The organism is Bradyrhizobium sp. UFLA05-112 (assembly GCF_053572325.1).
In genome coordinates this window covers 1-44,450 of record NZ_JBANBK010000073.1, presented here as the reverse complement: position 1 = coordinate 44,450, position 44,450 = coordinate 1, and the positions used below count along the sequence as shown (strand labels likewise).

The following is a 44,450-nucleotide window of genomic DNA, read 5'->3' as shown; positions in this document are numbered from 1 at the left end:
ACCTCCTGGACGTCCTGCGTATCACCAAGCAGTCGCTCGGGCGTGTGCTCAAGCAGTTGCTCGATGAGGGCTATATCGTGCAGAAGACCGGCGATAACGACCGCCGCCAGCGACTGCTCTATGCGACACCAAAGGGCGAGGCGCTGGTGCAGAAGCTCGCCGGGCTGCAGACCACGCGAATCAACCGGGCACTCACCCAGATCGGCCCGCAGGATGCCGAAACCGTGAAAAGCTTCCTGCGCGCCATGATCGACCGCGAGGATCCCGACAAGGTGCTCGAGACGATCTTCGCCACCGTCAACCAAGCCACAAAGGAGTGACCGTGCCGCTCGCAGCCACGCTCGCCCGTCCGCCGGTGGAGCCCGCCGACGACGCCCCGCATATCCTCCTCGTCGACGACGACCGCCGCATCCGCGACCTACTGTCGCGCTTTCTCGCCGCCGAAGGCTATCGCGTCTCCACCGCCGCCAGCGCCAGCGATGCCCGCGCCAAGCTCATGGGCCTGCATTTCGATCTGTTGATCCTCGACGTCATGATGCCCGGCGAGACCGGCTTCGACCTTGCCCGCTTCATTCGGACGTCCTCCTCGGTGCCGATCGTGATGCTGACGGCGCGTCACGAGGCGGAAGCCCGTATCGAGGGCTTGCAGATCGGCGCCGACGACTATGTGGCGAAGCCGTTCGAGCCGCGCGAGCTTGCGCTGCGTATCAACAACATTCTCAAGCGTACCGCCCCGCCGCAGGTCACCACGATCGAGAAGATCGCGTTCGGTCCTTACGTCTTCCATCTCGATCGCGGCGAATTGCGCCAGGGTGAGGAGGTCATCCACCTGACCGACCGCGAACGCGAGATGCTGCGCATCCTCGCCGACAGCCAGGGCGAGACGGTGCCGCGCGCCGCGCTGACCGGCAACGGCAGCGTCAACGAGCGCGCCGTCGACGTGCAGATCAACCGCCTGCGCCGCAAGATCGAGCGCGATCCCGCCAATCCCCTGTTTCTCCAGGCGGTGCGCGGCATCGGCTACCGGCTGGTGGCCTCGCCGTAGAGAGCGGATGAAGCGGACGCGATGAGTACGATCGATACCGGCCTGACGCTGCTGAGGAGCGCCGCAGACCGCGTGTCCGCCGCCAATGGCTGGATGGGCAACGCGTTCAAGAGCTGGATGCCGACCGGCCTCTATGCCCGCGCGCTCCTGATCATGATCGTGCCGATGGTGGTGCTGCAATCGGTCGTCGCCTTCGTGTTCATGGAGCGGCACTGGAACACAGTGACGCGGCGCCTGTCGGCTGCGGTGGTGCAGGACATCGCCGCGCTGATCGACGTCTACAAGGGCTATCCGCAGGACAAGGACCGCGACCAGATCAAGCGCATCGCGCAGCAGCGCCTTGGCCTGGTGGTCGACTTCCTGCCCGCCGGCGACATGCCGCAGCCCGGACCGAAGCCGTTCTTCTCGCTGCTCGACCAGACGCTCTCGGTGCAGCTTGGCCGGCAGATCGGACGCCCATTCTGGATCGACACCGTCGGTCGCTCCAACGTCGTTGAGATCCGCATCCAGCTCGATGACGCCATCATGCGCGTGTTCGCACAGCGCAGCGCGGCCTATGCCTCCAACTCTGAGATCTTCCTGTTCTGGATGGTCGGCACTTCCTCGATCCTGCTGATCGTCGCAGTCTTGTTCCTGCGCAACCAGATCAAGCCGATCCTGAAGCTCGCGGACGCCGCGGAAAGCTTCGGCAAGGGCCGCGATGCACCCAACTTCCGCCCGCGTGGCGCGCGCGAAGTCCGCCGCGCCGCGATGGCGTTTCTAGAAATGAAATCGCGCGTCGAGCGCTCGATCGAGCAGCGCACCGCGATGCTCGCCGGCGTCAGCCACGATCTGCGCACTATCCTGACCCGCTTCAAGCTCGAGCTGGCGCTGATCGGCGACAATCCCGAGATCGAGGGCATGCGCAAGGACGTCGACGAGATGTCGATGATGCTCGAGGACTACCTCGCCTTCGCGCGCGGCGATTCCGGCGAGCAGTCGCAGCCGACCGACATGGCCCAGGCGCTCGAGGAGCTGCGCAGCGACGCCGAGCGCCACGGCCACACTGCGACAGTCGCGTTCAACGGCCTGCCCGTGGTGACGGTGAAGCCGGCCTCGTTCAAGCGCTGCCTCGCCAACCTCGTCACCAACGCGGCACGCTACGGCAAGACGATCGCCATCACCGGCCAGCGCGATCACCGCTATCTTACCGTCACCATCGACGACGACGGGCCCGGCATCCCCACGCATTTGCGCGAAGAAGTGTTCAAGCCGTTCTTGCGGCTGGACAACGCCCGCAACCAGGACGAAGGCGGCACGGGCCTGGGCCTTGCGATCGCACGCGACATCGCTCGCTCGCATGGCGGCGACATCACGCTCGGCGACAGCCCGATGGGCGGATTGCGGGCGAGCGTGCGGATCCCGGTATAGCGCTGAAGCGGCCCGGATGGAGCGAAGCGCAATCCGGGATTCTGGCGCGGCGGATGGGAAGGCCCCGGATTTCGCTTCGCTGCATCCGGGCTTCGAACCTACTTCGGCAGCAGATCCTTCAGCTTCGCGGCGTCCTTGACGTTCATCTTGAAGCCGCCGGGCATCACGATGTCGCCGGGCTTCTGGTCCGCCTTGCACGGGCCGAGCCATTTGGCCTCGATCGTCGTGGTCGCATCGCGCCCCGCAGCGCCGGCAACGCCGCCCTGGATGTGCGCGGTGCTCTTCACCGTGTAGGCGGCGTTGAAGTCGCCGGTGATCTCGGCATGGGAGGTCGTGGTGGTGCCGGCGACGTTGCAGACGGAATCGCTGACATAGCCGGTTGCCGTCTTCTGGATGTCCTGCTTGGTGCAGATCTGCTTGGCCATCGGGGAGACGTTGTTGCTCATCTCCTTGTCGACAGTCTCGTCGGTGCAATGCTGCATGGTCATTTCCGGCATCGGCCCGCCGGACCGGAGCATCTTCATCTCCCAGAGGCCGGCCTTGCGCACCGGCAGATCCACCGCATGCGCAACCGTCGTCGCCGACATCGCGAGCGCGACGAGGCTAGCGCAGAAAACAACAGGCCGTCGCGTCATGCGCCCAACTCCCGGTCACAGCTTGCGGTCTGAAGGATCAGTACAGCGTACGCAGCGGCTGCTCGGCCGCGCCATACGGAACCCAGCGGCAGGAGAAGGAGATGTAGCCGCCCTCATAAGCCTGCACGGCGAGGAATTTCACCACCTTGCCATAGCGCGCGCAGTGATCGACCGCGACCTGACGTGCGTCCACATGGGTCGCCATCGAATAGGCGATGATGCCGCCGGTGTCGTTGCCCTTGAAGGGGGGTACCGGCAGGATGTCGGCGCGCGCGAACCCGCTTGCCAGCATTCCAACGGTGAGAAAGCCCGCGGCCGCAATGATTCGCATTCCCGTCACTCCTTTTGGCTTGCGCCAGTTTACGGCGCCGCGGACGCGCTGAAAAGAACGGAAGGCCTGCCAGGTGCGACGTTGCGTGCAACTCGCTGGCGAGTGTTGCCGCGCTGCACTTGACCTCTCCCCACCTTCGCGGCACGGTCCGATGCTTGCAGCCATATCTCCTGGATTGCCCATGCGCGACCTCGTCACCTCTCTGAAATCGTTCCGCTTTGCAGCGGTATTCGGCCTCATTCTGGGGGCGGTGTCGCTGACCGAGGCCAAGGCCGCCAATCCGCTGGAGCTGAACTTCTGGCTGGAGGGGCCGCGCTATGACGGCCGGGTCGCCGACTGCGACAAGGCGCTGCCGACGATCGCCACGCAGTTCTGGGAAAAAGAAAGCTCGTTCTGGAATTCGTCGTTGAAGATCACGGGCTTCGCCGGGATCCACGAGACCGCCTTCCGGCCTTGGCAGTCCGACAACCTTCCACGCCGCTATTGCACGGGAGATGCCATGCTCAGCGACGGCAAGGTGCGCAAGGTGCATTTCTCGATTCTCGAGGACGGCGGCTTTGCCGGCTTCGGCCAAGGCGTCGAATGGTGCGTGGTCGGCCTCGACCGCAATTGGGCGTACAATCCCTCCTGCCGTGCGGCAAAACCCTGATTCGGGTGAAGCGTCGCGCCAAAGCGGGCGGCGTTCAATTTTGTTCTTGAAATGTTCTCGTTGCCTGCTAGGCTCTCTTGCACAGTCTAGTTGAAGGGCGTCGCCATGTTTTATTCCAGATTGCATTCCCTGTCCCGTTTCCTGATCTCCCTCGTACTCACGGCCGGCCTCGTTACGCTCGCAGGCAGCGCAATGGCGCAGGACAAGCGCCAGAACGCGCCCGGCGAATTCGATTTCTACGTGCTGTCGCTGTCCTGGTCGCCGTCGTTCTGCGAGGAAGCGGCCGAGCGCGGTGGCCGCTCCCAGATCCAGTGCGGTGGGCGGCCCTACGCCTTCGTCGTGCACGGGCTGTGGCCGCAATATGAGAATGGCTTTCCGGAATACTGTCAGCGCCCGGCGCCCCGCCTGAACCGCAGCATCGTCTCCTCCATGCTCGACCTGATGCCGGCGCCAGGGCTGATCTTCAACGAATGGGACAAGCACGGCACCTGCTCGGGCCTGTCGGACCGCAACTACTTCGAGACCGTCCGGAAAGCGCGCGCCGTCATCAAGATTCCGGCCGAGTATCTCGATCTGTCGCAGGCCAAGACCGTGGCGCCCACCGACGTCGAGGAGGCCTTCATCAAGGCCAATCCCGGGCTGAGCAGCTCGTCCGTTTCGGTGACGTGCAACCGGACACGGTTGTCAGAGGTGCGCATCTGCCTCAACAAGGACCTGCAATTTCGCTCCTGCGAAGAGCTCGACCGCCGCGCCTGCCGCCGCGACCAGGTGACGATGCCGCCGATCCGCGGCGGCTGAAGTCGCAGGTCTGCATCCTCGTTTTGCGGAATCAGGCGAGGCACCTTCCCGCAGCGACGGCAGTTACTTTCACCGCCCGATGTCGTAACTGTCCGATATGAACTATCGCCACGCCTTCCACGCCGGCAGCTTTGCCGATGTCATCAAGCACATCGTGCTCGCGCGCATCCTGACTTACCTTCAGGACAAGCCGGCCGCGTTCCGCGTCATCGACACCCATGCCGGCGCCGGCCTCTACGATCTCAAAAGCGACGAGGCGCAGCGCGGCGGCGAGTGGCTGACCGGCATCGCCCGCGTCATGCAGGCACGCCTGTCCAACGAGGTTGCTGCACTCACAAAGCCCTATCTCGACATCGTCCGCGCCTTCAATCCGCGCGGCGAACTGAAGGCCTATCCTGGATCACCGCTGATCGCGCGTGGCCTTTTGCGGCCGCAGGATCGCCTCGTCGCCTGCGAGCTCGAGCCGAAGGCGCGCAAGGCGCTGATCGATGTGCTGCGCCGCGACACGCAGGCGCGCGTGGTCGATCTCGACGGCTGGGTCGCGCTGCCGGCTTTCGTACCGCCGAAGGAGCGACGCGGTCTGGTGCTGATCGACCCTCCCTTTGAGGCCAAGGACGAGTTCGAGCGGCTCGGAGAGGCCTTCTCGGAAGCGTTCGCCAAGTGGCCGACCGGCATCTATGTGATCTGGTATCCCGCCAAATCCAGGCGCGCCACCGACGCGCTCGCACAAGCGGTGGCGCAGGCCGCAGTCGCAGCCAAACCTCAAGGAAAATGCCTGCGGCTCGAATTCAGCGTCGCACCGCAAAGTACCGATGCACCACTCGCCACGACGGGGCTTTTGATCGTCAACCCACCCTTTACGCTGCAGGGCGAGCTCAAGACCATCCTGCCGGAGCTCGAAAAGCCGCTCGGCCAGGGCGGCGCGGCCCGTTTCCGCCTGGAGGTGCCGAAGCCCTAAAGTAGTACACCTATTGGGAAAACTATGCATGAACGGTAGTCAATCTGCAAAGAACCGTATTATGCTGTGCCCCGTGACTGGCTTTACGTTCCGCTTCCGCGAATGGTTGCGGCGGAGTGAAGGCCTAAGAAGGATCCAGGCGGACTCATTAAGCCCGCTCAAGGGTGGCCAGCTCCCGGGCGCGTAGGTCCGGTCATGCCGAGATGCGTGTCTGCATCGCGGCGGAGGAGCAATGCGGGGGAGGAGTCCCGATGGCCATGACGGGCACAGTTAAGTTTTTCAACGGCGAGCGCGGTTACGGCTTCATCAAGCCGGACGATGGCGGTCGCGACGTCTTCGTTCACATCACGGCGGTGGAGCGGGCGGGACTGAAAGACCTCACCGAAGGACAGCGTATCACTTTCGAAGTCGAGCCTGACAAGAAGGGCAAGGGACCCAAGGCGGTCAACCTGGTGATCCTTTCTTAGGCGAAGCCTGGCGCAAAAAAATCCCAGCCGCGAGGCCGGGAGTTTTAGGTCCGGTATTTTCTTCTTCAGCTATCAGAAGTGATAGTTCACGCCCGCGCGCACCACGCTGGCGCTATAGCCGTTCGACACGCCGGTGATCGCGAACTGGCTCGAGGACAGATCGAGGAAGAGATATTCGATCTTGGCGCTCCAGTTCTGCGCGATGCCGAACTCGGCGCCGACACCTGCGGTCCAGCCCACCGTGGTATGCGATTCCGTCCAGCCAAAAGTTTCCGCGCGCAACTCGCCGAAGGCAAGACCGGCGGTGCCGTAAAAAAGGATGTTGTTGAAGGCGTAGCCGGCGCGACCGCGTACGGTGCCGAACCAGGGATTGGAGAACTTCCATGGCGCGAACGTATCGTCGGCACCGGTCGCCTGGATATCACCTTCCACGCCGAACACCCACGGGCCGTTCTGAAAATTGTAGCCGGCCTGGATGCCGCCGACGAAGCCGGCCGGCTTCGCGGGATTGTTGCTCACCGAGCCCCATTCATAGCCGAGATTGGCGCCGAGATAGGGACCAGCCCAGCTATAGGCATTGAGCGGCTGGTTGACGGTATAGGGTGCACGCTGCCCGTAATTGAGATCGGCGGCCTCTGCCGAAGCGCTCCAGCCCGCGGCAACCAGAGCCGCAGCGCCCATAACGAGCCTCTTCATCACACTCTCCAACGCAACTGCCGCAAGGCCATCGCGGTCGGCCAGCGCCGCTGCGCAAGGCAAGACCGCATGGTTACGGAACCACGAACTTTTCGCGTAGGATTTATCGAGAGTTTTAAGTTAAAGGGTTGTTAAGCGCGGTTACCGCCCGCTTAGCAGTCTTAAGGAAGCGTTACCGGGAACACCGCTCGCGGTCCGCTTCGGCCAGGCCCGGTGAAACTTCAAATCGGCTCTCCCAGCGCCTAAATTCGCATCATGGATCACGATTCCTCCGACACCCCGGACACTGCACGCGCGCGCAAGGTGCGGCGCAGCGCAGCGCCGGACGACGTCCCGCCGCAGGAGCAGGCCGCGCCCGACGTCGATCCCGCGACGACCGGCGGCGACGACGAGGATGAGGCGCGGCTGCCGGACATCCTGGAAGAGACCGGCGCGGTCGGCGAAGGACCGCTTGCGACCGGACATGATGCGATCGAGCGCGCGGTGCGTCTCGCCCCCACCTCGGCGGGCGTCTATCGCATGCTCAATGCGAACAACGACGTGCTCTATGTCGGCAAGGCCAAGAACGTCAAAAAGCGCCTGTCCAACTACGCGCGCATCGGTGCGCCGCAGCCGGCGCGCATTTTGCGCATGATCGCGGCGACGGTCTCGGTCGAGATCGTCTCGACCACGACCGAAACCGAGGCGCTGCTGCTCGAGGCCAACCTCATCAAGCAGCTCCGGCCGCGCTTCAACGTGCAATTGCGCGACGACAAGTCGTTTCCCTATATCCTGATCACCGGCGATCATTGGGCGCCGCAGATCCTCAAGCACCGCGGCGCACAGACCCGGCCCGGGCGCTATTTCGGCCCGTTCGCCTCGGCCGGCGCCGTCAACCGCACCATCACCGCGCTGCAGCGCGCGTTCCTGATCCGCTCCTGCACCGATTCGTTTTTCGAAAGCCGCAGCCGGCCCTGCCTGTTGCACCAGATCCGCCGCTGCGCCGGCCCCTGCACCCGCGAGATCGACTTCCCGGGCTATGCGACGCTGGTGCGGGAAGCGACGGACTTCCTCTCCGGCAAGAGCCACGCGGTGAAGCAGGAGCTTGCGGGCGAGATGGAGAAGGCCTCGGGCGAGCTCGAATTCGAGCGTGCCGCACTCTATCGCGACCGTCTCGCCGCACTATCGGCGATCCAGTCGCAGCAGGGCATCAATCCGCGCACCGTGGAAGAAGCCGACGTGTTCGCGATCCACCAGGAGGGCGGTTTCTCCTGCGTCGAGGTGTTCTTCTTCCGCACCGGGCAGAACTGGGGCAACCGGGCCTATTTCCCGCGCGCGGAGAAGACGTTCACGCCGGAGGAGGTGCTGGGCTCGTTCCTCGCCCAGTTCTACGACGACAAGCCACCGCCGAAGGTCATCCTGCTCTCGCATGAGATCGAGGAAAGCGAGCTGCTTGCCAACGCGCTATCGATCAAGGCCGGCCACAAGGTCGAAGTCTCGATGCCGAAGCGCGGCGAGAAGAAGGAGCTCGTCACCCACGCGCTGACCAATGCGCGGGAAGCGCTGGGGCGGAAGCTCGCCGACACGGCGACGCAGGGCCGCCTGCTCGAGGCGATGGCCGCGACCCTTACCCTGCCCCATCCGCCCAAACGCATCGAGGTCTACGACAACAGCCATATCCAGGGCACCAATGCGGTCGGCGCCATGATCGTCGCGGGGCCCGACGGCTTCGTGAAGAACCAGTACCGCAAGTTCAATATCAAGTCGGAAGGGCTCACCCCCGGCGACGACTATGCGATGATGCGGGAAGTCCTGCAGCGCCGCTTCAAGCGGCTGCTCAGCCCGCCCGACGAAACCGCGAAGGTCAAGGACGACGACTTCCCGCAATGGCCCGACCTCGTGATCATCGACGGTGGCCGCGGCCAGCTCAACGCTGTCAGCGAGATCTTCGAGGGCCTCGGGCTCACCCAGGTATCACTGATGTCGGTTGCCAAGGGGCCGGACCGCGATGCCGGCCGCGAGACTCTGTTCATGCCGGACCGCGAGGCGATCAAGCTCGAGCCGCGCGATCCCGTGCTCTATTTCATTCAGAGGTTGCGGGACGAGGCCCACCGCTTCGTGATCGGCTCGCACCGCAAGCTGCGCAAGAAGGACATCCGCGAGGCGGGTCTGCAGGAGATCCCGGGCATCGGCCCGTCACGCAAACGTGCCTTGCTGCATCATTTCGGAACCCTGAAGGAGATCGAGCGGGCGTCGATCGCCGATCTCGGCAAGGTTCCGGGGGTGAGCGCGGAAAGCGCCCGCAAGATTTTCGAGTATTTCCATCCCCAGCCGGGGTGAACTAAAGGGGACCAGCAGTCATATGGTCGTCGTCTCTGCACCTCATTGAGGCAGGGACGATTGACCTTGATGCGGCAGCGGTATTGGTAGAACGAATGAACATCGCCACGACACGGGGGGCCACCAAGAGCTCGATGTCCCTTCCGAACATCCTGACCTACGCCCGGATCGCCGCGATCCCGGTGGTGGTGGGCTGCATCTACGCCCAGTCGATCATGGACGGGCCGCTGTGGCTGCGCTGGGTAGCGGTTGCCATCTTCATCGCGGCAGGGGTGACAGATTACCTCGACGGCTATTACGCGCGGATCTGGAACCAGCAGTCAGCCTTCGGCCGGATGCTCGACCCGATCGCCGACAAGCTCCTGGTCGCCTCGTGCCTTCTGATGCTGGCGGCCGACGGCATCATCCATGGCTGGTCGCTGTGGGCCGCCATCGTGATCCTGTGCCGCGAGATCCTGGTGTCGGGCCTGCGCGAATATCTGGCGGCGCTGCGCGTCAGCGTGCCCGTAACCAAGCTCGCCAAATGGAAGACGACGGTTCAGCTCGTTGCGATCGGCTTCCTGCTTGCGGGCGAGGCCGGCGACCAGGTGGTGCCGGTGGTGACCCAGATCGGCCTGCTCCTGCTGTGGGCGTCGGCGCTGCTCACCATGTACACCGGTTACGATTATTTCCGTGCCGGTATTCATCACCTCATCAAGGAGGATGAGGGATGAAGGTGAAGTATTTCGCCTGGGTGCGCGAGCGCATCGGCAAGGCGGAGGAGACGATCGAGCCGCCGCCCAGCGTGCGCACGATCGAGGAGCTGATCGCCTGGCTCTCCGGCCGGAGCGAAGCCTATGCCTACGCGTTCGAGAAGCCGAAAGTGATTCGCGCCGCGATCGACCACGCCCACGTCAAGCCGAACGCTGTGATCGCCGGCGCCCGCGAGATCGCGTTCTTCCCGCCGATGACCGGCGGCTAGGTGGCGTCGTTGAGACAGCTCGCGCACGAACTCGGTTCACCTCTTCCTATCACCCGCGCCTTCGCGGCCTCTCCCCATGGGAGAGGTTTGACGCCTTCGACGCTGCAAGCATGACCGGCCCCGTCACCATCCGCATCCAGCAAGACGATTTCGACGTCGCGCGCGAGATCGCCGCGCTGACGAACGGTCGCACCGACATCGGTGCGGTCGTGAGCTTCTCCGGCATCTGTCGCGGTGACGAGGACAGCGCGAAGATTTCGGCGCTGACGCTGGAACATTATCCGGGCATGGCGGAAGAGGAGATCAAGCGCCACGTCGACGAGGCCATTGCGCGCTGGCCGCTCGACGGCGTCACCGTGATCCATCGCGTCGGCCGGATCACGCCCGGCGCAAACATCGTGCTGGTGGTGACTGCCTCGCAGCATCGCCAGGCGGCATTCCAGGCGGCCGAGTTTTTGATGGATTACCTGAAAACCAGCGCGCCGTTCTGGAAGAAGGAAGAAAGCGCAACCGGCACCGGCTGGGTCGAGGCCAATACCCGCGACGATCAGGCCGCCGCACGCTGGACCAAATCCTGATGGCAAAAGCATCCAAGAAGACCACGCGCGGCCGCGCCGCACCAAAGCTTGCGAAGGTCGGCGCCGGCGAGCTCCTGACGCTGCTCGATTTCGTCCGCTATGCGGTGAGCCGCTTCGTCGAAACCAAGCTCGCCTTCGCGCATGGCACGACGGATCCGGTGGCGGAAGCCGCTTTCCTGGTTTGCGAGGCACTGCACCTCAATCCCGAGCAGTTCGAGATCTTCGCCAATGCCCGCGTTACCGCGGCCGAGGGCAAGTCCATCCTTGCGTTGATCGACACGCGCGTCAGCACGCGCAAGCCGGCCGCCTATCTCGTCAACAAGATCTACATGCGCGGCCTGCCCTTCTACGTCGACGAGCGCGTGATCGTGCCGCGCTCCTTCATTGGGGAGCTCCTGGATTCGCATCTCGGCGGTGACGGCGAGGTCGGCTCGCTGATCGACGACCCGGTCGCTGTGGAGCGCGTGCTCGATCTCTGCACGGGCTCCGGCTGCCTTGCGATCCTCGCTGCGCAGCACTTCCCGAATGCGCAAGTCGATGCCGTCGACATCTCCAAAGGGGCGATCGAGGTTGCCGCGCGCAATGTCGCCGACTACGGTCTCGAAGACCGCGTCACACTCCATCGCGGCGACCTGTTCGCGCCGCTCGGCAACGCGCGCTACGACCTGATCATCTCCAACCCGCCTTACGTCGACGCAGAAGGGATGGCGTCACTGCCGCCGGAATGCCGCGCCGAGCCGAAGCTCGCCTTCGATGGCGGCGCCGACGGGCTCGACGTCGTGCGCCGCATCCTGCACGACGCACCTCGCTACCTCACGCCCGAGGGTGGATTGCTATGCGAGATCGGCCGCGGCCGCGAGCGGATCGATGAGGCGTTCCCCGAACTGCCGCTGCTCTGGCTCGACACCGAAGACTCCGAGGGCGAGGTGTTCTGGATCGCGGCCGCCGATCTCGGCTGACGCGAGCGGTTGCCGGAACAAGTCAAACGCCTCCACGTTCATCCACCAACAAAGCTATCAGCCGCGGCCGCTGGAGGATGTTTCGCATGCTTGCGCCATCGGGCGAATTGCTGCGCGCCGGAATGGCGCTCAAGCTCAACCACCTCAAGCGCGCCACCCGGTCGTATTTACGCGACCGAACCAGTCAGGCCACCGGCAAGGCGACGTCCTATGCGGTCGCCGCCGGCCTCTTCGCCGTCGCTGGCCTGTTCGTCATCGCCGCCTTCTTCGTCGGGCTGATGGCGCTGTTCCGCTGGGTCGAGCTTACATTCGGAATGTTCTGGGCCTTCGGCGCCGTCGGCGTCGTGCTCCTGGTGCTGGCGGCGGTCTGTGCCGGCGTCGCAATGGCCCAGGTCAAGCGCCGGCCCAAAACGGTGGTGCCGCTTGCAAGCCGGCTGCGGGTTGCGATTGCCACGCCCCGGATTCCGCGCGGAACGGTCAAGGAGGCCATGAAGGAGGTCGCGACCACGATCCCACTGGTGCCACTCGCGCCGGGCGAAAAGGGCCATCGCAACGGCGGTTCGCCAGCCCGCGGCAACCGCCCGGTGCAGCTCGGCCTGATGCTCGCAGCCATCGGGCTGTTGGTGACCGCGGCGCGCCGGAGGCGCCGCAGCCATCGATTGGACGCATGATGCTGCCGCGGCGCTCCCAGCAGCTCGACGACTGGCTGCTTGTCGCCGCCACGACGGTATTGGTGCTGACGGCGGAACGGTACTTTCAGGGCTACGTCTCGCCGCGATCCGCAGATCTCGATGACCGCCGCAATGCAGAAGGCAACTCACCCGAAACCCATCCCGCTCGCGCCGCTTTGCAGGGCGGCCATGGCCGCCGGTCCGAAAGCCCGTTTGGGATCCCCGTTGCCGGCTGGAAGGACATCCTCTGGCGCACCTACCAACGCATCGACGAGGATCGCTTGCTCGCAACCGCAGGCGGCGTGGTCTTCTTCGGACTGCTTGCCATTTTTCCCGCCGTTACCGCATTCGTCTCCTTCTATGGGCTGTTCGCCAACCCCTCGACGATCAGCGCCAACCTCCAGACCCTCGCGATGATGTTGCCCGAAGGCACATTCCAGATCATCGAAGACCAGATCGGACGGGTGGTATCGAAGGGTAACACGGCGCTTGGCGCCACCTTCCTGTTCGGCCTCGTGCTCGCGATCTGGAGCGCCAATGCCGGCGTCAAATCCATCATCGACGCGCTCAACGTCGCCTATGAGGAACGCGAGAAGCGCAGCTTCATCCGGCTCAATCTGGTGTCGCTGGCTTTCACGGTCGGCAGCATTGCCGCGCTCCTGCTGATGGTCGGCGCCGTGGTCGCCTTCCCGCTCGCGCTGAACCATCTCGGCCTCGCTCCGGAGAGCAAGCTGATCGTCGCGATGGCGCGATGGCCGCTGCTGTTCGTCATCCTGCTGGTGGCGCTTGCCATCCTCTACCGCTTCGCGCCCAGCCGCGACGCCGCGCGCTGGGAATGGCTCAGCATCGGCGCGGTGACGGCATCCGTCCTGTGGATCGCCGGCTCGGCGCTGCTCTCCTGGTATCTCTCGGAATTCGCCAATTACAACGCCACCTACGGCTCGCTGGGAGCCGCGATCGGGTTGATGATGTGGATGTGGATGTCCGCCATCGTCATCATGTTCGGGGCCGAGCTGAACTCGGAGATCGAGCGGCAGACCTTGCGGGATACGACGACGGGCAAGCCCAAGCCGCTCGGCAGCCGGGAAGCCGTCTCGGCCGATACGGTCGGCGCAGCCGCGCCATCCTAGTCGCGTGATCAGGCCGGATGTGCTCCGGCCCGATCAAATCTTTTCCGCGCTTAGCGCTTCGTAATCACCGCTTCCAGATATTCGCTGTGCACGACCACCGTGCCGTCAGCGGCGTGGTTGAACTCACCGACGAGGCCCAGGAGATCGCGGCGCAGTGCCGCCTGGCCGTTGTCGTCGAGCGCGGCGAATGCCTTCAGCATGGGCCCATAGAACGACTTGAAAACGTCGAGCCAGTGCTCGGGCGAACGGTAGCGGAACACGAACATTCGCGGCTCGGCGACGATCTCCGAGGCTTGGCCGCCGAACATCTCTTCGAGCCGGGCCTTCGTGCCCCACAGCGCCGGCGATTTCACCCCGGCCGGCGGCGGCAGGTGCTTGCCGAGCGTCTTGAAGAGCTGCCCGATAAAACCCTGCGGCGTCCAGTTGGCGAGCCCGATCTTGCCGCCTGGCCGGCACACTCGCGCAAGCTCGGAAGCCGCCTTGTCCTGATTGGGCGTGAACATGACGCCGAAGGTCGAAAGCACCGCGTCGAACGAGGCATCTGCGAACGGCAGCGCCTCGGCGTCCGCCTCACCGAATGTAACGGTCAGCCGCTCGGCCGCCGCGCGCTCGCGGCCGCGCTCGAGCAGCGCCGGCACGTAATCGGTCGAGGTGACATCGCACCAGCGGCGGGCGGCGGCAAGCGTCGCGTTGCCGTTGCCGGCGGCAACGTCGAGCACCTTGCTGCCGGCGCGCAGGTCGAGCGCCTCGCAGAGCTGCTCGCCGACGATCTGCAAGGTGGTGCCAACGACGGCATAGTCGCCGGACGACCAGGCGCCGTGCTGGCGCTGCTTGAGCGCGGCGAGGTCCGGCTGGGCGGCGGCGGGCTTGCTGAGTGCTGCGGCTGTCGACATGGCAATTTCCTCCGGTTGAAGATGCCGGGACGATAGAGCGCAGACCCGTGACTGGCTTTGAGAGTGCCGTTATTTTACGTTGAGAGCGCCTTGATTTCTGAGCGGGAGCCGGGCGTGGCGTTCCAGTTCGAGGTTTTTTCGCTGGATCCCGAGCGCCGGGAGTTGCGGCGCGCGGACAGCCTCGTCGCGCTCGAGCCGCAGGTGTTCGATCTCCTGATCCATCTGATCCGCAACCGCGACCGCGTGGTGACGCGCGACAATCTGCTCGATGCGGTGTGGAACGGGCGCGTTGTCTCGGACTCCACGCTCGCGAGCCGCATCAACGCGGCACGGCGCGCGATCAACGACACCGGCGAGGAGCAACGGCTGATCCGCACCGTGGCGCGCAAGGGCGTGCGCTTCGTCGGTGACGTCGTCGAAACGAGCAAGGCTGACGCTTCGGCGGCGCCAGCCGGGCGGAAGCAGCCATCCGCCCAGCCGCTGCCAGACCGGCCGGCAATCGCCGTGCTGCCGTTCACCAATATGAGCGGCGATGCCGAGCAGGAGTATTTTTCCGACGGCATCAGCGAGGACATCATCACGGCGCTGTCGAAGCTGCGCTGGTTCTTCGTGATCGCGCGTAACTCCTCCTTCATTTACAAGGGCCGGACGGTTCACCTTCGGCAGGTCGCGGACGAGCTTGGCGTCCGCTACGTCGTCGAAGGGAGCGTGCGCAAGGGCGGCGACCGCGTGCGCATCACTGCGCAGCTCAACGACGTCGCGACCGGCAGCCATCTCTGGGCGGAACGCTACGATCGCGAGCTCGCCGACGTGTTCGCGGTGCAGGACGAGATCACGGAAGCCATCGTCGCCGCGATCGAGCCGCAGCTCTACGCGGCGGAGAATTTTCGCACCCAGCACAAACCACCCGACAGCATGGATGCGTGGGACCTGCTGATGCGCGCACTCTCGCACTACTGGCGCGTGACGCGGCAGGACCACGTGCTCGCGCAGGCCCTGCTGGAGAAGGCCATCGCGCTCGACCCGAACTATGGCAAGGCGCTGGGCCTGCTCGGAACCAGCTACATGTTCACGGCCCATATGGGCTGGATGGACATGGCCGCCGCGATGCCGATCGCCGAGCGCGCCGCACTCGTCGCGATCCGGGCCGACGACGAGGATCCCTGGGCGCACAACGCGCTCGGTCACGTCCATCTGTTTGCACGACGTTTCGAGGATTCGCTCGCCGAATTCGAAACCGCGTTGCGGCTTAATCCGAGCTTCGCGCTGGCGCAGGGCTATTACGGGCTGGCGCTCAGCTATTGCGGTCGCTGGCAGGATGCCGACGAGGCGGCCCGCCGCGCCATCCGCCTCAGCCCGCGCGATCCCTATGCGCCGGTCTATTTCGGCATCGAGGCCTATGCCCGCTTCCTCGGCGGCGATTATGAGGAGGCGATCCGGCTCGCGCATGAGGCCTTGCGACAGCGCAGCGACTTCGTCGGCGCGCACAGGGTGCTGACCTCGGCGGCCGGCATGGCCGGGCACGCCGACCTTGCCCGCTCCGCACTGCAGGAGCTGCGCAGGGCCCAGCCGAACGTCTCGCTCGCCTGGATCGCCGAGTTCATGCCGATCCAGCTCGCGACCGACCGCGACCGCTACCTGGAAGGCTTTCGCCGCGCCGGTCTCACCTAGAGCGCGACCACGGCCTATCCCCGCGAATCAACAATGATGCTAAGGTCACTCTCGCTTGGGGGGCGTTTAACAAGAGCGTGCCAGGGACGTGCCCGTGTTTTCCCGGGTGGGGCAGTCAGCACTTGAGGGCGTAGCGCGCGGCATGATTCGCATTTCGACGATCTTCATCGCCATCTGTATGGTGCTGGTCGCAGCCTCGCTCGGCCTCGTCCTGCATTCGGTGGCCGGCATCAGCGGAACTGAGTCCGCGATCGTGGCGCTGACCGCGCTGACCTTCCTGATCCTGTACAACGCGGTCTCGATGCGGCTGCGCGACCGCAGCGACGTCGGCGGCCAGATCGCCGATCTGTCGCGCGGCACCGCCGATCTCGCCCGTCAGGTCGCCGAATTCGGCCGCCGGCTCGCAGCGGTCGAGGGACGCGTCGCGTCCGCCAATTCCACCAACGCGGACCGCGTCCAGTCGGTGGTCGGCGAGATCAGCGAGCTCGGCGGCCTGGTCAAGCAGCTTGCCGCCACCGTGGCGACGCATGAGGACCTGCTGGCGACGGCCTTGCCCGCTTCCGCCACGCAGCCGGAAACCGAAACTGCCGCGCATGAGTTGTTGGCTGCTCCCGAACCTCGGCCAGCCGCGCCGCGGCCGGTTCCACCGGCACCGCCGAGCGCGCCCGTCGCGCCCGCCACCGCCCGCAACCAGACGCAACTGCTCGCGACGCTGCGCAGCGCGATCGACGAGAACCGCATCGACATTTTCCTCCAGCCGATGGTGACGCTGCCGCAGCGCAAGGTCCGCTTCTACGAGGCGGTGACGCGGGTGCGCGACGAGCGCGACCAGCTCATCGCCGCCGAGGAGTTCATCAGCATCGCGGAAGCCTCGGGGCTCATCGGGCGCATCGACAACATGGTGATGCTGCGCTGTGTGCAGGTGCTGCGCCGGCTGATGGTGCGCAACAAGGACGTCGGCGTGTTCTGCAACGTCGCCGCCTCCACGCTCGGCAATTCCACCACCTTTGCGCAATGCCTCGACTTCCTCGAAGCCAACCGGACGCTCGCGCCCTCGCTGGTGCTCGAGTTCAAGCAGTCGACGTTCCGCAACCTCGGCCCCGCCGAGACCGAGAACCTGGCAGCGCTCGCCCAGCGCGGCTTCCGCTTCTCGATCGACCACGTTACTGACCTGCGCATCGAGCCGCGCGAGCTCGCCGACCGCGGCGTGCGCTTCATCAAGGTGCCGGCCGCGCTGCTGCTCGATCCCAAGCAGGCCTCGACCTCGGACATCCATCCGTCCGACCTCTCCGACCTGCTCGGCCGCTTCGGCATCGACCTCATCGCCGAGCGGATCGAGGGCGAGCGCGCGGTGGTTGACTTGCTCGACTATGATGTGCGGTTCGGCCAGGGTTTCCTGTTCGCGCCGCCCCGGCCATTGCGGCCGGAAGGTGCATCTGCTACCGCCGGAGCCGCGCCGGACCAGGCGCAGCAACAGGTATCCAATGGCTCCGCCCTGTCCAGCTCAGGCGAACCGGCTTCCGTGCCGCCGTCACAGCGCATCACCGGTAATGCCGCGCTCGCGCGCCGCATCTGACCGGCCGTCCGCGTCATGACCACGCTGCATTTCGTCGAGAGCCTTCGCGAGCTCGTCGTGGGCGTTGACGTCGTCCTCAGCGACATCTGGGGCGTGGTCCATAATGGGCTCGAGTCCTTTCCCGAAGCCTGCGAGGCGCTGCACAATTTCCGGCAGCAGGGCGGTACGGTCGTCCTGATCACCAACGCGCCTCGACCAGCGGATTCGGTGCAGCGACAGTTGCGCAAGCTCGGCGTTGCCGACGAGACCTATGACGCCATCGTCTCCTCGGGCGATCTGACGCGGCTCTATGTCGCCGATCATCCCGGTCGAAAATTGTTCTGGCTTGGCCCCGAGCGCGACAGCTCGATCCATCGCGGGCTCGACGCGGTGCTCGCGCCACTGGAGGACGCCGACTACATCGTCTGCACCGGCCTCTATGATGACGAGACCGAGTCGGCGGAGGATTATCGGGGCATGATGCTGAAGGCGCGCGAGCGCAAGCTCGTGCTGGTCTGCGCCAACCCCGATATTGTCGTCGAGCGCGGCGACCGGCTGATCTATTGCGCCGGCGCCATCGCCGAGCTCTACCGCGAACTCGGCGGCGAGGTGATCTTCTACGGCAAGCCGCACCGGCCGATCTACGAGCGCGCGATGGCGCTCGCCGGCGAGCGCCAGGGCCACCAGATCGATCGCAAGAAGGTCTTGGCGATCGGCGATTCCGTGCGCACCGACTTGACGGGCGCGCGCGAGTTCGGCATCGACTGCCTGTTCGTCACCCGCGGTATCCATTCCGAGGAGTTCGAGGGCCTCGACCAGCTCGATCCGGCATCGGTGCTGGAGCTGTTTGGCCATCCGCCGAAGGCGCTGATGCGCGAATTGAAGTGGTAAATGCATGACCGTCATTCCGGGGCGCCTGAAGGGCGAACCCGGAATCTCGAGATTCCGGGCTCGATGCTACGCATCGCCCCGGAATGACGGTGCCCAAAGCAAAGGCCCGGGCGAGCCCGGGCCTGCGAATTCACCTGATAGTTCGTAGCGCGCCCTACGCGCTGGCCATGTCCGGGAAGACCGCTTCGATCTTGGTCTTCAGCGTCGCCGCGTTGAACGGCTTGACGATATAGTTGTTCACGCCGGCCTTCTTGGCCGCGATCACGTTCTCGGTCTTGGATTCCGCCGTGATCATGATGAAAGGCGTGGTGGCGAGGTTGGGATCGGCCCGCACTTCGCGCAGGAGGTCGTAGCCCGTCATCGGCTCCATGTTCCAGTCGGAAATCACGAGCCCGTACTTCTTGCCGCGCATCTTGTTCAGCGCCGCCGAGCCGTCGCTGGCGTCGTCGATATTCTCGAAGCCAAGCTGCTTCAGCAGATTCCGAATGATGCGGATCATGGTGCTGTAGTCATCCACCACCAGAACCGGCATCGACAAATCAACCGCCATCTCGACTCCCCCAAACGCAACAGGAAAATATTAACGATCGAACTGCCAGGCCCGACGCCCCACAGTTCCATGTCAAAGGACTAGCACCAAGGCGTTAAACAGCGCGTTAATCGGCTATCGCCGGAGAGCCCCGAAATGTCGTGCAATGCGGCCGCATCCCCCGCTTGACTTCGCCTGGCGCGTCACGTCACGGTCCCGGGCCGATCCGCCTGCCCCAGAGAATTCCCCTGATGGCTCCGCATTTTACTGTTATCCGCGATTCCACGCCGGTTCATGCAATTCCAAGGGGGGCCGTGGTCGCCATGGGCAATTTCGACGGCGTTCATCTCGGCCATCGGGCGGTGATTGCGGCTGCGCTGGAGATGGGCCGGACGCACAACCGGCCGGCATTGGCGCTGACGTTCGAGCCGCATCCGCGACGGTTTTTCAGCCCCAATACCCCGCAATTCCGCCTCACGGATGAGCGAGCCAAGCTGCGGCTCCTGGCCGGCACCGGGCTTGCCGGGGCCGTGGTCATGACCTTCGACAAGACCCGCGCCGGGACATCAGCACAGGATTTCATTCACCATGACCTGATCGGGCGGCTCGGGGTCAGCGGGATCGCGGTCGGCTACGACTTTCATTTCGGCAAGGGCCGGGTCGGCTCGCCGAGCCTGCTGGTCAATGAGGCGCCCCGGCTCGGTATCGAGGTCGACGTCCAGCCGCATGTCGATATCGACGAGCGGCCGGTCTCCTCCAGCGCGATCCGCACCGCGCTCGCCGAAGGCCAGCTCATTGAGGCCACGACCATGCTGGGCGCGCCCTGGTTCGTGACCGGCAAGGTCATCCACGGCGAGAAGCGCGGCCGCGACCTCGGCTATCCCACCGCCAATATCCGCCTCGACGCCAATTGCGCCCTCAAGCACGGCATCTACGCGGTCCGGGTCGGTCGCGGGGCCGAGCGGCTGGAGGGGGTCGCAAGCTTCGGCCGGCGTCCGACATTCGATAATGGCGCGCCGCTGCTGGAAATCTTCCTGTTCGACTTCAAGGGCGACCTCTACGGGCAAGAGCTCGATTGCGCGTTCGTCGGCTTCATTCGCGAGGAACTGAAGTTCGACGGAATCGAGCCACTGATCCGCCAGATGGACGAGGACTCTGCCCGCGCGAGGGCCCTGCTGGCGGCCGCCCCCGACGCCTTCCCGGAGCTGGGAAGCATCGACTGAGGCCCCAAAACGGGGCCCATCCCGGCCCTTTGCGATTTGGCCGCCCGGCTGCTATGGAGAGCCCATGTTTGCGCGGCGCATCATAGGGATTAGCGGCCCGGCTTCCGTCTGAGCTTTGGCTCGGCGCAAGACCGGGATTTCGTCGTTTCACCCCGCGATCGTGATCGCATTCCTCCGCGCCCTTCCGAGCCAGATCATTCATGTCCGAAAAGCCGCAAAAGTCCGAAGCCAAAGACTATTCAAAAACCCTGTTCCTGCCGCAGACGGAATTCCCGATGCGCGCCGGCCTGCCGCAGCGCGAGCCGGAGATCCTCAAGCGCTGGTACGAGATCGGCCTCTACGAGAAGCTGCGCGAGACCGCGAAGGGCCGCGACAAGTTCGTGCTGCATGACGGCCCGCCCTATGCCAACGGCAACATCCACATCGGCACGGCGCTGAACAAGATCCTCAAGGATCTCGTCACCAAGAGCGAGCAGATGCTCGGGTTCGATTCCAACTACGTGCCCGGCTGGGACTGCCACGGCCTGCCGATCGAGTGGAAGGTCGAGGAGGAGCATTATCGCAAGAAGGGCAAGCAGAAGCCCGATTTTCGCGACTCGGCGGCGATGGTCGACTTCCGCAAAGAATGCCGCGCCTATGCGACGCACTGGCTCAACGTGCAGCGCGAAGAATTCAAGCGTCTCGGCGTGATCGGCGACTGGGCCCACCCCTACGCCACCATGAGCTATCCGGCGGAAGCCCAGATCGCGCGTGAATTGATGAAGTTCGCCGCCAACGGCACGCTCTATCGCGGCTCCAAGCCGGTGATGTGGAGTGTGGTCGAGAAGACCGCGCTTGCGGAGGCCGAGGTCGAGTATGAGGACTACACCTCGGACATGGTGTGGGTGAAATTCCCGGTCGCCTCGCCCGCGCATGGCGCGCTCGCCTCCGCAAGCGTCGTGATCTGGACCACCACGCCCTGGACGTTGCCCGGCAACCGCGCCATCTCGTTCTCGCCGAAGATCGCCTACGGCCTCTTTGAGGTCACGGACGCGCCCGCCGGCAATTGGGCCAAGACTGGCGACCACCTGATCCTTGGGGACGCACTCGCGGATGAAGTGTTCAAGCAGGCGCGCGTGACCGCCTTCAAGAAAGTCCGCGACATCCCTGGCGACACGATGGACGCGATCGAGTGCGCCCACCCGTTGAAGGGGCTTGGCGGCGGCTACGAATTCACCGTGCCGCTCTTGCCCGGCGATCACGTCACCGACGACACCGGCACCGGCTTCGTGCACACGGCGCCGAGCCACGGCCGCGAGGACTTTGACGTCTGGACGGCGAACACGCGCGAGCTGGATGCGCGCGGCATCCCGACCGCGATCCCCTACACCGTCGACGAGAACGGCGCCTACACCGACCATGCGCCGGGCTTTACCGGCAAGCGCGTCATCAACGACAAGGGCGAGAAGGGTGACGCCAACGACGCCGTGATCAAGGCGCTGGTTGACGCCGGCAAGCTGCTCGCGCGCGGCCGGCTCAAGCATCAATATCCGCATTCCTGGCGCTCCAAGAAGCCGGTGATCTTCCGCAACACGCCGCAATGGTTCATCGCGATGGATAAGGACATCGCGACCGGCGGCAACGCGAAGTCCGGCGACACGCTGCGCGCCCGCGCGCTGCACGCGATCTCGGTGACGCAATGGGTGCCGCCGTCGGGCGAGAACCGCATCAACGGCATGATCGAGGCGCGCCCCGACTGGGTGATCTCGCGCCAGCGCGCCTGGGGCGTGCCGATCGCGGTGTTCGTCCGCGAGAAGGGAGACGGCTCGGCCGAGATTCTTCAGGACGAGGCCGTCAACACGCGCATCGGCGACGCCTTCGAGAAGGAAGGCGCGGATGCGTGGTACATGGACGGCGCCCGCGAGCGTTTCCTCGGGAGCCGTGCCAATGAGGACTGGAAGAAGGTCGACGACATCCTCGATGTCTGGTTCGATTCAGGCTCGACGCATGCCTTCGTGCTGGAAGATCCCGTGCACTTCCCGGGCCTTGCCGGCATCACGCGCAAGGTCGACGGCGGCACGGACACGGTGATGTATCTCGAGGGCTCGGACCAGCATCGCGGCTGGTTCCACTCCTCGCTGCTCGAGAGCTGCGGCACCCGCGGACGCGCGCCCTACGATATCGTGCTGACTCACGGCTTCACCCAGGCCGAGGACGGCCGCAAGATGTCGAAGTCACTCGGCAACACGATCGAGCCGCAGGCCGTCATCAAGGAGTCCGGCGCCGACATCCTCCGGCTCTGGGTAGCGTCCTGCGACTACACCGACGACCAGCGCATCGGTCCGGAGATCCTCAAGAACACGGTCGAAACCTACCGCAAGCTGCGCAATACCATCCGCTGGATGCTCGGCACGCTGCATCACTACAAGCCAGCCGACGCGGTCGCGCCGGCCGATATGCCCGAGCTCGAGCGGCTGATGCTGCACGAGCTCGCGGTCCGCGCTGATGTGATCCGCAAGGCCTATGAAGCCTTCGACTTCAAGAGTGTGGTCGCGACGCTGTCGGCGTTCCTGAACAGCGAGCTGTCGGCGTTCTATTTCGACATCCGCAAGGATACGCTCTATTGCGATCCACCCTCATCGCTCACGCGCAAGGCGGCGCTGACCACGATCGATACGCTCTGCAACGCGATCCTGAAATGGCTGGCGCCGGTCCTGAGCTTCACCGCCGAGGAGGCATGGCGCATGTACCGGCCGGACGCCGAGCCCTCGGTGCATCTGACGCTGTTCCCCGAAGGTCTCGAAAACTTCCGCGACGACGAGCTCGCCGCGAAGTGGGAGACCATCCGCAACGTGCGCCGCGTCGTCACCGGCGCGCTGGAGCTCGAGCGCGCGGCCAAGAATATCGGCTCGTCGCTCGAAGCATCACCGGTGATCTATATCGCTGACCGAAACACGCAGATGACGCTGTTCGACGTCGATATCGCCGAGGTCTGCATCACCTCGAATTACGAGGTGCGCGAGGGCGAGGCGCCGACGGCTGCGTTCCGTCTCGATGCCGTTCCCGGCGTTGCGGTCGTGGTCGAGAAGGCGGTCGGCACCAAATGCGCCCGCTCCTGGAAGATCCTGCCGACAGTCGGCGAGGACGCGGACTATCCCGACGTCACCCCGCGCGATGCCAAGGCCCTGCGCGAGTGGAAGGCGTTGGGGATAAGCATCTAGTTTAGGTCTCACCGTCGTCCTGGCCTTGTGCGCAATTGCGCACTGGAGCCAGGACCCATTACCACCGCTGTCAGATGCGAACCAAGGTCGATGGCCCCTAGTCTTTTCACCAACCGCCGCCCGGGGTTATCGCGACGAGCCCAAGGCGCTCGCGCGGGGGTCCTGGCTTTCGCCAGGACGACGGCGGAGAACGTGGCGGCTGCTTTGCCATGACCCCTCTCCGCGCCGGCATTCTGTCCGCCGTGATTTCGCTCGTGCTGGACCAGGCCTCGAAACTCTGGCTGCTCGACGTGTTCGACCTCGACCGCCGCGGCGGGCTGAGGTTGACGTCGTTCTTCGACCTCATGCCGGCCTGGAACAAGGGCATCAGCTATGGCTGGCTGCAGACCGAAGCCGCGGCCGGGCAGATCGCGCTGATGGCAGTCAAGGCCGTCGCGGTGGTTCTGCTGGCGGTGTGGATGACCCGCGCGCAGACCCGACTGGCAACGGTGGCACTTGGGCTGATTATCGGCGGCGCCATCGGCAATGCCATCGATCGTCTGGCCTATGGCGCAGTGTTCGATTTCGCGCTGTTTCACATCGAAATCGCCGGAAATACCTACAATTGGTACGTGTTTAACCTCGCGGACGTGGCCATCGTTGCTGGGGTGGCGGCCCTATTGTATGATTCCTTCCTGGGGGTACCCGCCGCAAAAGCGCCCTGATCCCGGCCGATACGGGCCCGGACGGTGGAACCTTGCTTGCGAGGGCAGGCCCGCGCTGCGCGCGGCGATCGATTACGAAACAGAACAGGTACAGCGATGCGCGAAAGCGAGCCGAAAGGTTGGATGATGCGAAGCCCGAGGCACGGGCTGTTGCGCTCGCTGAAGCTCACTGCCGTCGCACTCGGCATTGGTCTCGTGATGACGGCCGGCGCAGCCCGCGCCGGCGATGACGACGAGGAAGACGACCGGACGTTCGAGGAAAAGCTCATCGACAACCTGATGACCGGCCTTGGCGCTCAGGGCGGCCGCAGCTTGGAGAAGCCCGGCATCGAATACCGCGAGCGTTCGCCGCTGGTGGTCCCGCCCAAGCTCGACCTGCCGCCGCCAGCGTCGTCGGCCGATGCGAGCGCGCCGAACTGGCCCAAGGACCCCGACGAAAAGCGCCGCAAGGAGCTTGCTGCCGCAAGAAAGAAATCCGGCACCAAATTCCAGCAGCCGTGGGAAGCCGCCCGACCGCTGACGCCAGCCGAGATGAATGCGGCCAAGACGAACGGCCCCACCCGTACCACCAGCAACGAACCGGGCCAGCCCAGTCAGAACAATCCGACCCTGAGTCCGGCCCAGCTCGGCTACACCGGCGGCCTGTTCAAACTCTTCAAGGGCAGCAGCAACGAAACCGCGGAATTCAAGTCTGAGCCGCCGCGGGGATCCCTGACCGAGCCGCCCGCCGGTTACCAGACGCCCTCGCCGAATTACGCCTATGGTTCCGGGGGACCGGACAAAACCAAGAAGACGTATTACGACGTGCAAAGCGGCAAGGAAAAAGAGCAATAGCGCTCTTACCGCCTTTTCGTGCTCGTGAGGAACTGCCGCAATCGTCCGGTGTAGGCCGGATGCGGCACATGACTTATCTTTAACTTCACGATGACGGCGTTCTCTGCTTCGTGACGCAAAGCGCTAGGTCGCACGGTGTAGCATGCCGTGCTTTGCACCCGGGCATTTGGGTCCGGGCTTTCACAAGGATTGTGATGTCCTCATACCGATCGGCTGCCTGCCTCCTCGCCGCGTTGCTTTCGACTTGTGCTCTTTCAACCGGCGGGGCATTTGCCCAGACAACGGTAACATCCGCACCACCCAGCAGCTTCACGCTCGGCAACGGCCTCCAGGTCGTGGTGATTCCCGACCACCGCACGCCCGTGGTCACGGAGATGATCTGGTACAAGGTCGGCTCGGCCGACGAGACGCCCGGCAAATCGGGGCTCGCCCATTTCCTCGAGCACCTGATGTTCAAGGGCACGGAGAAACATCCGGTCGGCGAATTCTCTCAAACCGTGCTGCGCGTCGGCGGCAACGAGAACGCCTCCACCTCCGTCGACTACACCAACTACTATCAGCGCGTTCCGCGCGAGCAGCTACCGACCATGATGGAGTTCGAAGCCGATCGCATGACCGGGCTCGTGCTCAAGGACGAGAACGTGCTGCCCGAGCGCGACGTCGTGCTCGAGGAATACAACATGCGTGTTGCCAACAGTCCCGAGGCGCGGCTGAACGAGCAGGTCATGGCCGCGCTCTATCTCAACCATCCCTACGGCCGGCCAGTGATCGGCTGGCACCAGGAGATCGAGAAGCTCAATCGCGAGGATGCGCTGGCGTTCTACCGCCGCTTCTATGCGCCGAACAACGCGATCCTGGTGATCGCCGGCGACGTCGAGGTCGCCGACGTGCGCCCGCTGGTCGAGCGCAATTTCGGCCCGATCCCGGCACAGCCCGCGATCCCCGCACAACGCATCCGTCCGCAGGAGCCGGAGCCGGCCGCCCCGCGCACCGTCACGCTGTCCGATCCGCGCGTCGAGCAGCCCGGCGTGCGCCGCTATTACCTCGTGCCGTCGGCAACCACGGCGGCGGCCGGCGAGAGCGCTGCGCTCGACGTGCTTGCGCAACTGATGGGCAGCGGCAGCAACTCCTACCTCTACCGCGCGCTCGTCGTCGACAAACCGCTCGCGGTCTCGGCCAGCGCCAGCTATTCGAGCACCTCGCTCGACCCGAGCCAGTTCGCGATCTCGGCCTCGCCCAGACAGGGCGTCAGCTTCGCTGAGGTCGAGCAGGTGATCGACGGCGTGATCGCCGACATCGTGCAGAACCCGATCCGGCCTGAGGATCTCGAGCGGGTCAAGACCCAGCTCATTGCCGAGGCGATCTACGCCCAGGACAATCAGGCGGTGCTGGCGCGCTGGTATGGCGGCGCGCTGACCACGGGTCTGTCCATCGAGGACATCCGCAGCTGGCCGGATCGCATCCGCGCCGTCACCGCCGAACAGGTGCGCGCCGCCGCGCAAAAGTGGCTCGAGAAGAAGCGCTCGGTCACCGGCTACCTGATCAAGGACACCACCACCGCCAAGCGCGAGGAGAAGCGTTCGTGACCTATCCCTTCCTTCGTGGCATCGCGCTCTCCGTCGTCACCTCGGTGACGCTCTCTTTGGCGTCCATCTCGCCGTCGCAGGCCGCGGCCAAGATCCAGCACTTGACCTCGCCAGGCGGTATCGAAGCCTGGTTCGTGCAGGACGCGACGGTGCCGCTGATCGCCATGGAGTATTCCTTTGCTGGCGGTGCGTCGCAGGACCCCAAGGACAAGCCGGGCGTCGCCAACCTCGTCGGCGACCTCCTCGACGAAGGCTCCGGCGATCTCGATTCCAAGACCTTCCACGAGCGGCTCGACCGCCGCGCCATCGAGCTCTCCTTCAACGCCAGCCGCGACACGTTCCGCGGCAGCCTGCGCATGCTCCGCGACAACAAGGATGAGGCTTTCGACCTGTTGCGGATGGCGCTGACCTCGCCGCACTTCGACACCGCCGACGTCGAGCGCATCCGTTCGCAGGTCATCTCGGGCCTGCGCCGCGACACCACCAATCCGACCGCGCTCGCCAGCCGCAAGTTCCTGGAGATCGCCTACGGCGATCATCCCTACGGGCGGCAGACCAGCGGCACGCTGGAGAGCGTGCCGACCATCACGGTTGCCGACATGAAGGACTATGTCGGCCGCATCCTCGCCAGGGACACGCTGAAGGTCGCCGTCGTCGGCGACGTCGACCCGGCAACGCTCGGCAAGCTGCTCGACAAGACCTTTGGCAGCCTGCCGGCCAAGGCGAACCTCACCCCGGTCGCCGACGTCGAGCCAGCCGCGCCGCCGCAGCGCGCCTTCGTGCCACTCGACGTGCCGCAGACCGTGATCACCTTCGGCGGCCCGGGCGTGAAGCGCAGCGATCCGAACTTCATGGCCGCCTACGTCGTCAACCACATCCTGGGCGGCGGCGGATTGTCCTCCCGGCTCTATCGCGAGGTACGCGAGAAGCGCGGGCTCGCCTATTCGGTGTTTGAATCGCTGTTGTGGATGGAGCACTCGGCCGTGTTCATCGGCAACACCGGCACGCGCGCCGACCGCGCCGGCGACACCATTGACGCCATCGAGAAGGAGGTGCGCCGCATCGCCGAGGAGGGGCCGACGCAGAAGGAGCTCGACGAGGCCAAGTCCTACCTCAAGGGCTCGCAGATGCTGGCGCTCGACACCTCCTCCAAGCTCGCCCAGGCGCTGCTGCAATATCAGCAGGACAAGCTGCCGATCGACTACATCGAGAAGCGCAATGCCATCGTCGATGCCGTGACACTGGATGATGCCAAGCGGGCCGCCAAGCGGCTGTGGGGCCAGGGTCTTCTGACCGTCATCGTCGGCCGCGCGCCCCAGGCGGCCGCGCAGCCCGCCGCAGCGACCGCGCCGAAGTCGAACTGACCCTGCGATCTTCGCATGGAATGGCCGGGCTTGCCCCGGCCATTCGCATTTTCCATGATGCAGCATTGCCAAATGAGGGTGCCCGCGATAGGTCGAGGCATCACGAATGGTGCACCATGCTGCGGATTTCCCGCGATCTCGTCATCGACGAAGACGACATCGAGATCGGTTTCGTGCGCGCCTCCGGCCCGGGCGGGCAGAACGTCAACAAGGTCGCGACCTCGGCGCAGCTTCGCTTCGACACGCGCAAGCTGACCTTGCCGGAGGACGCTGCCCTGCGCCTTGCGCGCCTCGCCGGCCAGCGCATGACCAAGGACGGCGTCATCGTGATCCAGGCGCAGCGTTTTCGCACCCAGGAGCGCAACCGCCAGGATGCGATCGACCGCCTGCTCGAAATGCTCAAGGAAGCCATGGTGCGGCCGACGCCACGGCGCGCGACGCGGCCGACCTTTGCCTCCAAGCAGCGCCGGCTCGATGGCAAGAAGCGCCGCAGCAACATCAAGGCCGGCCGCGGCGGACGCTTCGACGATTGAGCGACAAAAAACCTCCGGGCGCAGAGCGACCGGAGGTTTGCTGCATGTCGTTCCGGCGTTAGTAGCGCTTGCCGCTGGCAGCAGTGCCCGAAGCGGAATCGTTGACCGTTCCCTTGCGCACTGCGCTGCCCGTGGTGCCGACCGTGCCCTTCGTTCCCTTGGTCGACTTCATGCCCGTTTGCTCGCCCGCGGCTCCCTGCTGTGCGCCGAGTTCTTCGTCCTCGCTGGCCGGCGCGGCGCCCTGCATAGGTTTGCTTTGCACGGTGCCCGTCTTGACGCCGGATGACGCACCTTGCGCGAAAACCGGCGCGGCAATGAGGGCCGAAAGAGCGCATGCGATCACAGAGGTCTTCACCAACTTCATCCATTTCTCCTGGATTTTTCGCGATGAACGATTCGGCTGCTCCCCGCGCCGCTCGCATGTGCCGGACCATTTCATCGCCTAGAGAGTTCGAACGGCGCGAACCGTCATGCAATCCGCGTCGTGTGGTCATCGTTTAGGGATTTCTGGGCGGTTTCGCGGAATTGTGTTCCTCATATGCGGCAGCGCGGAACACACGCAAACCGCGAGCATGTCCTCTTGCGACGAAACAGCCCGCTACTACCACTGCATGCTTGGCGCCGCCTAGAGTTTGCGCACGCTGACGTTGATGTGAATGGGCGGGTTCTTGGCGATGCGCGCAGTCGTGGTGGGGTTGTGCACCGCAGTGGTGCTGATGGTGCGGGTCGCCGATGCGCAAATGCCGTTGCCGGCTGCAAAGCCGCCGGATGGCGCAACGCTCTTCAAGCAGCAATGCGCGGTGTGCCACACGACGAACCTGTCGGAACCAATGCGGCAAGGCCCGCCACTGGTCAAGATCGTCGGACGACTGGCCGGCAAGGCTGAAGGGTTTCACTATTCGCAAGGGCTCGCGAAGGCGGACTTTGTGTGGGACGAGGCCCGGCTCGATGCCTGGCTGGCCAATCCGCAGGCCGTCATTCCCGGTGTCGTCATGGCCTATCGGCAGGCCAAGCCCGAGACGCGCGCCGCCATCATCGCTTATCTGAAGGAGCTGAACTGATGGCGAAGCCGGTTCATTCCATGATCCGCGTGATCGACGAGGCACGCTCGCTCGACTTCTACAAGCGCGCCTTCGGCCTCGAAATCGCCGACCATCTGAAATTTCCGGACTTCGCCCTGATCTATCTGCGTCATCCATCCTCACCTTTCGAGGTCGAGCTGACGGTCAATTTCGATCGCGAGGAGCCGTACGCGCTCGGCGATGGCTACGGACATCTCGCCGTGGTGGTCGAGGATCTCGACGCCGAACACGCTCGTTTCGAGCGCGAGAAGCTGGCACCCGGACCGCTGCGCGACTTCAAGCATGACGGCAAGACGCTGGCGCGCTTCTTCTTCGTCAGTGATCCCGATGGCTACAAGATCGAGGTGATCCAACGGGGCGGGCGTTTCAACTAATTAAAGCACAAAATCACGGAGGAATCCCATGAGAGAAGTCGATCGTCGAAGCAAGCATAGTCGCCGCGTCTTCCTTCAGGGCGCGGCAACGGCCGTTCCGGTCGTGGCCGCGGCGACCAGCGTCGGCGTGAGCATCGAAAACGCGTGGGCCGACGACGCCAGCGCGCTGGAGCCGGCGACGATGAAGACGCTGTTGAAGGTTGCGCGCGACATCTATCCGCACGACGTTCTCGGCGACAGCTACTACATCACAGCAATCAAGCCGTGGGACGGCAAGGCGGCCAAGGATCCCGCGGTCAAAGCCCTCATCAGCGACGGCATCGCCAGGCTCGATCAGAACGCGCGGGACCGCCATAAGGCACCCTATGCCGAGGTGCCCTGGGAAGCCGACCGCGTGGTGCTGCTGAAGGAGATCGAGCAGAGCGACTTCTTCCAGAAGGTGCGCGGCGATCTCATCGTGTCGCTCTACAACCAGAAAGAGGTCTGGCCGCGGTTCGGCTACGAGGGCTCATCCGCCGAACACGGCGGCTACATCAACCGCGGCTTTGCCGACATCGACTGGCTCTCGAAAGCTTAAGTCGCACCCCAACGGTTCAGGAGAAACGCATATGGCAAAATTCGATCTGAACGACAATGGCGTTGTGGTGATCGTCGGCTCCGGTGCCGGAGGCGGCACGCTGGGCAACGAGCTCGCGCAGAAGGGCGTCAAGGTCGTCATTCTCGAAGCCGGTCCGCGCATCGAGAATCAGGACTTCATCAACGACGAGTGGGACAGCTTTTCCCAGCTCGCCTGGTCGGACGCGCGCACCACGTCGGGGACCTGGCGCGTCGCCAAGGACTTCCCGAATCTTCCCGCCTGGATCGTCAAGGCAGTCGGCGGCTCCACGGTGCACTGGGCCGGCGCGTCGCTGCGCTTCGACGAGCACGAGTTCAGGGTGAAGAGCACCTACGGCAACATTCCCGGTGCGAACCTGCTCGACTGGCCGGTCACGCTCGCGGAGATGGAGCCGTGGTACGCCAAGGCCGAGGACAAGATGGGCGTAACCCGCACCAACGGCATTCCCGGACTTCCCGGCAATAACAATTTCAAGGTGCTCGAGGCCGGCGCCAAGAAGCTCGGCTACAAGACCGTGCACACCGGCAATATGGCGATCAACAGCCAGCCACGCGATGGCCGCGGATCGTGCCAGCAGATCGGCTTCTGCTTCCAGGGCTGCAAGTCCGGCGCGAAATGGTCGACGCTCTACACCGAGATCCCGAAGGGCGAGGCGACCGGCAATCTCGAGGTCCGGCCCAACAGCATGGCGATCAAGATCGAGCATGATGCGAGCGGCAAGGTGACCGGCGTCGTCTACGCCGACGAGACCGGCGCGATGCAGCGCCAGAAGGCCCGCATCGTTGCGGTCGCCGGCAATTCGATCGAAAGCCCGAGGCTGCTGCTCAACAGTGCCTCGAACACATTCACGGACGGCCTTGCCAACTCGAGCGGACAGGTCGGTCGCAATTACATGCGCCACATGACGGGCAGCGTCTATGCGGTGTTCGAGAAGTCGGTGCACATGTATCGCGGCACGACCATGGCCGGCATCATCCGCGACGAGGCGGCCAACAATCCGAAGCGCGGCTTCGTCGGAGGCTACGAGATGGAGACGCTGTCGATCGGCCTGCCCTTCATGGCGGCGTTCCTCAATCCCGGCGCCTGGGGGCGGCCGTTCACCGCTGCGCTCGACGGCTATCCGCGCATGGCCGGCATGTGGCTGGTCGGCGAGGACATGCCGCAGGAGACCAACCGCATCACGCTCGATCCGACCGTGAAGGACAAGTTCGGAATGTCGGTCGCAAGTGTGCATTTCGACGATCATCCCAACGATGTCGCGATGCGTGCCCACGCCTATAAGCAGGGTGCGGCGGTCTACGACGCCGTCGGCGCCACCGTGACCTATCCGACACCGCCCTATCCGAGCACCCACAATCTCGGCACCAACCGGATGAGCGAGAAGCCGCGGGATGGCGTGGTCAACAAGTTCGGTCAGACCCACGACGTCAAGAATCTGTTCGTCTCGGACGGCAGCCAGTTCACCAGCGGCGCGGCCTGCAACCCGACGCTGACCATCGTCGCGCTCGCGATCCGCCAGGCGGACTACATCGCCGGCGCGATGCAGAAGAAGGAAATCTGAGGTCCAATACTCGTCGTTCGGGACTCATACCGCCCGTCACTGATGGATTGCGCGGTATGGGTCCTGGCGCCACGACGACATCGAGAATGCGGTGACAGACGCGCTGAGCAGCTATTCAGCCGCATCGAGAATAGGCGCGACGGCACCCTTGAACTCCTGCACCTGGACGACGTTCTTGGAGCGGTAGATCAGGCAGGAACAGCGCAGCAGCGAGGCGAAATTGTTGACCTCGCCATGATGGTCGAGGACTTCGTTGTAGAGCGTCGTCAGGAACTTGCCGAGGCTCATGCTCTCCTTGGCCGCGATCTCCTCCAGCGTGTCCCAGAACGCCATTTCCAGCCGGATCGAGGTGCAATGCCCGCCGATCCTGAGCGAGCGGGTCTGGGACTCATAGTCGCGTTGGGGCTGATGCGCGAACAAATGGCACATGGCGTCCTCCCGTCCTGTTGCCGTTTTTTCACGATGCTACACCCGCACTCCACGGCTCACAATCAGGACCGACGGAGGGGACGGGCCCATTGCCGGCACGCGATTTTTTTCGAACGTCCAATGTCTTCAATGTGATAGACCGCCCTCTTCCCCAGCCCGCCACATAGGCGTTGCTCAACACATGCTTTTGACGCAACACGGCTTAAGATAGCGGTCCAAGCGAATCCAAGTCCGAGCCCATGCCCGTCCGTCAGCTTCCAGAGCAAGTCGTCAACCGCATCGCCGCCGGCGAGGTGGTCGAGCGTCCGGCTAGCGTGGTCAAGGAGCTCGTCGAGAACGCGATCGATGCCGGCGCGAGCCGCATCGACGTCTTCACCGATGGCGGCGGGCGGCGGCGGATCGGCATCACCGACGACGGCAGCGGCATGACGGCGAGGGACTTGTCGCTCGCAATCGAACGCCACGCCACCTCGAAGCTCGACGACGAGGACCTCCTGCAAATCCGCACGCTCGGGTTCCGCGGCGAGGCGCTGCCCTCGATCGGCTCGGTTGCGCGGCTCTCCATCACCACGCGCCACGCCAGTGAGCCCCATGCCTGGGCGCTGTCAGTCGAAGGCGGCGAGAAGTCCGAGATCATGCCGGCAGCGCTTGCACACGGCACGCGCGTCGAGGTCAACGATCTCTTCTATGCCACGCCGGCGCGGCTGAAATTTCTGAAGACCGACCGCACCGAGGCGGAGGCGATCCGCGAGGTGGTGCGGCGGCTGGCGATGGCGCGGCCCGACGTCGCCTTCACGCTCGCAGGCGAGGAGCGCGCGCCGGTCACCTGGGCCGCTGCCCTGCCCGGCGCTGCCGGCCGGCTGACGCGGCTTGGCGATATTTTGGGAGCGGAATTCCGCAGCCACGCGATCGAGGTTCATGCCGAACGCGACGGCGTCGTCGTCGCAGGTTACGCGGCAGCCCCCACGCTGACAAAGGCGAATGCGCTCGGGCAATATCTCTTCGTCAACGGCCGCCCGGTGCGCGACAAGCTGATCTTAGGGGTGGTGCGCGCGGCCTATTCCGACTATCTGCCGCGCGACCGCCATCCGGTGCTGGCGCTGTTCGTCACGCTCGAGCCGCGCGAGGTCGATGCCAACGTGCATCCGGCCAAGACCGAAGTGCGCTTCCGCAATGCCGGGCTCGTGCGCGCGCTGATCGTGCATGGATTGAAGGAAGGTCTTGCGCGCGAGGGACGACGCACCGCCGCCAACAGCGGCGGCAGCGCGCTGTCGTCATTCCGCCCCGCGTTCACGCCGCGCCGCGGCAATTGGGACTGGCGGCAGTCGCCATCCGCTCCGACGGCACCGCTGCCGTCCTTCGAGGGCAGCGCTGCGCCCGCTTTCGCGGAGCGTCTGCAGGCCGCCTTCGACGTCGGCGCGCCGACCGCCGATGTGCGAATCGAGACGCAGCCCGCCGGCGATCTCATTGATCGCCCGCTCGGCGCTGCGCGCACGCAGATCCACGAAACCTACATCGTGTCGCAGACCCGCGACGGCCTCATCATCGTCGACCAGCATGCTGCCCATGAGCGCATCGTCTATGAACGGTTGAAGGCATCGCTGGCGAGGAACGGCGTGCAGCGGCAGATTCTCTTGATCCCCGAGATCGTCGAGATGGACGAGGCGACGGTGGAACGGCTGCTTGCGCGCAGCGACGAACTGGGTTCGTTCGGTCTCGCAATCGAATCCTTCGGCCCCGGCGCCGTCGCGGTGCGGGAGACGCCGTCGCTGCTCGGCAAGACCGATGCAGGTGGCCTGTTGCGTGATCTGTCCGAGCACATGGCCGAGTGGGACGAGGCGCTGCCGCTGGAGCGCCGCCTCATGCACGTCGCCGCCACCATGGCCTGCCACGGCTCGGTGCGCGCCGGCCGCAGGCTCAAGCCAGAGGAAATGAACGCATTGCTCCGCGAGATGGAGGAGACACCAAACTCTGGCCAGTGCAATCACGGCCGGCCGACATATGTCGAGCTGAAGCTCGCCGATGTCGAGAAGCTGTTCGGGCGAAGGTGATCCCGATGTCGTAGGGTGGGCAAAGGCGCAGCGCGCCGTGCCCACCATCTTTCCATGATAGCGATAGAAGCGGTGGGCACGCTTCGCTTTGTTCACCCTACGACAGCGAAGCTATGGCCGCTTCAAAAACACGAACTCCGTGTCATCGTAAGCGCGCCGCTCGAGCTCCTCGAAGCCTTCAGGCGCGGCGAATTGCGCGGCCTTCGCTTCTTCAACGACGAGGACAGCGTCCGCCGTCAGCCAGCCGCCATCACGCAATGAGGCAATCGCCTTCTCAGCCAGCCCCTTGCCATAGGGTGGATCGAGAAACACCAGCGAGAACGGCTCGACCGGATGCGCAGGTCCAAGGTCCGTCGCGTCGCGACGATAGACCTTCGTCACGCCGCCGAGGCCCAGCGCCTCGACATTGTTGCGCAGCAGCGCGCGCGCCTCAGCGCCGTTGTCGACGAACAGCGTAAATTTCGCGCCGCGCGAGGCCGCCTCGATGCCGAGCGCGCCGGTGCCGGCGAAAAGATCGAGCACGCGCGCGCCTTCAATCGGATCGTCGTAGGCGTGCACGAGGATGTTGAATACGGACTCGCGCAAACGATCCGCCGTGGGACGGATGTCGCGCGAGGACGGCGAGGCGAGATTGCGCCCCTTCAATCGTCCGCCGACGACGCGCATTTACTCGTCTTTCGGCCTGAGATCACGCTTGCCGTGATAGCCGCGCTTGGGACGGCGCGGCGGGCCATAGCCGCCTGCTTCCATCTCGTTGCGCTCGCGTGCCTCCTCGCTGCCGGTGCGCTGCACCAGCACACGGCGGCCCTTGCGGTCGTTGATCACGGCGCGCTTCGTCGGCTTCTTCTCGCGTGGAGCATCGTCGTCGCGAGAGGCGGAATTCGAGGGCACGTCGAACTGCGCACCCGACCTCTCGATCACCTTGTCGCCAAGCTGCTCGCGCAGCACGCGCGACTTGATCTCGTCGACCTGGCCTTCGGGGATCTCGCCGAGCTGGAACGGACCATAGGACACGCGGATCAGCCGGTTCACCTCGAGCCCGAGATGGGCGCAGACGTTGCGGACCTCGCGGTTCTTGCCTTCGCGGATTGCGAACACCAGCCAGACATTGGCGCCCTGATCGCGCTCGAGCGTCGCGTCGATCGGGCCGTATTTGACGCCCTCGACCTCGATGCCGTTCTTCAAGGCGTCGAGCTGGGCCTGCGTGATCTCGCCATGGGCGCGCACGCGGTAGCGGCGCAGCCAGCCGGTGTCGGGCAATTCCAGCGTGCGCGCGAGGCCGCCATCGTTGGTGAGCAGCAACAGTCCTTCGGTGTTGAAGTCGAGCCGGCCGACGCTGATCAGCCTTGGCAGGCCTTCCGGCAGGTTGTCGAACACGGTCGGACGCCCCTCGGGGTCGTCATGCGTCGTCATCAGCCCGCGCGGCTTGTGATAGAGGAACAGCCGCGTGCGCTCGCGCGGCGGCAACGGCTTGCCGTCGACGGCAACGACGTCATTCTGCGTAACGTCGAGCGCCGGCGAGTTGATGACGCGTCCGTTGACGGTGACGCGGCCCTGCGTAACCATTTCCTCGGCATCGCGCCGCGAGGCCAGGCCAGCGCGGGCCAGCACCTTGGCGATGCGCTCGCCGGCCTTCTTGGGCTTGGGTTCTTCCTCACGACGGGGCCGCCGATCGAAATCACGATCGCGCTCGCGATAGGCGCCGCGGCCCCCGAAGGCGGGACGCCTGGTGAATATCTGACTGTCGTCCTCATTGTCGCGGCGCGGCCGATCGCGGAAGCGGCCTTCGCTGCGCGGATGCTCTTGCCAGTCCATGCGGCCCTCCGGCCGCTTGTCGCGCGGCCGGCCGAACTTCGGACGGTCGTCGCCAAAGCGTTCCTCGCGCGAGCGCTGGAAACGCGGACGATCTTCGCCACGGCCACCCTCTCGCCGGTCGTCGCGCTGACGCCACGGCTTTTCGTCGCCGCGATCACGGTCGCCAAAATCCTTGCCGAATGACTTGCGTGGACGATCGCCGCGCGGCCCGCCGTCGCGCTTCTGCCACGGCTTCGAATCGCCGCGGTCGTCACGATCCCGCGGCCGGTCATCGAAGCTGCGCTTGCGATCGCCGAAGTCGCGCTTGCGCTCCTTTCCTTCGAAGTCACGATCGCGGCCAAAGTCCTTGCGTGGCCGGTCGGAGCCGCCGCGCGAAAACTTCCTGTCGTCGAACCGCCGCTCGGACCGCTCGCCGCGCGGCGCGCGCTCGTCAGAAGCGAACTGCGGACGGTCCCCGCGCGGCTTGAACGGGCGGTCGCCATTTGACTTGAACGGGCGTTCGCCCTTTGGCTTGAAGCTGCGCTCGCCGCGGTCCTCGCGACCGCGGTCGTCGCGCTTGAAGCGCGGCCGGTCGCCATAGTCGCGACGCGGTGCATCACCATCCTCGCGGCGGCGGAACGGGCGGCTGTCGCGGTCGCCGCGAGACGGGCGCTCATCGCGATCGCCCTTGCCGGCAAAGCCGCGCTTGGCGAACTTCTTCTCGGGGCCGCGCGGCTTGCCGGTGCGGCCCTTGGACGGGCCTCGTTCACGCCGGCCGCGGGAATCGTTGTCTTTGTCGCTGTCGCGAGGCATGAATAATCTCACTTAGGGGGTGGCGCGATGAGCATTATGCGCGCTCGTTCGGAGCCGCATGCTCAGGCAAAATCGGTATCCACTCTTGCTGAAGGCGGAGCTAGTAGCAGGTTTCTGGCGATGATACGAGGCATGAAAGCCCCTTCTTTCATGGATTTGGCGCTCAAAACGGCCGAAAATGCCGGAAAATCGGGCGAAGTTCCGATAGGATGCGTCGTGGTGCGCAATTACGAGGTCATCGCGACCGCCGCCAACAGAACGCTGACCGATCATGACCCCACGGCCCATGCCGAGATCATCGCGCTGCGCGAAGCTGCCAGGAAGATCGGCAGCGAGCGGCTGGTCGATTGCGACCTCTACGTGACGCTCGAACCCTGCACCATGTGTGCGGGCGCGATCTCCTTTGCAAGGGTCAGGCGGCTCTATTACGGCGCGGCCGACCCCAAGGGCGGCGCGGTCGAGTCGGGGGTGCGGTTCTTCGCCGCCCCGACCTGCCATCACACGCCCGAAGTCTACTCCGCGGTCGGCGAGAGCGAGGCCGCGCGGCTCCTGCGCGAGTTCTTTCGCGAGCGGCGGTAACTTGCCACGCACACCGCCGTCATTCCCCGCGAAAGCGGGGAATCCAGTACGCCGCGACCTGTCGATTGAACTACAGCCGTCTCGGCGTACTGGATCGCCCGGTCAAGCCGGGCGATGACAGTTGAATTTGTGGTGACAGTGTGGGTCAAGCCGAGAAAAACTCGCGCAGCGCCTTCGCGGTCACGTCGGGATTTTCCTCCGTGAGAAAGTGCCCGGAATCCACCGGCATGCTCTGAACATTCGTCGCCCATTGCTTCCAGGTGTCGAGCGGCGTGGCGGCGGCCTGGGCGACACCGGCGTTGCCCCAGAGCGCGAGCATCGGGATCGTGATCTTCTTGCCGGCCGCAACATCCACCTTGTCGAGCTCGTAGTCGAAATAGGCGCCGGCGCGATAGTCCTCGCACATCGCATGGATGCGGGCGGGGTCGCGGAACGGGGCGAGATAATGCTCGAGCGCGCGCCTGTCGATCGCGTCCAGCGTCTTCGATTTGGTCTGGCTCGCCATCTTGAAGCGCAGGAAGAACTCGCCATTGCTCGCAATCAGCGTCTCCGGCAGCGGTGCGGGCTGCGCCAGGAAGGTCCAGTGATAGATCTTCAGCGCATACTGCCGGTTCATCCGCTCCCAGTAATCATAGGTCGGCAGGATATCGAGCACGGCGAGCCGCGACAGCCGGCCGGGATGATCGAGCGCGAGGCGATAGGACACGCGCCCGCCGCGGTCGTGACCGGCGAGCGCGAAATGCACGTGGCCGAGCTGCTCCATAGCCTCGACCATGCTCTTCGCCATCGCGCGCTTGCTGTAGGGCGTATGCTGCGCATCGCTGTCCGGCATGTCCGACCAGCCATAGCCCGGCAGGTCGGCGATGATCAGCGTGAAGCGGTCGGCAAGCTCAGGCGCCACGCGGTGCCACATCACGTGGGTCTCGGAGAATCCGTGCAGCAGCAGCAGCGGCGGCCCCTTGCCGCCGACGCGGGCGAAGATGCGGCCCGAAGAGGTGTTGATCCATTCGGAGGCAAAGCCCGGGTAGAGGTCGGCGAAATCGGACATGAGTTCCATCCCCTCGAATGCCTTGTCCGGCCACCTTTAGCGAGCGGCCACGGTGCCCCCATCCCAAAACGTCGAAAACAACCCCATGCAAAGTAGCACGGCGATCGCCCGCAAGCGCGCTTCCGATGCGCGCTTTCCGGAAAAACGTCAGTTAGATCTTGGCCTTCTCCGCCTCTACTGCCTGCCAGCCGATGTCACGGCGGCAAAAGCCGTCCGGCCAGCGGATGCGGTCGACCGCCTGGTAGGCGCGCGCCTGCGCCTCGGTGACAGTCTTGCCGAGCGCGCAGACATTGAGCACACGGCCGCCATTGGCGAGGATCGCGTCGTCCTTCGCCACCGTGCCAGCATGGAAGATCTCGACCGTGTCGACCTTGGCGGCCTCGTCGAGCCCCTCGATGCGCGTGCCTTTCTGATAGTCGCCGGGATAGCCCTTCGCCGCCATCACGACGGTGAGCGCCGATTCCGGATACCAGCGCAGATCAAAATTCCTGAGTTGCCCGTCGCAGGAGGCGAGCAGCGCCGGCACGAGGTCCGACATCATGCGCAGCATCAGCACCTGACACTCGGGATCGCCGAAGCGGACATTGAACTCGAACAGCTTTGGGCCCTGGGTCGTCAGCATGATCCCTGCATAGAGCACGCCGCGGAACGGTGTGCCGCGCTGCTTCATGCCTGCGACCGTCGGCAGGATGATTTTGGCCATGATGGCGTCGTGGATCGCCGGCGTGACCAGCGGCGTCGGCGAATAGGCGCCCATGCCACCGGTGTTCGGGCCGACGTCGTGGTCGAACACGCGCTTGTGGTCCTGGGCAGAGGCGAGCGGAATGGCGGTCTCGCCGTCGCACAGCGCAAAGAAGCTGATCTCGCGGCCCGGGAGGAATTCCTCGATCACCACCTCGGTGCCGGCCTCGCCAAAGGCACCGTCGAACATCATGGCGATGGCGTCCTCGGCTTCGCGGATGGTCTTGGCGACCACGACGCCCTTGCCGGCGGCAAGGCCATCGGCCTTGACCACGATCGGCGCGCCCTGGCTATGAATGTAGGCGAGCGCCTCCCTGGCATTGGTGAAGCGCTTGTAGGCGCCGGTCGGAATGCCGAACTCGGAGCAGAGCGCCTTGGTGAAACCCTTGGAGCTTTCGAGCTGGGCGGCCGCCTTGCTCGGTCCGAACGCCTTGATACCGGCTGTCGTCAGGTCATCGACGATGCCAGCCGCGAGCGGTGTCTCCGGACCAGCCACGACGAGCTCGACAGCGTTGGTCTTGCAGAAGCTGATCACGGCGGCATGGTCGGCGATATCGAGCGCGACGCATTCAGCCTCGCGCGCGATACCGGCATTGCCCGGTGCGCACCAGAATTTGGTGACCAGAGGAGACGCCGCGATCTTCCATGCGAGGGCATGTTCGCGGCCGCCGGAACCGAGCAGGAGAATGTGCATGCAAGTCTCAAAACGGGGGTGTGCTGGCCGCGTCGGTCGCACGAATCCGCGCTGGCCTCAAGGGGGTCGTTCCAACACCGCCGTCATTCCGGGGCGTCGCGAAGCGACGAACCCGAAATGACGATGAAGAGGGCTCGCAGCTAGCCCTGCTTCCCCGCAATGATCTCCTGCAACGTCGCCACATGCCGCGCGAAGGCGCCGCGGCCAGCAGCGGTGGCGGTGACGGTGGTCTGCGGCTTTTTGCCGACAAACGCCTTCTCCACCGAGACGTAGCCGGCCTTGGCCAGCGTCTCGATATGCGCGCCCAAATTACCGTCGGTGGCGCCGGTCAGCTTCTTGAGCCGGGAGAATTCGAGACCCGACGTCCCCGGCAGCGCGTTCAGCGCCGCCATGATCTTGAGCCGCAGCGGCTGGTGGATGATGTCGTCGAGCTCGGCCATGGCACTAGCTCCGCCGCATCCAGAGGCCGCCGAGGATGAGGCCACCACCATTGACGAAGGCCATCCACAGCGGAAAGGCCTCGCCGATGTAGAAATAGCCGATCAGCGTCAGCGCGGTGATACCGAGTCCGATCGCGACGAAGGCGTTGCCGAACCAGAGGCCCGCCAGCGCGTAGAACAGCATAAAGTAGATAGTCCAGAACGCGCCCTGTTGGCGTGGCGTGAAGTGCCCGAGCACCAGCGCGCAAAAATAGCCGAACGCGATGAGCAGCAGGAAGGCAACGAACGTCCTGACATCGAAGCTGCGGACGCCTGTCCTGGCGCGGTTGGAGGCACTGACGGCAAACGATCCGGCGATGCCGAAAACATAGACTGCGAACCAGATGTAATAGCCCTGACGCGGCCAGAGGTAGGTTGCGACGTTCGCCGCGAAGACAAGCCCACCCCAGAGGACCATCATCAGGCTGGCGAGATCGTAGATCCGTGACTGCCGCAGGCGCTGGACGATGTCGTCGATCTCGGCCAGCGCTTCGGAGGCCTGCTTGCTGTCGATCATGACTGTCCCGCTCCACGCGTCGCCACGTCGTCCGCGATCGCCGAGACCGCCTTCGGATTGGTGACGATGCCCATGTGGTTGATGCCTTCGAGGACCTTGACGTCGATGGACGACTTGATCGCCTGCACGGTGCCTGCATAATTGTCCGAGATCATCATCTCGTCCTCGGCGCCGCCGAAGATCGTCATTGGGCGCGTCACATTGGGCAGGTCGATGCGATAGCCGCGCGTGGCGAAGTTGCGCATGAGGCGGTCAGAATAGGTGGAGACCAGGATCTTCTCGTAATTCGGCGGCACGGCGAAGGCGAGCACCGGAAGCCCTGAACAGCAATCGATGCCTAACTTGCGGAGTGCGGCGAGGCCGAAGAGGCGCGGGATGTCGGCATTGGCCCAGCCACCGGAATGCGGCTTGTTGGTCGGCGCGTCGTAACCGAGATAAGGCGCGAGCAGCACGGTGCGCACGAACATGTCCTGCATGATGGGCGTCGCGGCGACGCGCAGCGAGAAGCCGCCGCCGGCGGAATGGCCGATCAGGGTCAGCGGCAAGTCCGGCGCGCTCTTGCGGACATGCGCGACGAAATCGACGAGATCGTCCTCGAGCTGGCCGACATGGCCGATATCGCCATGCGTGCCCGAGCCACCGTGGCCGCGCATATCGAGCGCCCAGGTCTCGACCCCGCGCGCGGCAAGCGCCGCCGTCAGCGCGTGATTGACCGTGCCTGATGAGCCCGAGGAGCCGTGAATGAAGACCGCGCCGCGGCCGGTCGCCTGCCCCTTCGGGACGTAATGCCGGTAGCCCAGCCAGGTGCCGTCGCGAGCCTGGAAGCGTTCAAGTGCCGGCATCGTGGACCAGTCAATACCCTTGGCAGAGTCCGACACTGAGCGCATTTCAGGCGGGCGCTCCAGGGGGTTCGCGATCATCGCGGTCAGCAGCAGCGCGACGACGCCAACCCCACACAGGCCCCACTTCAACAGGCTCAAAGCACCTCGCAGCAACCGGATCGCCATGGCTCAAACTCCCGTTGGCTCTATCACCAATAGAGAACTCTATATTACAGAGTACTCTTTCGATCAAGTCTCCGATTGGCGCTTCCGGGCGAAAATCCCTAGTTTGAGTTTCGATCCCCAAATGCCGAATCGTTTGCCGATGCCGCCAGCGGAACCCTTGCTCAACACGCCCGAATTCACCGTCTCCGAGCTCTCTTTGTCCCTGAAGCGGACTGTGGAGGACACCTATGGCCATGTTCGCGTCCGCGGCGAGATCTCCGGTTTTCGCGGCGCGCACTCCTCCGGGCACTGCTACTTCGCACTCAAGGACGAGAGCGCCAAGATCGAGGCTGTGATCTGGAAGGGCGTCCATGGCCGGATGCGCTTCAAGCCGCAGGAGGGGCTCGAGGTCATTGCGACCGGCAAGCTCACCACCTATCCGGGCTCCTCAAAATACCAGATCGTGATCGAGGCTCTGGAGCCGGCCGGCATCGGCGCGCTGATGGCGCTGATGGAGGAGCGCAAGAAGAAGCTTGCCGCCGAGGGCCTGTTCGACGAGGCGCGCAAGCAGCTGCTGCCCTGGCTGCCCGAGGTGATCGGCGTCGTGACATCGCCGACCGGCGCCGTCATCCGCGACATCCTGCATCGCCTGGAGGACCGCTTTCCCCGCCGCGTGCTGGTGTGGCCGGTGAAGGTGCAGGGCGAAGGCTCGGCCGAGCAGATCGCGGCTGCGATCCGCGGCTTCAACGCGCTGCCGGAAGGCGGCAAGATTCCGCGGCCCGACGTGCTGATCGTCGCGCGCGGCGGCGGCTCGCTGGAGGATCTCTGGTCGTTCAACGAGGAGATCGTGGTGCGCGCCGCCGCCGAGAGCATGATCCCGCTGATCTCGGCGGTCGGCCACGAGACCGACATCACGCTGATCGATTTCGCCGCCGATAAGCGCGCACCGACGCCGACGGCGGCAGCCGAGATGGCGGTGCCGGTGCGCAGCGATCTGTTCGTCGAGGTCGCCGATCTCGCGCGCCGCACCCGCGCCTGCTGGCAACGCGGCCAGGAGAGCCGCCGCAATGAGTTGCGTGCCGCAGCACGCGCCCTACCGGCGGCGAGTGATCTTCTGGCGATCCCGCGGCAGCGGCTGGATTCCGCGGGCGCCGCCCTGCCCCGCGGGCTCAAGGCCAATACGCATGCGCATTTCCGCCGTTTCGCCGCGAGCAGTGCGCGCCTGACGCTGCGGGTGCTGCACGGGCAGATCGCGCAGGCCGATCATCGGCTCACGGTGTGCGGCGAACGGCTCGGCCTCTCCGCGCGCTCGCTGCTCCGGCAGCGGCGCGACCGCTTTGCCGGGCTCGAGGTTCGCTTGCGCGCCTCCAAGCTCTCCAACGCGCAGGCGCAGCGCAATGCGATCGCCCGGCAGCGCGAGCGCACCCACCGCCTGTCCGAACGTGCAAGCCGTGCACTGACGACGCTGTTGCAGCGGCTCGATGCGCGCGTGGAGAACAGCGGGAAACTGCTCTCCGCGCTGTCCTATCGCGGCGTGCTCGCGCGCGGCTTTGCGCTGGTGCGCGATGAGGCCGGACATCCCGTGCATGCCGCCGATGCGATCGGGCCGGGTGCTCGCGTCGAGATCGAGTTCGCGGATGGACGCGTGGGCGCGACCGCGGATGCGGACCGGCCGGCGCCTGAGGCGCGCACGCAGCCCAAGGCGGCACCACGCGAGGCGAAGCCGGCGCCAAAGCGCGTGGCGAAGCCGGTGGATCAGGGCAGTTTGTTTTAGAGTTGCAGGCGGAGCTTCCGCACGCTCAGCTGTCATTCCCCGCGAAAGCGGGGAATCCAGTACGCCGCGGCCTCTCCGTATTCGTCACCGTCTCTGGAATACTGGATCGCCCGGTCGAGCCGGGCGATGACGCCGAGAATGTGGAGCGCACTTGCCCCAAGCCCGTCATTGCGAGCGCAGCGAAGCAATCCAGGGTCTTTCCGCGGTGACAATCTGGATTGCTCACATGGGGAGTTGGTGTGTCGAGGTGGTTGGTCAGCTCTTTGTTCGATTGCAGGCCAGCTCTTCGTCCCGACCGTTGGAGTGTGAAGATGGCGCGCGC

At 65.0% G+C, this 44,450-nt stretch carries 45 protein-coding genes; 31 read left to right on the top strand and 14 right to left on the bottom strand.

Going from position 1 to position 44,450, the window contains the following annotated elements; all coding sequences use genetic code 11:
* The 3 genes from SO180_RS32120 to SO180_RS32110 form a co-directional block, all read left to right on the top strand.
* Positions 1–320 (top strand): MarR family winged helix-turn-helix transcriptional regulator (locus tag SO180_RS32120; protein WP_449382831.1); only part of this gene is annotated, 320 nt, incomplete at its 5' end.
* Positions 317–1,045, top strand: coding sequence for a response regulator (locus SO180_RS32115; RefSeq protein WP_254098411.1), 729 nt, complete (start codon positions 317–319; stop codon positions 1,043–1,045). The genes SO180_RS32120 and SO180_RS32115, both read left to right, overlap by 4 nt.
* A 21-nt stretch (positions 1,046–1,066) precedes the next feature.
* Positions 1,067–2,455, top strand: coding sequence for an ATP-binding protein (locus tag SO180_RS32110; RefSeq protein WP_449382830.1), 1,389 nt, complete (start codon positions 1,067–1,069; stop codon positions 2,453–2,455).
* Positions 2,456–2,553: 98 nt separating this feature from the next.
* Here the strand turns inward: SO180_RS32110 and SO180_RS32105 are convergent, their stop codons facing one another.
* Both SO180_RS32105 and SO180_RS32100 read right to left on the bottom strand, forming a co-directional pair.
* On the bottom strand, positions 2,554–3,090 hold the full coding sequence (locus tag SO180_RS32105; protein ID WP_449382829.1) for a DUF3617 domain-containing protein: 537 nt from the start codon (positions 3,088–3,090) through the stop codon (positions 2,554–2,556).
* Between the two features lie 37 nt (positions 3,091–3,127).
* On the bottom strand, positions 3,128–3,421 hold the full coding sequence (locus SO180_RS32100) for a hypothetical protein (RefSeq protein WP_449382828.1): 294 nt from the start codon (positions 3,419–3,421) through the stop codon (positions 3,128–3,130).
* Positions 3,422–3,602: 181 nt separating this feature from the next.
* Here SO180_RS32100 and SO180_RS32095 point away from each other — a divergent pair, with 181 nt between their 5' ends.
* From SO180_RS32095 to SO180_RS32080, 4 genes are all read left to right on the top strand, one after another.
* Positions 3,603–4,070 (top strand): hypothetical protein, encoded by a 468-nt coding sequence (locus SO180_RS32095; RefSeq protein WP_449382827.1) that lies wholly within the window; start codon positions 3,603–3,605, stop codon positions 4,068–4,070.
* A gap of 105 nt (positions 4,071–4,175) precedes the next feature.
* Entirely contained in the window at positions 4,176–4,868 is a 693-nt protein-coding gene (locus tag SO180_RS32090) for a ribonuclease T2 family protein (protein ID WP_449382826.1), read from the top strand.
* Positions 4,869–4,965: 97 nt separating this feature from the next.
* A complete protein-coding gene (locus SO180_RS32085) occupies positions 4,966–5,826 on the top strand; it encodes a 23S rRNA (adenine(2030)-N(6))-methyltransferase RlmJ (protein WP_449382825.1) in 861 nt (286 codons plus the stop codon).
* Between the two features lie 251 nt (positions 5,827–6,077).
* Complete coding sequence (locus tag SO180_RS32080) at positions 6,078–6,293, top strand: cold-shock protein (RefSeq protein ID WP_027523068.1); 216 nt, start codon at positions 6,078–6,080, stop codon at positions 6,291–6,293.
* A 72-nt stretch (positions 6,294–6,365) separates the two neighbouring features.
* Here the strand turns inward: SO180_RS32080 and SO180_RS32075 are convergent, their stop codons facing one another.
* Positions 6,366–6,989, bottom strand: a complete 624-nt coding sequence (locus SO180_RS32075; protein WP_449382824.1) for an outer membrane protein — start codon at positions 6,987–6,989, stop codon at positions 6,366–6,368.
* Between the two features lie 255 nt (positions 6,990–7,244).
* On the opposite strand from SO180_RS32075, the gene uvrC reads away from it, so the two are divergent.
* The 7 genes from uvrC (at position 7,245) to SO180_RS32040 (ending at position 13,607) form a co-directional block, all read left to right on the top strand.
* Positions 7,245–9,308 (top strand): excinuclease ABC subunit UvrC, encoded by a 2,064-nt coding sequence (gene uvrC / locus SO180_RS32070; RefSeq protein WP_449382823.1) that lies wholly within the window; start codon positions 7,245–7,247, stop codon positions 9,306–9,308.
* A 95-nt stretch (positions 9,309–9,403) separates the two neighbouring features.
* Positions 9,404–10,021, top strand: coding sequence for a CDP-diacylglycerol--glycerol-3-phosphate 3-phosphatidyltransferase (gene pgsA, locus SO180_RS32065; protein WP_449382822.1), 618 nt, complete (start codon positions 9,404–9,406; stop codon positions 10,019–10,021).
* A complete protein-coding gene (gene moaD, locus SO180_RS32060; RefSeq protein WP_449382821.1) occupies positions 10,018–10,269 on the top strand; it encodes a molybdopterin converting factor subunit 1 in 252 nt (83 codons plus the stop codon). Before pgsA ends, moaD begins: the two co-directional genes overlap by 4 nt.
* A 110-nt stretch (positions 10,270–10,379) precedes the next feature.
* Entirely contained in the window at positions 10,380–10,847 is a 468-nt protein-coding gene (locus SO180_RS32055; protein ID WP_449382820.1) for a molybdenum cofactor biosynthesis protein MoaE, read from the top strand.
* Positions 10,847–11,806, top strand: a complete 960-nt coding sequence (prmB, locus tag SO180_RS32050; RefSeq protein ID WP_449382819.1) for a 50S ribosomal protein L3 N(5)-glutamine methyltransferase — start codon at positions 10,847–10,849, stop codon at positions 11,804–11,806. Before SO180_RS32055 ends, prmB begins: the two co-directional genes overlap by 1 nt.
* An 86-nt stretch (positions 11,807–11,892) precedes the next feature.
* On the top strand, positions 11,893–12,477 hold the full coding sequence (locus tag SO180_RS32045) for a phage holin family protein (RefSeq protein ID WP_449382818.1): 585 nt from the start codon (positions 11,893–11,895) through the stop codon (positions 12,475–12,477).
* Positions 12,477–13,607 carry a YihY/virulence factor BrkB family protein gene (locus SO180_RS32040; RefSeq protein ID WP_449382835.1) on the top strand — a complete coding sequence of 377 codons (1,131 nt, stop codon included), beginning with the start codon at positions 12,477–12,479 and terminating at the stop codon, positions 13,605–13,607. Before SO180_RS32045 ends, SO180_RS32040 begins: the two co-directional genes overlap by 1 nt.
* Positions 13,608–13,657: 50 nt before the next feature.
* Here SO180_RS32040 and SO180_RS32035 read toward each other — a convergent pair whose 3' ends face one another.
* Positions 13,658–14,500, bottom strand: coding sequence for a class I SAM-dependent methyltransferase (locus SO180_RS32035; protein ID WP_449382817.1), 843 nt, complete (start codon positions 14,498–14,500; stop codon positions 13,658–13,660).
* Positions 14,501–14,614: 114 nt separating this feature from the next.
* Here SO180_RS32035 and SO180_RS32030 point away from each other — a divergent pair, with 114 nt between their 5' ends.
* The 3 genes from SO180_RS32030 to SO180_RS32020 all read left to right on the top strand — a co-directional run bounded on the left by SO180_RS32030 (position 14,615) and on the right by SO180_RS32020 (position 18,617).
* The gene (locus SO180_RS32030; RefSeq protein ID WP_449382834.1) at positions 14,615–16,171 is read left to right on the top strand and encodes a winged helix-turn-helix domain-containing tetratricopeptide repeat protein; all 1,557 of its coding nucleotides are present in this window, start codon (positions 14,615–14,617) and stop codon (positions 16,169–16,171) included.
* A 142-nt stretch (positions 16,172–16,313) separates the two neighbouring features.
* Positions 16,314–17,747 carry an EAL domain-containing protein gene (locus tag SO180_RS32025; RefSeq protein ID WP_449382816.1) on the top strand — a complete coding sequence of 478 codons (1,434 nt, stop codon included), beginning with the start codon at positions 16,314–16,316 and terminating at the stop codon, positions 17,745–17,747.
* A gap of 15 nt (positions 17,748–17,762) precedes the next feature.
* The gene (locus tag SO180_RS32020; RefSeq protein ID WP_449382815.1) at positions 17,763–18,617 is read left to right on the top strand and encodes a TIGR01459 family HAD-type hydrolase; all 855 of its coding nucleotides are present in this window, start codon (positions 17,763–17,765) and stop codon (positions 18,615–18,617) included.
* A 154-nt stretch (positions 18,618–18,771) separates the two neighbouring features.
* Here the strand turns inward: SO180_RS32020 and SO180_RS32015 are convergent, their stop codons facing one another.
* Positions 18,772–19,167 carry a response regulator gene (locus tag SO180_RS32015; protein ID WP_008567674.1) on the bottom strand — a complete coding sequence of 132 codons (396 nt, stop codon included), beginning with the start codon at positions 19,165–19,167 and terminating at the stop codon, positions 18,772–18,774.
* Between the two features lie 230 nt (positions 19,168–19,397).
* Here SO180_RS32015 and SO180_RS32010 point away from each other — a divergent pair, with 230 nt between their 5' ends.
* From SO180_RS32010 to arfB, 7 genes are all read left to right on the top strand, one after another.
* Positions 19,398–20,369 (top strand): bifunctional riboflavin kinase/FAD synthetase, encoded by a 972-nt coding sequence (locus SO180_RS32010; protein ID WP_449382814.1) that lies wholly within the window; start codon positions 19,398–19,400, stop codon positions 20,367–20,369.
* Between the two features lie 200 nt (positions 20,370–20,569).
* Positions 20,570–23,569, top strand: coding sequence for an isoleucine--tRNA ligase (gene ileS / locus SO180_RS32005; protein WP_449382813.1), 3,000 nt, complete (start codon positions 20,570–20,572; stop codon positions 23,567–23,569).
* A gap of 209 nt (positions 23,570–23,778) precedes the next feature.
* Positions 23,779–24,273, top strand: coding sequence for a signal peptidase II (lspA, locus tag SO180_RS32000; RefSeq protein WP_449382812.1), 495 nt, complete (start codon positions 23,779–23,781; stop codon positions 24,271–24,273).
* Between the two features lie 96 nt (positions 24,274–24,369).
* Positions 24,370–25,107, top strand: coding sequence for a hypothetical protein (locus SO180_RS31995; protein ID WP_449382811.1), 738 nt, complete (start codon positions 24,370–24,372; stop codon positions 25,105–25,107).
* 194 nt (positions 25,108–25,301) lie between these two features.
* Positions 25,302–26,693 carry a M16 family metallopeptidase gene (locus SO180_RS31990; RefSeq protein ID WP_449382810.1) on the top strand — a complete coding sequence of 464 codons (1,392 nt, stop codon included), beginning with the start codon at positions 25,302–25,304 and terminating at the stop codon, positions 26,691–26,693.
* A complete protein-coding gene (locus SO180_RS31985; protein ID WP_449382809.1) occupies positions 26,690–28,057 on the top strand; it encodes a M16 family metallopeptidase in 1,368 nt (455 codons plus the stop codon). The genes SO180_RS31990 and SO180_RS31985 overlap by 4 nt, the downstream gene beginning before the upstream one ends.
* 116 nt (positions 28,058–28,173) lie before the next feature.
* Positions 28,174–28,590: an alternative ribosome rescue aminoacyl-tRNA hydrolase ArfB gene (gene arfB, locus SO180_RS31980; RefSeq protein WP_449382808.1), complete on the top strand. Its 417-nt coding sequence runs from the start codon at positions 28,174–28,176 to the stop codon at positions 28,588–28,590.
* Between the two features lie 58 nt (positions 28,591–28,648).
* Here the strand turns inward: arfB and SO180_RS31975 are convergent, their stop codons facing one another.
* Positions 28,649–28,954 (bottom strand): hypothetical protein, encoded by a 306-nt coding sequence (locus tag SO180_RS31975; RefSeq protein ID WP_449382807.1) that lies wholly within the window; start codon positions 28,952–28,954, stop codon positions 28,649–28,651.
* Positions 28,955–29,264: 310 nt separating this feature from the next.
* Between SO180_RS31975 and SO180_RS31970 the strand changes: the two genes are divergently transcribed.
* The 4 genes from SO180_RS31970 to SO180_RS31955 are packed head-to-tail and all read left to right on the top strand — an operon-like array spanning position 29,265 to position 32,223.
* Positions 29,265–29,651, top strand: coding sequence for a c-type cytochrome (locus SO180_RS31970; protein ID WP_449382833.1), 387 nt, complete (start codon positions 29,265–29,267; stop codon positions 29,649–29,651).
* Complete coding sequence (locus tag SO180_RS31965; protein WP_449382806.1) at positions 29,651–30,046, top strand: VOC family protein; 396 nt, start codon at positions 29,651–29,653, stop codon at positions 30,044–30,046. Before SO180_RS31970 ends, SO180_RS31965 begins: the two co-directional genes overlap by 1 nt.
* Before the next feature lie 28 nt (positions 30,047–30,074).
* On the top strand, positions 30,075–30,623 hold the full coding sequence (locus SO180_RS31960) for a gluconate 2-dehydrogenase subunit 3 family protein (RefSeq protein WP_449382805.1): 549 nt from the start codon (positions 30,075–30,077) through the stop codon (positions 30,621–30,623).
* A gap of 31 nt (positions 30,624–30,654) precedes the next feature.
* Positions 30,655–32,223 (top strand): GMC family oxidoreductase, encoded by a 1,569-nt coding sequence (locus SO180_RS31955; RefSeq protein WP_449382804.1) that lies wholly within the window; start codon positions 30,655–30,657, stop codon positions 32,221–32,223.
* A 111-nt stretch (positions 32,224–32,334) separates the two neighbouring features.
* Here SO180_RS31955 and SO180_RS31950 read toward each other — a convergent pair whose 3' ends face one another.
* Positions 32,335–32,652, bottom strand: coding sequence for a ribbon-helix-helix domain-containing protein (locus tag SO180_RS31950; RefSeq protein WP_449382803.1), 318 nt, complete (start codon positions 32,650–32,652; stop codon positions 32,335–32,337).
* A gap of 239 nt (positions 32,653–32,891) precedes the next feature.
* Between SO180_RS31950 and mutL the strand changes: the two genes are divergently transcribed.
* Positions 32,892–34,703, top strand: a complete 1,812-nt coding sequence (mutL, locus tag SO180_RS31945) for a DNA mismatch repair endonuclease MutL (RefSeq protein ID WP_449382802.1) — start codon at positions 32,892–32,894, stop codon at positions 34,701–34,703.
* Between the two features lie 111 nt (positions 34,704–34,814).
* On the opposite strand, the gene rsmD is transcribed toward mutL, so the two are convergent.
* Complete coding sequence (rsmD, locus tag SO180_RS31940; RefSeq protein ID WP_449382801.1) at positions 34,815–35,369, bottom strand: 16S rRNA (guanine(966)-N(2))-methyltransferase RsmD; 555 nt, start codon at positions 35,367–35,369, stop codon at positions 34,815–34,817.
* The gene (locus SO180_RS31935; RefSeq protein WP_449382800.1) at positions 35,370–37,310 is read right to left on the bottom strand and encodes a pseudouridine synthase; all 1,941 of its coding nucleotides are present in this window, start codon (positions 37,308–37,310) and stop codon (positions 35,370–35,372) included.
* A gap of 120 nt (positions 37,311–37,430) precedes the next feature.
* Here SO180_RS31935 and SO180_RS31930 point away from each other — a divergent pair, with 120 nt between their 5' ends.
* Complete coding sequence (locus SO180_RS31930; protein WP_449382799.1) at positions 37,431–37,889, top strand: nucleoside deaminase; 459 nt, start codon at positions 37,431–37,433, stop codon at positions 37,887–37,889.
* 145 nt (positions 37,890–38,034) lie between these two features.
* Here SO180_RS31930 and SO180_RS31925 read toward each other — a convergent pair whose 3' ends face one another.
* The 5 genes from SO180_RS31925 to SO180_RS31905 all read right to left on the bottom strand — a co-directional run bounded on the left by SO180_RS31925 (position 38,035) and on the right by SO180_RS31905 (position 42,375).
* The gene (locus SO180_RS31925; protein ID WP_449382798.1) at positions 38,035–38,937 is read right to left on the bottom strand and encodes an alpha/beta fold hydrolase; all 903 of its coding nucleotides are present in this window, start codon (positions 38,935–38,937) and stop codon (positions 38,035–38,037) included.
* 151 nt (positions 38,938–39,088) lie between these two features.
* On the bottom strand, positions 39,089–40,372 hold the full coding sequence (purD, locus tag SO180_RS31920) for a phosphoribosylamine--glycine ligase (RefSeq protein WP_449382797.1): 1,284 nt from the start codon (positions 40,370–40,372) through the stop codon (positions 39,089–39,091).
* Positions 40,373–40,512: 140 nt separating this feature from the next.
* Positions 40,513–40,812: a winged helix-turn-helix domain-containing protein gene (locus SO180_RS31915; protein WP_449382796.1), complete on the bottom strand. Its 300-nt coding sequence runs from the start codon at positions 40,810–40,812 to the stop codon at positions 40,513–40,515.
* Positions 40,813–40,816: 4 nt separating this feature from the next.
* On the bottom strand, positions 40,817–41,368 hold the full coding sequence (locus SO180_RS31910) for a hypothetical protein (protein WP_449382795.1): 552 nt from the start codon (positions 41,366–41,368) through the stop codon (positions 40,817–40,819).
* Positions 41,365–42,375, bottom strand: coding sequence for an alpha/beta hydrolase (locus SO180_RS31905; RefSeq protein ID WP_449382794.1), 1,011 nt, complete (start codon positions 42,373–42,375; stop codon positions 41,365–41,367). The genes SO180_RS31910 and SO180_RS31905 overlap by 4 nt, the downstream gene beginning before the upstream one ends.
* A gap of 139 nt (positions 42,376–42,514) precedes the next feature.
* Between SO180_RS31905 and xseA the strand changes: the two genes are divergently transcribed.
* A complete protein-coding gene (gene xseA / locus SO180_RS31900; protein WP_449382832.1) occupies positions 42,515–44,128 on the top strand; it encodes an exodeoxyribonuclease VII large subunit in 1,614 nt (537 codons plus the stop codon).
* Positions 44,129–44,450 lie beyond the last annotated feature (322 nt).

Excerpts from the sequence above, each read along its gene's own strand:
- SO180_RS32110 (WP_449382830.1), top strand. The coding sequence starts at position 1,067 with ATGAGTACGATCGATACCGGCCTGACGCTGCTGAGGAGCGCCGCAGAC.
- SO180_RS32105 (WP_449382829.1), bottom strand. The coding sequence starts at position 3,090 with ATGACGCGACGGCCTGTTGTTTTCTGCGCTAGCCTCGTCGCGCTCGCG.
- SO180_RS32100 (WP_449382828.1), bottom strand. The coding sequence starts at position 3,421 with ATGCGAATCATTGCGGCCGCGGGCTTTCTCACCGTTGGAATGCTGGCA.
- SO180_RS32095 (WP_449382827.1), top strand. The coding sequence starts at position 3,603 with ATGCGCGACCTCGTCACCTCTCTGAAATCGTTCCGCTTTGCAGCGGTA.
- SO180_RS32090 (WP_449382826.1), top strand. The coding sequence starts at position 4,176 with ATGTTTTATTCCAGATTGCATTCCCTGTCCCGTTTCCTGATCTCCCTC.
- SO180_RS32085 (WP_449382825.1), top strand. The coding sequence starts at position 4,966 with ATGAACTATCGCCACGCCTTCCACGCCGGCAGCTTTGCCGATGTCATC.
- SO180_RS32080 (WP_027523068.1), top strand. The coding sequence starts at position 6,078 with ATGGCCATGACGGGCACAGTTAAGTTTTTCAACGGCGAGCGCGGTTAC.
- SO180_RS32075 (WP_449382824.1), bottom strand. The coding sequence starts at position 6,989 with ATGAAGAGGCTCGTTATGGGCGCTGCGGCTCTGGTTGCCGCGGGCTGG.
- uvrC (WP_449382823.1), top strand. The coding sequence starts at position 7,245 with ATGGATCACGATTCCTCCGACACCCCGGACACTGCACGCGCGCGCAAG.
- pgsA (WP_449382822.1), top strand. The coding sequence starts at position 9,404 with ATGAACATCGCCACGACACGGGGGGCCACCAAGAGCTCGATGTCCCTT.
- moaD (WP_449382821.1), top strand. The coding sequence starts at position 10,018 with ATGAAGGTGAAGTATTTCGCCTGGGTGCGCGAGCGCATCGGCAAGGCG.
- SO180_RS32055 (WP_449382820.1), top strand. The coding sequence starts at position 10,380 with ATGACCGGCCCCGTCACCATCCGCATCCAGCAAGACGATTTCGACGTC.
- prmB (WP_449382819.1), top strand. The coding sequence starts at position 10,847 with ATGGCAAAAGCATCCAAGAAGACCACGCGCGGCCGCGCCGCACCAAAG.
- SO180_RS32045 (WP_449382818.1), top strand. The coding sequence starts at position 11,893 with ATGCTTGCGCCATCGGGCGAATTGCTGCGCGCCGGAATGGCGCTCAAG.
- SO180_RS32040 (WP_449382835.1), top strand. The coding sequence starts at position 12,477 with ATGCTGCCGCGGCGCTCCCAGCAGCTCGACGACTGGCTGCTTGTCGCC.
- SO180_RS32035 (WP_449382817.1), bottom strand. The coding sequence starts at position 14,500 with ATGTCGACAGCCGCAGCACTCAGCAAGCCCGCCGCCGCCCAGCCGGAC.
- SO180_RS32025 (WP_449382816.1), top strand. The coding sequence starts at position 16,314 with ATGATTCGCATTTCGACGATCTTCATCGCCATCTGTATGGTGCTGGTC.
- SO180_RS32020 (WP_449382815.1), top strand. The coding sequence starts at position 17,763 with ATGACCACGCTGCATTTCGTCGAGAGCCTTCGCGAGCTCGTCGTGGGC.
- SO180_RS32015 (WP_008567674.1), bottom strand. The coding sequence starts at position 19,167 with ATGGCGGTTGATTTGTCGATGCCGGTTCTGGTGGTGGATGACTACAGC.
- SO180_RS32010 (WP_449382814.1), top strand. The coding sequence starts at position 19,398 with ATGGCTCCGCATTTTACTGTTATCCGCGATTCCACGCCGGTTCATGCA.
- ileS (WP_449382813.1), top strand. The coding sequence starts at position 20,570 with ATGTCCGAAAAGCCGCAAAAGTCCGAAGCCAAAGACTATTCAAAAACC.
- lspA (WP_449382812.1), top strand. The coding sequence starts at position 23,779 with ATGACCCCTCTCCGCGCCGGCATTCTGTCCGCCGTGATTTCGCTCGTG.
- SO180_RS31995 (WP_449382811.1), top strand. The coding sequence starts at position 24,370 with ATGCGCGAAAGCGAGCCGAAAGGTTGGATGATGCGAAGCCCGAGGCAC.
- SO180_RS31990 (WP_449382810.1), top strand. The coding sequence starts at position 25,302 with ATGTCCTCATACCGATCGGCTGCCTGCCTCCTCGCCGCGTTGCTTTCG.
- arfB (WP_449382808.1), top strand. The coding sequence starts at position 28,174 with ATGCTGCGGATTTCCCGCGATCTCGTCATCGACGAAGACGACATCGAG.
- SO180_RS31975 (WP_449382807.1), bottom strand. The coding sequence starts at position 28,954 with ATGAAGTTGGTGAAGACCTCTGTGATCGCATGCGCTCTTTCGGCCCTC.
- SO180_RS31970 (WP_449382833.1), top strand. The coding sequence starts at position 29,265 with ATGCGCGCAGTCGTGGTGGGGTTGTGCACCGCAGTGGTGCTGATGGTG.
- SO180_RS31965 (WP_449382806.1), top strand. The coding sequence starts at position 29,651 with ATGGCGAAGCCGGTTCATTCCATGATCCGCGTGATCGACGAGGCACGC.
- SO180_RS31960 (WP_449382805.1), top strand. The coding sequence starts at position 30,075 with ATGAGAGAAGTCGATCGTCGAAGCAAGCATAGTCGCCGCGTCTTCCTT.
- SO180_RS31955 (WP_449382804.1), top strand. The coding sequence starts at position 30,655 with ATGGCAAAATTCGATCTGAACGACAATGGCGTTGTGGTGATCGTCGGC.
- SO180_RS31950 (WP_449382803.1), bottom strand. The coding sequence starts at position 32,652 with ATGTGCCATTTGTTCGCGCATCAGCCCCAACGCGACTATGAGTCCCAG.
- mutL (WP_449382802.1), top strand. The coding sequence starts at position 32,892 with ATGCCCGTCCGTCAGCTTCCAGAGCAAGTCGTCAACCGCATCGCCGCC.
- rsmD (WP_449382801.1), bottom strand. The coding sequence starts at position 35,369 with ATGCGCGTCGTCGGCGGACGATTGAAGGGGCGCAATCTCGCCTCGCCG.
- SO180_RS31935 (WP_449382800.1), bottom strand. The coding sequence starts at position 37,310 with ATGCCTCGCGACAGCGACAAAGACAACGATTCCCGCGGCCGGCGTGAA.
- SO180_RS31930 (WP_449382799.1), top strand. The coding sequence starts at position 37,431 with ATGATACGAGGCATGAAAGCCCCTTCTTTCATGGATTTGGCGCTCAAA.
- SO180_RS31925 (WP_449382798.1), bottom strand. The coding sequence starts at position 38,937 with ATGTCCGATTTCGCCGACCTCTACCCGGGCTTTGCCTCCGAATGGATC.
- purD (WP_449382797.1), bottom strand. The coding sequence starts at position 40,372 with ATGCACATTCTCCTGCTCGGTTCCGGCGGCCGCGAACATGCCCTCGCA.
- SO180_RS31915 (WP_449382796.1), bottom strand. The coding sequence starts at position 40,812 with ATGGCCGAGCTCGACGACATCATCCACCAGCCGCTGCGGCTCAAGATC.
- SO180_RS31910 (WP_449382795.1), bottom strand. The coding sequence starts at position 41,368 with ATGATCGACAGCAAGCAGGCCTCCGAAGCGCTGGCCGAGATCGACGAC.
- SO180_RS31905 (WP_449382794.1), bottom strand. The coding sequence starts at position 42,375 with ATGGCGATCCGGTTGCTGCGAGGTGCTTTGAGCCTGTTGAAGTGGGGC.
- xseA (WP_449382832.1), top strand. The coding sequence starts at position 42,515 with ATGCCGCCAGCGGAACCCTTGCTCAACACGCCCGAATTCACCGTCTCC.